Here is a 54,951-nt window from a genome sequence, read left to right on the forward strand (position 1 = left end):
ATGGAGGATATGAGTGAACAGTATGAGCAAAGAAATGTCGTACTCGAGAGGCACTGAATGTCTGAGTGAACACTTTTGATGTTGAGATGTCGTTCTCGAGAGGCACTGAGTATCTGAGTGAACATTTTTGAGGGTGAGATGTCGTGCTCGGGAGTCTGCGAATGTTCGAGGGAACATTTTTACATCAAGTATGCTTTTGGACCGACATGAAACCCTGCACTTTTGAAAATAATCAAGGAAATCATAGAAGCATATGACTCAATCAAGCGGTGCATAATCTCTGACAAGATGTATGGAAAGAAGGCGTCAGTTTCTGTTATAATAAAACAATGTATGAACACCTGAAAGGATGAAAAAAGTGGTACTGCGAGAAGATATTTTACAGGGGATGAACCCCAGGCAGAGAGAGGCTGTTGCTCACACCGAAGGGCCGTTACTGATCATGGCCGGAGCCGGCTCAGGCAAAACGCGTGTGCTGACACACAGGATCTCTTATCTGATACAAGAAAAAGGCGTGAATCCATGGAACATATTGGCGATCACCTTTACCAACAAAGCCGCTTCAGAAATGAAAAGTCGAGTGGCTTCACTTGTGACAGATGGCGGACTGGATGTTTGGGTCTCGACCTTTCACTCCATGTGCGTGCGGATTTTAAGAAGAGAGATCGACCACATCGGATACAGTTCGAGTTTTACGATCGCTGATCCCGGTGAACAGCTGACCTTGATCAAAAAAATACTTAAACGACTGAATATCGATCCGAAAAAATACAACCCGAGAGCGATCCTTTCGGAAATCAGTAATGCAAAAAACAACCTTCAAAATGAGAAAGAATATCGCGTGGAAGCGACGGATTACTTCGGTAAGATCGTAGCGGACTGCTATGATCACTACCAGCGTGAGCTGAGACAGGCGGAAACGCTGGACTTTGATGACCTGATCATGCTGACGGTTCGTCTGTTCGAAGAACACAAAGATGTCCTGCAGTACTATCAGACAAAATTCCAGTATATCCACGTGGATGAATATCAGGATACCAACCATGCCCAGTATAAACTTGTCAACCTTCTGGCTGAACGGTTTAGAAATATCTGTGTCGTGGGTGACGCTGACCAGAGTATCTACGGCTGGCGCGGGGCTGATATGGAAAACATCCTGAACTTTGAACGGGATTACAAGGATGCGAAAGTCGTTTTACTGGAGCAGAATTACCGTTCTACGAAAAATATCCTGAAAGCGGCCAATGATGTCATCTCGCATAACTCCAAACGAAAAGATAAAAGCCTATGGACGGATAAAGACGGTGGCGAATCCATCACCTACTATCGTGCAGGCAATGAACACGAAGAAGCGCGCTATGTCATTCAGCATATCCAGCAGGAACTGGAAAAAAATTCGAATCGGGAATACGGCGATTTCGCCGTATTATACCGGACCAATGCCCAGTCCCGTGTAATGGAAGAAACGCTGATCAAGACAAACATCCCTTACCGTATGGTCGGCGGACATAAGTTCTACGATCGTAAAGAGATCAAGGATGTCCTGGCGTATCTCACACTCATCGCCAATCCTAAAGACAATCTCAGTTTTGCGCGAGTTGTCAATGAGCCTAAACGCGGTATCGGAGCGAGCACAGTCGAAAAGCTGGCGCTGGCAGCAGAAGAAATGGGCTGGAGTTTGTATGAAGCGGCGCTGAATGCAAACAGCATCAACTTGTCAGCACGTGCTGCCAAGAAAGTTGAAGGCTTTGCTCTGATGATCCAGGATTTCCGAAAAATGGCAGAGTTTTTGAGCATCACAGAGCTGACCGAAGAAGTACTGAACAAGTCGGAATACCTGCCGACCCTAAAAAAAGAACGCACACTTGAGGCAGAAACGCGTGTCGAAAATATCGAGGAATTCCTCACAGTAACGAATCAGTTCGATAAAGAGGAACAGGAAGATGACAGTCTGATCGCTTTCCTGACTGACTTGTCACTCATTTCGGACATCGACAAGCTGGAAGAAGAACCGACGAGCGAGATCACACTGATGACTTTGCATGCCGCCAAAGGTCTGGAGTTCCCGATCGTTTTCCTTATCGGGATGGAAGAGGGACTTTTCCCGCTCTCCCGTGCTGAAATGGAAGAAGAAGAAATGGAAGAAGAAAGACGTCTGGCCTATGTTGGGATCACGCGGGCCGAAGAGAAACTGTACCTGACCAACGCCATGTCCCGTGCCCTGTATGGCCGTGTCCAGTCTAATCGTCCTTCCCGTTTCCTGGAAGAAATGGATGATGACGTTCTGGATGTCGAGGAATCGAATTCACTAAAACCCTTCTCAAGCGGGATGTATAAAGGCTTTGGGAGCAGTTCAAATGACCCATTTGATAAAAAGACGAAGAAAAGAAAAAATTATGTCTCGCATGCCACAGGAAACAGCGGTGCTGAAAAATTGGAGTGGCAAGTGGGAGAAAAAGTTAAGCATAAGGTTTGGGATGTCGGGACAGTCGTGAAAGTCAGTGGCGAAGGCGACGACCTGCAGCTGGATATCGCCTTCCCCGGCATAGGCATCAAACCCTTACTGGCAAGTTTTGCACCGATTGAAAAAATCTAAGTGTAGAAAGGATAATCCAATGGCTGAAGAAATAAGTTTTGATCAGGCGAGAGAACGGATAGATGAACTGAAAGTACTGCTGGATAAGTACAGTCATGAGTATTATGTGCTGGATCAGCCTACTATCCCGGATGAAGAATATGATCAATTGTATAGAGAATTAGTTGAATTGGAAGAAAAATATCCGACACTGGTTCAGAATGATTCACCGACGCAGCGTGTGGGTGGATCGTTACTGGAAGGTTTTGAAAAGGTCCAGCACGACATACCGATGCTGAGTCTGGACAATGCCTTCTCGAAAGAGGAACTGCAGGATTTCGACCGGAAAGTCTCTCAGATACTGGAAGACCAGCCGTATACCTACCACTGTGAACTGAAGATGGACGGGCTGGCTGTGTCTCTCAAATATGAGAACGGTAAATTCAAGCAGGCGGTCACCCGGGGGAATGGCTCTGAAGGCGAGAATGTAACGGCAAACGTGAAAACGATCCGTTCCATTCCATTATCGTTAAAAGAACCGCTCACCCTGGAGGCACGCGGTGAGATCTACATGCCTAAGTCATCCTTCATTGCACTGAATCAGCAGCGTGAAGAACAGGGAGAAGCCGTGTTTGCCAATCCGAGGAATGCTGCAGCCGGAACGATAAGAAATTTAGATCCTAAAGTCACAGCTTCGAGAAACCTCAGTGTTTTCTTATATTCACTCGCCCAGCTGGACGGGAAAGAAGTGCAGAGTCAGTCAGAAGCCTTGGCACTCCTTGATGATCTGGGGCTGAAAACCAATCCCGAACGGCGTGTCTTTGAATCGATCGACGAGGTTTGGGACTTTGTCGAAGAATATCAGGAGAAGAGAACAGAGCTGCCTTATGAAATCGACGGGATCGTTATTAAAGTGAATGAACTGGATAATCAGGAAAAAGCCGGATTCACAGTCAAGGCACCGAGATGGGCGATCGCTTATAAATTCCCGGCAGAAGAAGCAGAGACCCTGCTGAAAACGATCGAATGGTCAGTCGGGCGTACTGGGGTCGTTACCCCAACGGCTATCATGGATCCTGTTCAGCTTGCCGGTACGACGGTCCAGCGTGCGAGTCTGCACAATGTGGACCTCATGAAGGAAAAAGATATCCGGCTGGGGGACACCGTCGTCGTACGTAAAGCAGGGGACATCATTCCTGAAGTAGTCAAGGTCAATAAGGACAAGCGACCGGAAGACAGTGAGCCTTATGACTATCCGACCCACTGCCCGGCATGTGACAGCGAACTGATGCATCTGGAAGACGAAGTCGCTTTGAGATGTATGAACCCCAGCTGTTCCGCTCAGGCCAAAGAGAAGCTGACTCATTTTGTTTCCCGAAATGCCATGAATATCGAAGGGCTAGGCGAGCGCATCGTGGAACAGATGTACGATGAATCGCTTGTCAAAGATCCGGCAGATCTTTATTACCTGGAAAAAGGCAAGTTACTGACATTGGACAAAATCGCCGATAAGTCAGCAGACAATTTACTTAAAGCAATCGAAGACTCAAAAGAAAATTCACTGGAACGGTTGATCTTCGGTTTAGGCATTCGCCACGTTGGTGCGAAAGCGGCGCGTCTTCTAGCTGAAGAGTTCATTACGATGGCCCAGTTGAGGCAGGCCTCTAAAGAAGCGATCGAGGCCATCGAAGGACTGGGTGAAACGATCGCGGAAAGTATCCATGCCTTTTTCGAACTGGAAGAAGTGGATAAGCTGCTTCAGAAACTGAAAAAAGCCGATGTGAACATGGAATATAAAGGCAAACGTAAAGAAGAAATCGAACGATTGTCTACCTTCTTTACCGATAAGACACTAGTTATTACAGGGAAACTTGAACAGTTTACGCGTAATGAACTGAAAGAAAAATTGACCGATCTTGGTGCCAAGGTCACAGGAAGCGTGTCAAAGAATACGGACTTCCTGATTGCGGGTGAAGAAGCCGGCAGCAAATTGACCAAAGCCCAGGAACTGAATGTGCCTGTATTAACCGAACAGCAAGTCCTTAAGGAGATTGATGAATGATTAGAATAGAGAGTGAGAACGCGTGAAAAAGAAAACAGTTCTCAGTTTAGTAATTGCCCAAGCTTTGTTTTTTGCGGCCTGCAGTGCTTCACCGGACAGTACTGATACCAATGAATCAGGTCAGGAAGAGGATCAGACGCAGGAAACGGTAAATCAGCTGGACGAAGATGAAGTCACAACCATAGAAGAACAGGTAGATGCGGACTATTACAGACCCGTTATTACAGAGGATGGGACGTATGCGCCGAGTCAGAACAGAGGGATCACGCGCAGTCTGAATTCCAGTGTGAATATGCGCATGTTCGAGATCGATCTGATGCGTCACTCACAGACCTACTTCCCGACGGATGACCATTTCTTCCAGGAAGGTCAATACCTTTCTTCCGACCTGGTCAGTAACTGGTTAAGAAGAGAACAGCTTCCTCAAGAAAATGAAAATGCAAAGGAAGGGGAAGAGGCTGAAACAGAAGAGGTAGAAGAAATCGATGAACAGATGCAGGGACTCAATCCACCGGAAAATAACAGTGAGAATTCTGAGGACCGTGTACCGAACGTCTTGAATTCGATACTGGAGCAGAATTTTTATGTTCAGACAGAGAATGGTCTGGAACTGGCCGGAGTGAGTATCGGTCTCGCACTGAACTCGGTCGATTATTATCAGCTCGAACAATTTGGTGCAACGTATGAGCAGGAGATCCCCCGTGAAAAGGTCCTTGAAGAAGGACAACGAATGGGAGAAGAAGTTGCCTCCCGCATAAGAAATATCGAAGGGCTGGAAAATGTCCCGGTCATGATCGGCTTGTATGAACAATCGACACAGGATGATCTGGCTCCCGGTACGTTTATCGCTGAAGGGTTAGTCGAAGAGGGCGAATCCACAGTGTCGGACTGGACCATGATCAATGAAGACCGCATCGTGTTCCCGCTGGAAGGAATGCAGAGTGCGGAAGGCAATAACTTTGCCAACTTCAGATCAGAAGTTGAAGGGTTCTTCCCGAATGTAAGCGGCGTGACCGGTTTGGGGCATTATATCGAAGACCAGCTTATGAATCTGGAAATAACCATCACGACTCAGTTCTACGGCAAAGGGGAGATCATTGCTTTCACACAATTCTTGAATGAAGCAGGGAAAACCTACTTACCGGGTAATGTATCCACTCAAATCAATGTGGAGTCATTGAACGGCATGGAATCTTATCTGAACAGAGAAGCTGATCAGGAAGATTATGAGGTGTATATTTTCAATTAACAACAAGGATCAATTAAACAGACGAGAGGAATGATCACATGGCTATAAACGAAGAAACAGTCAAGCAGGTCGCCAAGCTGGCTAAACTTGAAATAGAAGAAGAATCTATCCATGCTTTCACAAAAGAGATCGATCAAATCGTAGATATGGTTGAACAGCTGGAAGAATTGGACACAGAAGGTGTAGAAGGCACCTATCACGGACTGCCGCAAAAGAACGTCTGGAGAGAAGACAAGGTTCAAAAAGGAACGGACAGAGAAGAACTGTTCAAAAATGTCAAAACAAGAAAAGATGGCTATATCGAAGTTCCTGCCATGTTTGATAATGGGGGGAGTGAAGCGTAATGAACTTTTTGGATTATACTTTAGAAGATTTACACGAAAAATTGGTGAACAAGGAGTTCACAGCCGTCGAATTGATGGAATCTGTCTATGAGAACATTGAAGAGACGGATGAGAAGGTCGGAGCGTTTCTGACGTTGAACAAAGAAGACGCACTGGCAGCCGCACGAGAAGCGGATGAGAAAGGCATCGACCCTGACAATGTCCTGAGCGGATTACCTGTGGGGATCAAGGATAACATTTCTACGAAGGGTGTCAGAACAACGGCAGCTTCTAAAATGCTGGAAGATTTCGTTCCGGTATATGATGCTACAGTCGTGGAAAAACTGAAGCAGGCAGGGATGATTTCTGTCGGCAAACTGAACATGGATGAATTTGCCATGGGCGGATCGACAGAAAATTCTGCCTTAAAAATCACACGAAACCCTTGGGACCTGTCAAAAGTTCCCGGAGGCTCGTCAGGTGGCTCGGCAGCAGCCGTTGCAGCCGGTCAGGTTCCGGTCTCACTTGGTTCAGATACAGGCGGATCGATCAGACAACCCGCATCCTTCACCGGTCTTGTAGGCATGAAACCCACTTACGGCCGTGTTTCCCGTTTTGGTCTGATCGCCTTTGGCTCAAGCTTGGACCAGATCGGACCGTTCACGCGTACAGTTAAAGACAATGCACTGGTACTTAACGCGATCAGCGGTACGGACGATAGAGACGGTACCTCTTACCGCGGGGAAACGCCTGACTTTACTGAAGGAATCGATAAAGGGGTCAAAGGCCTGCGTATCGGTGTGCCGAAAGAATACTTCCATGAAGATGCAAAAGAAACAGAAATCGTGGAATCCGTACGTAAAGCCCTTGACATGTATAAAAAGATGGGTGCTGAGATCGTAGAAGTCAGCCTGCCGCATTCCAAATACGGTATTCCGGCTTACTACATCATCGCCTCTTCAGAAGCATCCAGTAACTTGCAGCGTTTTGACGGCATCCGTTATGGCTACCGTTCAGAAAACATTGGTTCTCTAGAAGATATTTATGTCAAATCCCGTTCAGAAGGCTTTGGCTTGGAAGTGAAACGCCGTATCATGCTTGGAACGTTCTCATTAAGTTCCGGTTTCTATGATGCCCACTTCAAAAAAGCGGCTCAGGCTCGAACGCTGATCAGACAGGACTTTGAAAAAGCCTTTGAAGATGTGGATGTATTAGTTGCACCGACAACGACATCGACAGCGTTTGAGATCGGTGGAAAAATCGATGATCCCCTGGCTATGTATATGGCAGACGTATTAACTGTTCCAGTCAATCTGGCAGGCGTCCCGTCACTGTCCATTCCATGTGGTTTCTCTGAAGACTTGCCGGTCGGCATGCAGATCATCGGTAAGCATTTCGATGAACAGACGATCTACAGAGCCGCTTATGCTTATGAACAAGCGACAGATCACCTTGAGAAAAAACCATCATTCAAAGGAGGAGAATAAGCGATGAATTTAGAACCAGTTATTGGGTTAGAAGTGCATGTGGAATTAAAAACCGATTCTAAAATGTTCTCCCCATCTCCCGCACATTTTGGTGCCGAACCGAACACGAATACGAATGTGATCGACTGGGGCCATCCAGGCGTTCTGCCGGTCGTGAACAAGCGTGCAATCGAATTCGGCATGAAAGCGGCTTTGACTTTGAACTGCAGCATCGCCAACGACACGAAATTCGACCGTAAAAACTACTTTTATCCGGACAATCCAAAAGCTTATCAGATCTCACAGTTCGACAAGCCAATCGGTTATGACGGCTGGATCGAAATCGACGTCAAAGGCGAAAAGAAAAGAATCCGTATCGAACGTGTTCACTTGGAGGAGGATGCCGGAAAGAACACGCACGGTGATAACGGGTCTTCATACGTTGACTTGAACCGTCAGGGCACCCCGCTGATCGAGATCGTATCTGAAGCGGACATGCGCTCGCCTGAAGAAGCGCAGGCTTATCTGGATACAGTGAAACAGCTGATTCAGTTCACCGGTGTTTCCGATGTTAAGATGCAGGAAGGCTCTATGCGCTGTGACGCCAACATTTCACTGCGCCCAGTCGGTCAGGAAGAGTTTGGAACAAAAACAGAACTTAAGAACCTGAACTCCTTCAATAACGTCAGAAAAGGGCTGGAACACGAAATCAAGCGTCAGGAAAAACTCCTGAATGCCGGCGGAGAGATCCAGCAGGAAACAAGACGATTCGATGAAACAACAGGCGAGACCATTCTTATGCGTGTCAAGGAAGGTTCAAGTGACTACCGTTACTTCCCGGAACCAGACATTCCAAACCTTGAGATCAGTAGCGACTGGATCGAAGACGTGAGAGCTTCGCTTCCTGAAATGCCGAAAGAACGCATGGAAAGATACGTGAAAGACTATAACCTGCCAGAATATGATGCCGGCGTATTGACTGCGACAGTCGAAATGTCCGACTTCTTCCAGGAAACGGTCGACCACGGTGCGGATCCTAAACAGGCTTCAAACTGGCTGATGGGTGAAGTATCAGCTTACTTGAACAGTGAGCATCTGGAACTGCATGAAACAAAACTGACCCCTAAAGCACTGGCTGAAATGATCAACCTGATCGCTGACGGGACGATTTCTTCCAAGATCGCCAAGAAAGTCTTCAAAGAACTCATCACTAAAGGCAGCGATGATGTGAAGGCTTTAGTCGAAGACAAAGGCTGGGTCCAGTTGAGTGATCCTGCTAAACTTCTGCCGATCATATCTGATATCCTTGATCAGAACGAACAGTCTATAGAAGACTATAAAAACGGTAAAGACCGTGCCTTAGGCTTCCTAGTTGGTAACGTGATGAAACAGACAAGAGGAAAAGCGAATCCTGGCGTCGTCAACAAGCTTCTGAAAGAAGAGATGGACAAGCGCTAGGAGAGATTTGAAAAAGGGGGGTGGATGGACGGTGAGAAAACGTGCGCGTTTGATTTACAATCCGACATCCGGTCGTGAAACATTAAAAAGGCAACTGCCTGATATTTTAAATGAATATGAAAAGGCCGGTTATGATACCAGTGCCTTCTGTACCACGCCTGAACCGCTCAGTGCTCAAAAGGAAGCAGACCGCTGTACAAGAGACGGCTTTGACCTTATCGTTGCAGCGGGCGGGGACGGAACGATCAATGAGGTCGTCAACGGCATGTCTCCGCATATTGATCGTCCCAAGCTGGCCATCATACCATCAGGAACGACGAATGACTACGCCAGGGCACTCAAGATCCCGCGCTATGATTTTGTCAAAGCAGCGCAGCTCATCCATAAGAATCAGACTGTACACATGGATATCGGGCGAGTCAAGACGAAGACAGAAGACATGTTCTTTATGAATATCGGAGCAGCCGGCTTCTTGACAGAAGTCACTTATGATGTGCCGCCAAACATGAAATCACTGTTCGGCTCACTTGCTTATTTCGTTAAAGGAGCCGAACTGCTTCCACGTGTCGGTAAAGTCCCAGTCAAAATAACCTATGATGACGGTGTCTATGAGGGCGTCGCCTCACTGATTTTCGTTGCCTTGACGAATTCCGTCGGTGGATTTGAAAAAATCGCTCCGGATAAGATGCTGGGTGACGGAAAATTCACCCTGATCATCGTTAAGACGACAAACTTTGCCGAGATCCTGCGTCTGATAACAATGCTGATGAACGACGGCAGACATACGCAGCATCCCAAAGTACTGTACAAAAAAACGAGTTATGTTAAAGCTGAAACTCAGAACAATCAACAGCTGATGATCAATATCGACGGAGAATACGGCGGCGATGCTCCCGCTGAATTCACCATGTATAAACAGCACCTGGAAATCGTGACAGATCTGGACCGCATGCAGCTGTCTATCAATACACGTGACTTGATGACAGAAGAAAAAGAAGAAGAGTTCAAAAAACGCGTAATGGAGCTGCAAGATAAAGAAGAAGAATAATTAAAGCGCACAGCCTGAAAACTGTGCGCTTTCGTCTTTTACAGGAAACCTGTATACTTTAATTGAGACGTCATCGCAAACAAGCGAAAAAAGGAGAATACCATGAGTAACAGCACAAAGAAATTCAAAGCACCAGTAGATAAAAACGAGACCTATCAGGGAGAGATCGTCGATCTGACACATGAGGGACTAGGCGTCGCCAAAACCGACCACTACCCGCTGTTCATCGAAGGAGCTCTCATTGGAGAAACCATCGAATTCAAAGTCATCAAAGTCGGCAAGTCTTTTGGTGTGGGTAAACTGACAAAAATCATCGACCAGAGTCCAGACCGTGTGGAAGTCAAAGATAAGGCGTATGCACAAACGGGCACGATGCCTTTGCAGCACCTGAACTATAAAGGCCAGCTGGCATTTAAAAAAAGCCAAGTGGAAAACGTCATGCATAAGATCGCTAAATTGCCGGATGTCCCGGTCTTCGATGTCATCGGCATGGAAAATCCTTTCGGCTACCGCAACAAAGCTCAGATCCCTGTAAGAAAAGTCAAAGGCAAGCTGGAGACAGGAGTCTACAGAAAGAACAGCCATGACCTGATCCCGATGGAAGACTTCAAGATCCAGGATCCTGAGATTGACAAGGCGATCGTGACGGTCCGCGACATCATGCGTACCTATAACGTGAAGCCGTACAATGAAAAAGACAACACTGGGAATCTCCGTCATATCCTTGTCCGCCGCGGCTATCATACAGGCGAGATGATGATCGTTCTGGTGACGCGTACACCGAAGCTGTTCCCTGTGAGCAAAATCGTTCCGGATATCCTGGAAGAGCTGCCTAATGTAGTCAGTATCGTTCAGAACGTGAACCCGAAGAAAACGAACGTCATCCTGGGGCAGGAAGTTATCGTCTTGCACGGCGAAGATAAGTATCACGACAAACTGCTGGATCACACCTTTGAGATCTCTCACCGTTCATTCTTTCAGGTCAATACGGCCCAGGCAGAAGTGCTTTACAGCAAAGTCATCGAGTTTGCTGAACTGACGGGAGAAGAAACCGTCATCGATGCCTACAGCGGTATCGGCACGATCACCCTGGCCCTCGCTGAAAATGCCAAGGAAGTCTATGGCATCGAAGTGATCGAACCGGCTGTCGAAGACGCCAAGCGCAATGCGAAGCTCAACGGTGTCGAGAACGTCACCTATCAAGTCGGCGCAGCCGAAGACGTGATGCTGGAATGGAGCAAGGAAGGCCGTTCTGCCGACTTACTAGTCGTCGATCCGCCAAGAAAAGGACTCGATGAACAGTTTATCGACTCCGTCTTAGAAATGAAGCCTAAGAAAATGATTTACGTCAGCTGCAACCCGGCCACACTGGCCCGTGACCTGGCCCTGCTCGTTGAAGGTGGCTATACCGCTCAGAAAGTACAGCCTGTGGATATGTTCCCGCAGACGAGTCATATTGAAAGTGTCACCCTTTTAACGAGATAATCAATATTAAGTATAAAATGACTGATCAAACCAGAGTAGTTTATTCTATTCTGGTTTTTTTGTGCACCATTAAGTTCATTGTTTACATTTCTTATTTTTGTTGCTCAGACTATGAAATGAAGTAATGAAAACTTAAAGATGGTCTTTGAATAGAGTCCGTCCTACGTTTAAAGATTGTTAAGTATGAAATATTCATATACTATATTGTCTTTAATTGATATTAGTCTATAGTGGAATATTCGGCTTCGCTAAAAAAATGGGTAGTGTGTGCCCATATTAAATTTTAGTGCAAAATTAAGGTATTTCGAATTCATTTCCAGAGCTGTATTTTAGTAGAGTATTATATAGGTATTTGTGATAAACTTAACAGTAAGTAGAGACAAATCTGATTTACAGATGTTTATGGCAAAATAAAAATACAACTGCTGTAAACCGATCATACAGGTACAATATTCAAAGACTTTCTTATCCTTGAATTATTACTTTGATATCACTCTTGAAGTGGCAGGAGAAGACGAAGGCCAGAGCGGGTGGAGCATATAAAAGGATTGCACAATACTAAAATGGAAAAGAGGAATTAATATGGAAAATCAAGAGATAGAAAAAAACATTGAAGAATTAAAAAAAGGTGAAAAAGTAAAAGAATTCTTATATAGAAATAAGGCAAAAGCCAAAAATCTGTTAGAAGATAAAGAAAAATTGGAACACACTCTAGAAAGTTTAGAGAAAAAGCTCTCAAAAGTCCCTGTTGCAGGTAAGTACTTACAAGATGTCCCTGTCTTTATATCTTTAGTCAGAGCTTATGTCAATAAAGAGTATACGGAAATTCCATTAGGATCTATCATCGCTATCATTAGTGCTCTAATTTATGTATTTAATGGATTTGATTTTATACCTGATCTTGTCCCGGGGGTGGGATTTGTGGATGATGCTGCGGTGATTGCATTCGCTTACAGTATGGTTCACGATGACGTAGAAGAATATAAAGTATGGAGAGAAGCGAATAAGAAGTAAAACACTGTATTAATGATACTTTTCTAAATCTCGTCGAAAAAAAGGAGGATGTTTTATATGAAAAAGACGGTGAAAATAATTAGTCTGGTTGTTCTTGCTCTTATTATATTTGTAGGAGGCTATTTTTCCGGTAGTGTGAATAGTAATGAAGTTTCAAGAGAAATATTAATTGGATATAATGACAATGAAAATCCAAGTCGAGTAAATTTCCCGGTTACTTTTAATGACAGGGAGAATCAGTCTATCATAGATAATATGCTAATGATTTATTTACATAAGGAGAAAACAGAGAACGGCAATATTGAAGCGGAGAACCCAGATATTTATATCAAAGTAAGCAGTCCGAAACAGTCTGTCGGGTTAATCGATTCAAAAGTTTGGTTTTTGAAAAATGGAGCAGTTATTGGTCTGCGAACCGGGGACAGCTGGGACAATGTAGAATATTATGAGATTGATGAAAGTGAAACGGACTATATTAAGGGAATCATAGATTATCAATAAGAATAAACAGGGTCTTATTGATCCATATGAATATGAATACACCACGCGAAATCAGCTCAGAGAAAAATACCGACCGGAGAACAAAGTAAATTTGTATGAGAGGATTTCAAACAGCGACTAAGATATAAGTACAGAAAATGATTATTACACCCGAGGTTCAATCCTCTTGTTTTCACATCTTTGCTAAAGATCCAGCCGTCGATCAAGTTAGAAAATGGCTACCTGGTCCCCGGGGCGAAATACCGTGGATCCTTTGATAACTGCTTAAAAAAGATGGTCACTAATTTTTTCAAAAACTATAACATTGACCCGGATACCGTGCTGATCGTAGGTGCACCCGGTGTAGAAGACAGTCAGAAAGAGATGGTTTTCGTTCTGCTGAGAGAGAACGGCATTCAACATGCTAGATGGGTGGAGGCTGGTGCTGTGATTTCCAGTCACGGGGGACCCGGAGCTATAGGGATCACAGGGATTGAAAAAACACCAGATTAAAATCAAGAATAAGCAAGATGATCTAAAAAGCGTTAGATTCGCCAATCCAATTTTGCTAGGCAGATTACCTTTGTTAAGTAAGCATCAGTTTATACAGGCAGACTATAGGATAGATACTTTTTTACTGAGAATCAAAAAACTAAAGGAGCCTTGAAGATGTTAAGAAAGAAGGAGTTTTAAAATTTGAAAATAAGTAAAAAAAGTATATTTCTCATACTTTCTATAACCCTTTCAGCGATAGGCATGAGTGTGATAGACGGATTTATTCAGCTGCCATATCTGTACAAATCGATCCTGAAAGTTATCCTGTTCCTAGTCGTTCCAATGGGATACTTTCTTCGATATAATGAAGAATATACTCATTTGAAAAAGCTGTTTATTCCTAGAAAGTCAGATATTAAACTTGCAATTATACTGGGGGCTAGTGTATATGCTGTTATCTTGCTTGCCTATATCGTTTTAAGAAATTTTATCGATTTATCATCCATTCGCGAGTCGTTAACTTCAAGTATCGGTGTCAATGTAGATAATTTTTTATATGTTGCCATTTATATCGCTCTGATCAATTCTCTGCTGGAGGAATTTTTCTTTCGAGGTTTCGCCTTTCTGATTTTGAAGGAAAATGCTGGACGACTTTTTGCATATGTTTTCAGCGCTTTACTGTTTGCTTTATACCATGTGGGTATGACAAGTGGATGGTTCTCTTGGAGTATTTATTTAGTGGCGATGTCTGGGCTGTTTGCAGGTGGCTGTATCTTTAATTATTTAAACGAAAAGTCTGAGAATATATATCCATCGTGGCTAGTACATATGTTTGCCAACTTTGCAATCAACACTGTTGGCTTTATCTTATTTGGCTTAATTTGATTCGTGGATTCTACTTGCTCCATATCAAGTCAGAAAGATGAATGAAAATTTATTAGTTTTAAATCAACTGAAGACTGGTTTATTTGTTAGGCTTTTTAATGAGATCGATAGACGTTTAACGATTGTTCGTCATTAAATGGCAAATACTTCTTCTGTCTTTGATTTTGTATTTATTATCATCTCAACACATATTGAGAGTGTCACACTGTTAACGAGGTAGTCACCATCATATTTATCTAAGATACTTTTAAAGCCAGAATAGTTCATTCTATTCTGGTTTTTTATATACTCTGTCAATAATAAAACGTATACATTTCCAAGGGACTAATGTATGATAAGCACGCCAAGATTGGTATAATTGATTCAAGTGTTAATTATAGCTATCTATTACACCTTTTCTTTTAATTAGATAAGGGTGAAATGAAGTGGATCATTAGTAAGAATAACAGAATTTCCAAGTTTGAAAAATGCAAAGACTGATTTTATTAGAAGTATAAGAAACTATCAAATCAACGGAGGGGAAACAATGAATAAGTATATCATCACAACGGAAAGTGGTTCAGATCTGTCTAAAGAAATGATCGAGCGCTATAATGTTAAAGTCATTCCGATGCATGTCACAATGGGGGATGAGACGCATCCTGATGGCAGCTTTGATGTTCAGGATGCTTTTGACTATTATGAAAAGACAGGCACTCTTCCTAAAACTTCGGGGACGTCACCACAGGATAATGCGAAGGTTTTCAGACAGGTATTTGAAGAACACCCAGATGCCCATATCATCCACATCGGCTATTCGGCAGTGACCACGGTGTCTTTCAATGCCGCAAAAATCGCAGCTCAAGATTTTGACAATGTCTACCTTGTCGACTCCAAGCATGTATCTATCGGAGCAGCTGCTGTTGTTAAAGCAACGGCTCAGTTCATAGAAACTCATCCTGATACTGGACCTGAGGCAATCATATCTTTTGTCGAAGGCATCAGAGAACGCACCCAGATGGTATTCATGCCTAAGACACTTCAGTATCTAAAAGCTGGTGGCCGTGTCTCAAGTCTGGCTTTCTACAGTGCAAACTTGCTGAAGATCCAGCCGTCGATCAAGCTGGAAAATGGCTACCTAGTCCCTGGAGATAAATACCGCGGTTCTTTTGACAGCTGCTTGAAAAAAATGATCACTAATTTTTTCAAAAAATATGACATTGATCCAGACACCGTCCTAATGGTCGGTGCGCCGGGTGTCTTAGACAGTCAGAAAGAGATGGTTTTCGATCTACTTAAAGAGAAGGGAATAAATAATGCGAAATGGTTAAAGGCGGGCGCAGTGATTTCCAGCCACGGCGGTCCCGGAGCCATTGGTATTACGGGTATTGAAAAAACACCTGAGTAAAGTGGTTGAGATACAAAAAATAAGACATACTTTTTTACTGAAAATGAAAAGTTTAAGGAGTCTAACATATGCTAAGACAAGTAAAAGTAGAAAACGGGGTTGTTCAAGGCTTGCCTGCGGCAGATCCAAGGGTCACATCCTTTAAAGGCATCCCCTTTGCAGCCCCGCCGGTGGGACAGAACCGCTGGCGCGCACCGCAGCCGGCTATTGACTGGGAAGGGACTTTAAAGGCGTTTGAGTTTGCCCCTATATCCATGCAGGCCACGCCGGGATTGAATAAAGAAGATTTTTATGCCAGAGAATGGCATGTGGATCCGGATATTCCTATGAGCGAAGATAATCTCTACCTTAATGTCTGGACACCGGCGAGCAGCACGGATGAAAAGCTTCCAGTTTATGTGTGGTTTTTTGGTGGCGCTTTTCAAGTCGGTTACACTTCTGAGATGGAGTTTGACGGAGAACGTTTAGCGCGCAGAGGTGCCGTGATCGTTACGGTGAATTACCGGCTGAATTCTTTCGGATTTTTAGCCCATCCTGAGATTACAGCAGAAGCACCAGATGCACCGACCAACTTCGGTTTACTCGACCAGCAGGCGGGTATCCAGTGGGTCAAACGTAACATCGAAGCATTTGGCGGTGATCCTAACAATATAACGATCGGCGGACAGTCGGCAGGTGGAGCCAGCGTCATGCACCAGCTGACCGCACCACAAAATGAAGGGCTATTTAACAAGGCTGTGGTTCACAGTGGAATCTTTGCGCGTGTCTACAGGAGCCAGGGGATACCGGGAAGTGGAAAGACTTTAAATCAAGTGGAAAAGGAAGGGGTCAATTTTTTTGACTTTTTAGGGGTATCTTCTCTTGAAGAAGCACGCAAGTTCGATGGTGAAGTGCTCCGCATAAAAGCTCTGGAGTATGAAGTGTTTTGGGGACCCGTTATAGATAAACAGTTTGTGATGGGGGATGCGTTCAAGCTTTTTCTAGAAAACAAACGCCTGATGGTACCGATGATGCTCGGTCATACATCCTCTGAGTTCTTTAGTAAACCGAATGTATCCAGTCTGGATGAATTTAAAAAAATGGCAGTTAATAAATTCGGTTCGGATGCGGACGAGTTCTTAAAGTTATGCCACTTCGAATCAAATGATTTGGATGAGATCAAAAAGAACGCTTCTGTCAGCACGATCGAATATGCGGTACGTGTCGCCGGAAAGGCCAATTCCGACAAGGAAGCCAACACACCTCTTTACTATTATAATTTTGATCCGGAAATACCGGGTTCGGATAAGCCGGGACCCTTCCACTCTGCTGACTTGTGGTTCTTCTTTGAAACCCTTGCTAAAGGATGGCGGCCCTTTGTAGGCAAGCACTATGATCTGGCGCGTTTGATGAGTAATTATCTGGTCAACTTCATATCCTCCGGCGAGCCGAATGGAAAAGATTCGACCGGGGAAGACATGCCGAAGTGGGAACCCTACACGTATGAGGAACCGTACGGCATGGTCTTTGGTGATGAAGCTGATTTCGCGAGGGAACAGCCTGATGATTTGATGACCTTTCTGGTCGAGCAGTATTTTAAAAATGAACAGGAAAACAGCTAGGTCATACGGTGTCAATCAGCAATACAAGAACACGAGCAGCTTTACTAGATAATATTCCATATTAACTGCACATTTTTTCTAACATAACTGACTTGTTTGAGTACCGGGTAAAACGAAAAGAGAGAGGCGGCTAAGAATGAAGAAGTTCATGATAGTGTGTCTGCTTTCAGTAGCTTTAGTCTCTGGGTGTTCAGATACAGAAGAGCGACCATCCACACCTGATCCGGATATGTCTTCCGATGAACAGGAAAACGGTGGACAGAATGATGAGCAGGACGATCAGGAAAATATTGACGAGGCAGAGCAAGAAGAGCAAGAAATAATCGACGAACCAGAGAGCGTTGCAGAAAATCTCGAGATACCCTGGACGATCGAAAAAGAGGGAGAAACTTTTTTCCTGACAGAGAGGACTGGCTCGATCACACGAGTTGAAGATGGAGAAGCTGAAAGACAAAAAGTGGAGCTGGAACGGGAACTGTCTCTGGTTCCTGAAGCAAGACTTTTAGGATTCGTACTGGATCCAGAGTTCTTGGAAAACGATACAGCATATGCCTATTACACCTACGAAGGCAGCAATGGACCGATGAACCGAATCGTTACTTTACAGTTAGGTGACGGTGTCTGGCAGGAAGAGAATGTCCTATTGGATGAGATCCCAAGTGGAAGAGTGCACCATGGTGGCCGGATGAAGATCGGTCCTGATGATAAGCTCTACGCAACGACCGGTGACGCTTCTGTACCAGAACTGGCACAGGATCTGGATTCGCTGGCAGGTAAAATTTTGCGGATGGAACGTGATGGATCGGTCCCGGCTGACAATCCTTATTCGGACTCCTATGTTTACAGTTATGGTCACCGAAATCCTCAAGGGCTTACGTGGTCATCTGACGGGACACTATATGCAAGTGAGCACGGCAATGATGCAAATGATGAAATCAACCGGATAGAAGCGGGGGAAAATTACGGCTGGCCGATCATTGAAGGCAATGAGGAAGAGGAGGGAATGATCACACCGATTTTCACTTCTGGAGAGGATGAGACCTGGGCCCCTTCTGGAATGGCTTACTATGAAGGAAAACTATATGTTGCAGGATTGAGAGGATCCGCAGTGTATGTCTTTGATATTGAGGCAGAAGAACAGCGAGAAGTGATCTCTGGTTTTGGCCGCATTCGTGATGTAGTTATAGAAGATGAACTGCTTTATTTCATCAGCAACAACACAGATGGTCGCGGAGATCCGGAAGAAAATGACGATCAGCTTTATCGGCGCTCTGTGCCAGAATAAGGTAATAGAAGACCCCGGATAAAGCATAGTCGCTTTTTCCGGGGTCTCCTAAAGTCGTTTACATTAAAATAATAAGTTACTGCAGAAACTAAATTTCAAAGGTTGTGGGACCCTCTAGTGTTAATTCAAACGGTCCGGGTGTAACTGAAGCGTTTGTTCTTTTTGAGCCGTAAAAATCGGTATCCAAGCAATAAGGTGACCTGTCGGGCTGTTCATACTTCATCTCAGCATGATATGTTTCACCGAGTAAATCAGTATCGACGACCAAATCAGTGGTTTCCCGCACCAGCTCAGGCTCCGTATATAGAACGGTTACTTTACCTTCAGCGGTATCTGTTTCTACTGTGACACCTTTCTGTTCGTAAACTTCAGCTTTGGGTTCATGGCTGCTTGGTACTGCATGGTTCAAGTACAGATTCCCATCCATAGCGACAGGTAAGACCGCATTACCTTTAAGAATAGCATCTGCCGCATCTCCAAGCTCTTTAAGCTCTTCTTTGGTGTATTCCCACCATTTCTTGTCTTTTGCGTTAGGGTGCTTATTATAGCCGCCTAGACCGACCGGATGCAGATAACAGATGGCATCGTCCGGAACGCCATCCATCACAGCCTTTTCACCTTCAGCTGTCTCGTCTCTTGGTTTTAGAGGAAGATGCTCAAAAAAAGTGATCGGGACAGGTTCTTGATTGGTATCTTTATCACCAAGGAAGATATTGTTGTAGTATCTGTCATCGCCTCCTGTGATATTCGAGTACCCAGCCATCGCTGTTTCATGAGGGAAGTGGTAAGGCGTCGTACGGCTGATCTCAGATTGAACGACAAACTGACCAGCGAATAAATTATGGACAAAGGCCCCACCTTGAGCCATATCCCTGAAATTCATCGGGGAGAGGAACAGGTTGTGATCGACCAGATACGGACCATGGCACACTTCAACAAATAAGTCCTCGGACAGATTATCAAAGAAGACATTGCGGCTGATGCGTGTGCCCTGTGCCTGCCAGTCGAGCCAGAGACCGCGGTAAGAGGTATAAATCTTGTTGCCGGTAATTTGAGTATCCAGAGCTGCGTGAAGCTTGATTCCGCCGACTTCAGCACCATGTCTCAAGCGCTTGTGATGGATGTTATAGATTGTGTTGTCAGAAATCTGACTGAACGCTGCGCCCATATGTCCCACGATACCCGCCTGCTCGCAATCATGGATGATATTGTTTCGAACGATATGACTGCCGACTGTCTCTTTGTCCCATCCGGAGCGCAGTGCTCTTAAGATGACTTCCTGTTCACGCTGCGTGCCGCCTTTGCTTTGCTTGTCTGCGTGACCTGTATCAATTTCAGTGCCCAAGCTGATCCCGACGTTTTTGGATTCGCTGATGATATTGTTTTCAATGATCCAGCCTTTGCTCCAGTGAGGCCCGATCAATCCTTCCTGGAATTCAGTAGGGGCGGCCCACTGCGGGGAAGCTTGACGAAGCGTAAAGCCACTTACGGTTATATAATTAAGTCCAGGTTTTTCCGGCCAGAAACAATGAGGACGCACATTGATTTCGACATTTTCTTGACGCGGATCTTTTCCGCCGAAATTGGCCCATATTTTAGTTGTCTGAGGACCAACATCGGCATACCATTTAAGTAAAGAATCATCAGAATATTTCGCTTCAGACCATACTTCAGGTTTATGTACGTCATCAACACTGTTGCATTCATATAGAGATTTGCCGTCCAGATACACATCTCCGAGATGAGCATTTAAAGCCCCGTCAAACAGCCAGTCGCCGCTCAACTCGACTTCATAGGGATTGCGGACAGAGAAGAGACTGTTAGGGACTTCTGTGCTCCAGACATCGTCTCCTTCAGTTTGCCAGTCGGTAATGCGTTTAGCCCCTGTGATAATGACTTCTCCGTCACCGGCTGATTTATAGGTTATTCGATTTTCTTCTGTTCCGCCATTGGCCGGATCGACCCATTCCCGGTATTCACCGGCATGGACAGTGACCGTATCACCGGGCATAGCTATTGATGCAGCGCGAGAGAGGGTCTGAAAGGGGTGGTCAGCTGTCCCTTTAGATTGGTCATTCCCTTGTTTGGATACATGATAGTTCATAAAAACACTCCTTTTTCTTATTTAAATAAAAAGCGATAAAAAGGCTTACAAAACTGCCTTTAATTTTTAAGCTGTTTCAGTTTTTTTTTGCTATACGCCAATTACTATTATATAGACATTAGACAGATGATTGCAATTGAGTGAGGATAAGTACTGCATGCTTTCTGAACTGAAATTAAACTGATTTAAAGTTTCTTGTACATTCAATCTGAAGATTGGTATTCTATAAATAAACAAGAGCACATAAAAATGGAGAAAACGTTCGTAGCGAAGCCGTAATGGTACATTATAGGGTGAATCTGGCAGGGGTCGCTCAAATGTCTTACCTTTCGGTGCAAAAGGAGGTAGAACCTATGCAAATAACGAAGAAAAGCTTATTTTTGATCCTTTCTATAACACTTTCAGCACTAACCATGAGTGTGATCGATGGATTTGTACAACTGCCTTATCTGTCTAAATCTATTTTGAAAATAGTTTTGTTCTCAATTGTCCCAATGGCATATTTTTTTAGATATAAGGGGGAGTATCGTCGTTTAAAGAAACTCTTTATACCTAGAAAGTCGGATTTTAAATATGCTTTAATATTGGGTGCGGGCGTATACGCTGTTATCTTGCTTGCGTATATCATTTTAAATGATCATATTGACCTATCAGTGATTCGTGAGTCATTGACTGCTAATATTGGTGTTAACGAACATAATTTTCTCTATGTCGCCATTTATATTACTTTAATCAATTCTTTGCTGGAAGAATTTTTCTTTCGCGGCTTCTCATTTCTGATCTTGAAAGAAAATACTAATCGCCTTTTTGCTTATGTATTCAGTTCGTTATTATTCGCCTTGTACCATGTTGGGATGACAAGTGGATGGTTCCACTGGAGTATTTATTTGATAGCCATGACCGGCTTGTTTGTGGGAGGCTGTATCTTTAATTATTTAAATGAAAAGTCCGAGACTATCTATCCGTCGTGGATCGTACATATGTTTGCAAATCTTTCGATCAACACCATTGGCTTTATTTTATTTGGCCTGATATGACCAGCAAATACTTAAGGAGGAAAATAGGATGAAAACGGATGTGATGGTTCACTGCGGAAATTCACCAAAAATGGAGCGCGTGATCGACTTGACAGTTGCTCTGGCAGCGAAAGATGCAGATTCAGTGAAGTCTATTGTGCGTGAGGATTTTGTATGGAAGACAGTTGGCCAAGAAGCGCTCATTTCGTTTGAGGATCTGTCTCAAAAGTTAGCGAAGAGACCTGACGTAACCGAAATAAAAGTTGAAAATGCACTGAGCCATGGTAAGGGTGCAATGTGCGAAGGAACGCTTAACTTTGAGGATGGAGACGTTCTAAGTTTCTGTAATGTCATTACGTTTTCTAGTACGGCTAAAGATGCCTTGGTCAAAGAAGCGCACACCTATTTTATAAAATAAAAGTTACCTTAAGGGTCGATCTGAAAAATGCTGGACATGTATCAATTTGAAAATCAGTCGTCTGTTAGACGAAAGAACTAAGGAGAGCTGGAATTAATGAGTGGACATTTACTGTTTTGGATAGTCATCGTGATATGGCTTGTGATGGAAAGCTATGTGTTCTTCAGGTTGAATAGAGAAACGTACGATTCAAATAAAGAGAAGAAAAGCAAGCTGATCATCTTGGGGACCATACTTTTTGGTCTGTTCGGCTCTTTGCTAGTCGATCGGTCAGTCCTGGATGTGTTCAATCAGCCGTTTCGAGATATTAGATATTTTGGGATCGTATTGATCCTACTGGGAGTGACTGTGAGATTCACTGCGATCAGACAGTTGGGTGCGTCATTTTCCGTCAATGTAGGGGTGCCTGAAGGAACGAAATTAAAACAGGATGGTCTTTACGGCCTTGTAAGGCATCCTTCCTATCTAGGAGAAATCATTATTTTCATGGGATTGGCCCTTGTCATCCTTCATCCGGTCGGTTCATTTTTCGTTTTTGTTTTTCCGACGGCTGCCTTTTTATATCGGATACATATGGAAGAAAAGGTCTTAACGGCTGCTTTCGGTGAAGAGTACAAGCAGTATCAGCAGCAGACAAAAAAAGTGATCCCTTTTATATATTAAGAATGCAATCAATGCGTTAGCGGGGCTGACGATTATGCGGTCAAAATAATCGTTCTAGCTCGTTTAACGTGTTATGATAGAAAGAGCGGTTTAAGAAAAAGTTATAAAGGAGCAAATATAGTGAGACTGATTTCATGGAATATCGATTCATTAAATGCAACATTAACGAGTGATTCTAATCGAGCGGTCATGTCCAGAGAGGTGATGAATACGATCATCGAGCAGGATCCAGATGTCATCGCGATTCAGGAAACGAAACTGCCTCGAACGGGTCCGACAAAAAAACATGACAAGATCCTTGCCACGCTGTTTCCTGAGTATGAGTATGTCTGGCGTGTATCTGAAGAACCTGCGAGAAAGAGTTATGCAGGGACGATGTTTTTATATAAAAAGAGTTTTAATCCGATCGTGACTTATCCTAAAATCGACGCTCCGGACACAATGGATGTCGAAGGACGTATGATCACACTTGAATTTGACGATTATTTCATCACGCAAGTCTATACACCTAATGCCGGTTCAGGCTTAGTCCGTCTTGAAGAACGTCAGCAGTGGGATGAGAAGTATGCTGAATACTTAGCCAGTCTGGATGCGAAAAAGCCCGTTCTTGCTACAGGAGACTTCAATGTCGCCCATAAAGAAATCGACATTGCTCATCCGGATAGAAATCGTCGTTCAGCTGGATTTACTGATGAAGAGCGTGCAGGATTTACGAAGTTATTAAGCAAAGGCTTCACGGATACTTTCCGACATGTCCACGGTGATGTTACTGGGCAGTATTCATGGTGGAATCAGCGTGCCAAAACCAGCAAAGTCAATAACTCCGGCTGGCGGATCGACTACTGGCTGGTGAGTGACAGACTGGCTGATAAGGTGAAGAATTCAGAGATGCTGGATTCAGGTGAACGACAAGACCACACACCTTTGATGCTGGATATAGATTTAGATTAGAGTCATCAATTTATCAGTAAGCTCCACTCTTATAAGCAGAAGCTTTGGGGTGGAGCTGTTTTGTTTAAAAGACTGGACTCTTAGGACGCATCCATCCGACGAATTAGTGAATGCCATATACTAATATTGAATCCATTATTTGGAACGTATAATTTCTATTGGTAGTTGATCTATTACTGCTTGTGAGAGATACTATGTAGCGTATCACTTTTTAAATGTAAAACTCTTTTGACATATCAACCTGTAGTTGGTATTGTTTATATGTAAAAAGTATTTGACAAAAAGGAGTATACACTATGCGGAAAAAAGACGAAATGGAACAAAAGGTAGCAAACAAAGCGATCAAAATAACGTGGTCTGTCACTGTGTTAGCTATGTTCATAATAGGTGGTTTTCAAAGAATTCTGAACAATGGAGATGGCAGTATCTTAATGTCAGTTGCTACTCTTTCAACGACGCTTCTGATCTTACTTGAACAATATTACTTATCAAAACTGAATGAAGATAAAAAATTCAAAAAAATGATGTATACTGCTTTAATAGTTTCAGTGATTTTAATTATATTACTAGGGTTTTTAAGTCAATGAAAAATCAAATAAAGGAACGTCGTAAAGCCAAAGGTATTTCTCAACAAGAATTGGCTAATTATTGTAAAGTTACAAGACAAACCATTAATGCAATTGAAAATGAAAAATACGATCCCTCCTTGCAACTTGCTTTTGACCTAGCGAGAAACTTGAATACAACAGTTGATACGCTATTTATGCCAGAACAATAAAAAGCACAACTTTCAGATTCTTATATAGGAAATGCTGAATTTATATCTACAGTGAAGTGAGTATAGTATTAAAAGTAATAGGTCTCTTATACAAGGAGTTTCATAATATGAAATTAAACAGAAAAAGCATTTTCCTGATTCTTTCTATCACTCTATCTGCTTTAGGTATGAGTCTCATAGACGGCTTTATTCAACTGCCGTATCTGTACAAATCCATTTTAAAAATTACGCTGTTCTCAGTTGTTCCAATGGGCTACTTCGTCAGGTACAAAGATGAATATAGTCATTTAAAAAAACTGTTCATTCCTAAAAAATCAGACTTAAAAATTGCCTTATTACTCGGGGTCGGCGTTTACGCTGTGATCTTTCTTGCCTATGTCCTTTTAAAAGACCATATAGATTTAGCATCGATTCGTGACGCATTAACTGGGGATGTTGGTGTGACTGCCCATAACTTTATATATGTCGCCATTTATATCTCTCTGATCAACTCTTTGCTGGAGGAGTTTTTCTTTCGGGGGTTCGCTTTTCTAATTCTGAAGGAAAATACCGGGCGACTCTTCGCCTATGTATTCAGTGCTTTACTGTTTGCCTTGTATCATGTAGGGATGACAAGTGGATGGTTTCACTGGAGTATTTATTTGTTAGCCATGACAGGCTTGTTTGCCGGGGGCTGTATCTTTAATTATTTGAATGAGAAGACTGGAACGATTTATCCGTCGTGGCTTGTACATATGTTTGCCAATTTTGCCATAAACACAGTAGGATTTATCTTGTTTGGTTTTATTTGATTCAGAAAATTTAAATGCTCCATATGCGTATCACGCACAGAGCTATCCGCATTTTTAGAGATTGTAATTAAGTGACTGCAGGAATATAATAGATTTAAAATATATACGAGTATAACTTTTTGTTATCCTCTATAAAATGAAATCAGAATACGGCAATAAACTATCCCAATTCAAAGGAGATCAGAAAAATGAAGTTTGAAATACAGGGAGAATATCCGGTCCTTCGATGTATGATGGATCGGGGCGAAACAATCATCACCAGTTCGGGGAATATGTCCTGGATGACAGAAGGGTTTGAGCTTGAAACATCCAGCCGAGGGGGACTGCTTAAAGGTTTCTCAAGAGCTTTTTCTGGAGAAAGTATGTTTCAGAACAGGTATAATGCCACAAAAGACAACCAGGAAATCGCATTTGCCTCTTCATTGCCGGGGAAAATCGTCCATATTGATATGAACGGACGTGAGATCATGACTCAACGAAGTGCTTATTTGGCTTCCACAGAAGGCGTAGATTTTGAAGTTGCTTTGACTAAGAAGTTTTCAACTGGACTTCTAGGTGGAGAAGGCTTTGTGTTGCAGAGATTTTCCGGTAGAGGCGATTTATTTTTAGAAGCTGATGGCTCTCTGGTAGAGTACGAATTAGGTCCCGGTGAAGCTCTTATGGTTGACCAGGGCCATGTATTCATGTTTGATGAAAGTATCACGTATTCCATTGAAACAGTTAAAGGCTTGAAAAATATGATGTTCGGTGGGGAAGGAGCCTTCTTAGTTAAACTGCTTGGACCTGGAAAAGTCACCCTGCAGACGATGCCGATCAGCAACCTTGCAGCGAAAATCGTTCCTTATGTTCCCACAAAGGGCTAGGTTTCGAACAAGCTAAGATCATGTAAATATCTAAGGTAGATAAGAAAGAGTGAAATGACAAAAGCGAAGATCCAGGTCAACTTATGACCAGAGGACCTTCGCTTTTTTGTTGAGAGGCGTAACACCTTCTAAATTCTTAAAGATAAAACCCTACTATCCCGGAAATGATCCCGATAATCGCTCCGGCGATAACATCACGCGGGTAATGAACGCCTCCGATCACACGTAAGACAGCTAAGATACTGCCTGCCAACAATAGAAAAATGCCCAGAGGTTTTGAAATGAAATAAAGTGTCGTGGCAATGACAAAAATAGAAAAGACATGTCGGCTGGGAAAAGACTTTCCTTTAGTGTCTTTTTTGATAATAGGCTTATTACCGGACACTTCATAAGGACGAGGTGCATCGATATAATACCGGAAAATACTGACTAATACATAAGAAATGGCAGGAGTCAGCGTAACCCTCCAGAACCTTGGATCTCGATTATAAACCAATAGTAAAAGAACAACAGGATAGATGGCATAAACAAGATAGGTGATAAAATTATTTAAGCGATTGATTACTTTTGCATTCATGTAAGTTAACGTCCTTGCATTTTGATTTACCCTTATATTACCATATTGACTGCATTATTTTCTTTTTAATTTATGATCCATACATTCATTTCAATTAGGATTTAATGCGCTATGTGATACACTTAGTTACAAGAGAAGTGATAGACTGAATATGAAGAAAGATGCACATGTATTAAAAATTAACTTCATTAGAAAAGAGGATATAGTATGAAGAATGACGATCCAAAAGAAAAAATCGGAGAATTAAAAAAGGAAGGTAAAGTAAAAGGTCTTTTAAGCAGGAATAAGGAGAAAGCTAAAAAACTTTTAAAGGATAAAGAAAAGACAGAAGAGATGCTGGATGAACTTGAAAAGAAATTGTCCAAAATACCCAGAGTCGGTAAGTATTTAAAAGATATCCCAGTGTTCATTTCTCTAGTCAGAGCCTATATCAGTAAAGAATATACAAAGATTCCTTTAAGGTCAGTCATTGCCATAGTCAGTGCTTTGATCTATGTCCTTAACGGCTTTGATTTTATCCCTGATTTCATCCCCGGTGTAGGCTTGATAGATGATGCGGCCGTAACTGCTTTTGCCTATCAGATGGTCCATAAAGATGTCGAAAAGTATAGAAAGTGGAAATCAGGTAAAAAAATATAAATAAACGAGAAAACATCCTTGAAGACAGTGCGTTTTCTTCAAGGATGTCTTTATATCTAGTCAAATATGAAACTACTGATTACAATGCCGATCAACACAAACTTAAGCGCTTAACAAAAAACGGTTACATCCATTGCTTTAAGGGCATAAGCACTATATAATCAGAGTAAGCAAGGTAAATAAGTGAAAGAAAGGAATATTTGATGAAGCATACAAGTAATATGTTTTATGGCCAAGCGGCTTTAGACATTAAAGAAAAAGACGTGTCACTTGAAACGGTGACTCTGGATAATGAAACCTATTTTAAAATGAGTAATTATGATGAAATGACACCGTTTTTTATGACGGTTGTCAGTGATTCGGACCACTGGATGTTTGTCTCCAGTACGGGTGGCCTGACCTGCGGCAGAAAGAATGCAGAATCGGCGCTATTTCCATATGAGACAGATGACAAAATCCACGACAGTATCGAAACGGCCGGACCGAACACCCAACTGATCCTAAAAAAAGACGGGAAGAAATTTTTATGGAAGCCTTTTACCCGTCATATGAGCAGCGTTTATGCGATAACACGCAACCTTTATAAAAACACGACCGGAAATAAAATACGATTCGAGGAAATAAACCACGATCTGAATGTGAGTTATGCCTATACATTGAAAAACAGTGAACGCTTTGGCTTCGTCAAAGAATCTGTTTTAGAGAATCTTTCTGATGAATCAGTGGAAGTGAAACTTTTAGACGGCATACGGAATATCCTGCCATATGGTGTCAATACACTTCTGCAGACCACGAAAAGCACCCTTGTGGATGGCTATAAGCGCAGTGAATTGATCGAGAAGACGGGCTTGGGCATATACACGCTCAGTTCTATCTTAACGGATAAAGCTGAACCAAGTGAATCACTGAAGGCGACAACTGTATGGTCCAGCGGTCTAGAAGCCCCTCAATACCTCTTGTCAGAACAGCAGCTCGATGCTTTTGCTATGGACGCTGACCTTCAGACTGAAGCAGATGTCAAAGGCAGAAGAGGTTCCTATTATGTCGTGGATGCCCTGACTCTAAAAGAGACAGATGCCAAGCGGTGGATGATCGTTTCGGAACTGAATCAGAATGCGGCCGATGTAGAGAAACTGAATGTTTTACTCGAAAAAAGTGAAGCGCTTAACACGGAAGTTGAAAAAGATGTCGCTCAAGGGGACGTTAACCTTGAAAAGCTTGTATTTGAAGCCGATGGGTTTCAGAAAACATCTAATGAGAAAGCGAGCTATCGCCATTTTTCAAATACTTTATATAACATCATGCGTGGTGGGATATACGCAGACGGCTACACTGTAGATAGAGAAGATTTCAAAGAGTTCATAGAAACGTGGAATACCAAAGTTTTTGATCAGCGTTCGGACTTTCTGGAGGGTCTACCGGAAACGATACATTACAATGAACTGTTAAACCGAGTATCCAATAGTGATGATAAAGATCTTGAACGTCTGATGATGGAGTACCTGCCGCTGACATTCAGCCGTAGACATGGAGATCCAAGTCGGCCGTGGAACCAGTTCAATATCGAAGTGACAAAAGAAGACGGGAGTAAAGCGCTTAAGTTTGAAGGAAACTGGCGGGATATTTTCCAGAACTGGGAAGCTCTGAGTATGTCTTTTCCAGTCTACACAGAGAGCATTATAGCTAAATTTGTCAATGCTTCAACACCAGATGGGTATAACCCGTATCGTATCACTAAAGAAGGCATCGACTGGGAAACACTCGATCCGGATGATCCCTGGTCAAACATCGGTTACTGGGGCGATCACCAGATCATTTATCTGTTGAAACTGCTGGAAATGTCTAAAGACTATCACCCCGAGAAATTACTGGATCTTCTGCATAAAGATATCTTTGTGTACGCGAATGTCCCCTATCGTATCAAAGGATTTGACGCACTCGTTTCGGATCCAAGAAACAGCATCGACTACGATGATGACAGCGAGAAAATGATGACAGAAAGAGTGGAACATCTTGGTTCCGATGGTAAGTTTGTCTTTAAAGGAGATGCCTTGTATAAAGTCAACCTTCTGGAGAAACTGCTTGTTTCCCTGCTTTCTAAATTTTCTAACTACGTGCCTGAGGGCGGTATCTGGATGAATACCCAGCGTCCTGAATGGAATGATGCCAACAATGCTCTAGTGGGTAACGGTCTATCAATGGTGACCTTGTATTATATGCATCGTTTCCAGAAATACATGAGCCAGCTTGTTGAGGACATGGAAAGCGACACAGTAAGCATTTCAGTTGAAGTGCTGCAGATGTTCGAAGACACACTTGCTGTACTGAAGGATAAACGGTCTCTCCTGGGCGAAGACATCAGTGATACGGAGCGTTATGAAATCGTAGAGGCACTGGGCAGAATAGGTGAAGCCTATAGACAGTCTGTTTACACAGATGGCTTCAGCGGAGAGAAAAAAGACCTTTCAATAAGTATGCTTAAAAAGTTTACAGAGGTCTCTCTGGATCATTTAAATGATTCCATCAAGAAGAACAAACGCACGGACGGTCTCTATCATTCTTATAATCTTATACGATTTGAAGAAAACAGCTGCAGTGTATCCTACCTCTATGAGATGCTGGAGGGGCAAGTGTCTGTGTTGAGCTCAAAAGCACTGGATGGGGAAGAAGCCTTGTCTGTTCTTGAAGCATTGAAAAAGAGTGCGATTTACCGTGAGGACCAGAACAGTTATATGCTCTATCCAAACCGCGAACTGCCAAGATTCCTTGAAAAAAATGTGATCCCAGAAGAAAAAGTCATGTCTTCCGCTATATTGAAAGCTGAGCTGGAGAATGACCGGTCACGCTTTATTGAAAAAGATGTCAAAGGTAACTATCACTTCAACGGCAGGTTCAGGAATGGGGAAGAGATCGAAGAAGCCTTAAAAGCTACAGGAGAATACCCGGATGAAGAAATCAGACGAGTGAAAGAGATTTTCTCCGATCTGTTCAACCATCATGCATTCACCGGACGATCAGGAACCTTTTATAAGTACGAAGGTCTTGGATCTATTTACTGGCATATGGTCTCAAAATTAGCGTTAGCGGTTCAGGAAAACTTTTTTGATACCTACAGTCGTCACGGAATGAATAAAACTGCTGAGGGCCTTATAAGCTCTTATGAGGATATCAAAGCAGGGGTAGGTGTGGACAAATCACCGGAACAGTATGGGGCGTTTCCGACAGAAGCCTACTCGCATACACCAAGCTTTGCGGGTGTGCAGCAGCCTGGAATGACAGGGCAGGTCAAGGAAGATATCATCTCGAGGTTCGGTGAATTAGGCGTGACGGTGGAGGAAGGCCTGATCAAGTTCAGCCCAGTGCTGCTTCAGAAATCCGAATTTCTGAATGAAAAGATCAGCTGGAACCTGCCGCAGAACAATGCATCTGAGAAAGAAAGCATCCAGTTGGACGAGCAATCGCTGGGATTCACGATGTGTGCCGTTCCGGTCACGTATGAACTGAAAGGCAAGAAAGAGATCCTCGTTTCTTATAGAGATGGAACAGAAGAAGTGTATGATGACACCGATGTATTGAGTGAAGAAACAAGTCAAAGCTTGTTCAATCGCGAGGGTAGAATCGCTAGGATTCGTGTGTCACTTGACGGCAGTACATTGCAGTAAATAGGAACATTCATTTATACCGTTGTAAAACTATTTCTCTAATGATTGAAAAAGTTAAACGTCCAGAGATGGAAGAAGCAGTGAAAGGATATTTAAATCCCCCAAACAGAGACAAAATCGGTTGTCTCCATTTGGGGGATTTATAATATCATAATAAGAGTTTTTATTCATATTGTATTAATAAAAAAAAGTTTATACAATTTTTGCAGATAAATATTGATATATATTTATCTGTGATATATAATTGTGAAAATAAGAGCATTGATGGAACAAGCTATTATTTTATTGTTTTTTTATTTTTTAATGTTTTCTCAAGGTGGAACAACATTTTATAAAATAAAGTGGTATGATTATACACAGTAGTATGACTACATAGACTTATAGAAAATCAGTGATTTTCTCAAATTCATCTATCGGGTCGTGACAGTCAAAGTATATTTTTAAAAAGTCAGGCCTTGCAGCTTCAATGGCTTTTGCCAGGTTGGGATCAAATTGGGTTCCTACCCCTTGGTCCAGTCGCCTGAATGCTTCTTCCAGAGGCAGTTCCTTGCGGTAAGCTCTTGTGGACGTCATGGCATCAAAAGCATCTGCCACAGCCAGTATGCGTGCCTCTAAAGGAATGGAATGGCCTTTTGAACCAGTTGGATAGCCTTTACCGTCCCATCTCTCATGGTGATAGAGGACACCGTTTTTCAAGCCATTCAGGCCTTCGACTTTTTCGACCATTTGAGCTCCAAGAGATGTATGAGTTTTAATGATTTCATATTCTTTATCAGTCAGTGATGTCGGCTTGGTCAAAATATGTTCGGGCATATTGATTTTTCCGATATCATGTAGTAGACCGCTCAGTCTTAAAAGTTTGAGCTTTTGTTCATGCTGATATTCGGGCAGCTGTTTGGCTAAGGCGACAGCATATTGGCTTACTCGTTCGCTGTGACCAAATGTGTAAAGGTCCTTCGCTTCCATCGCAACAATGAAACTCTGAACGACTTGCTCAAGTGTCATTTCCATCGATTGGATGACTGTATTGACTTGCTTATTGTAGAGCATGTTCAGCTTGGACAGGAGCAGGTAACTGAATGTCGCAACGATGATATAAAGAAGAATACGGTTTGAAATGTCTATCGTATCCGCTATATAAGATGCATTGCCCGGAAAGCCTATTCGTACAAAAACCATACTGATCAGACCCATTGCTGAGTAGAAAATGGATAAGGACCGCTTGCCGTAAAGACTGGTAATAATAGGTATCAGCAGGAAGTAGCTCCATGCTTCAGAATAACCTGAACCAAAATATAAGCTTATGATCACGAAGACAACAGACAATAAAACGATATGTGTATTCAGTTTGGTCGAGGCTCGGGTGAAGCGGAAGATTAGGAAAATGGTTGATAAAACAGCGAAAATCATCATCAGTATGCTAAGGTCAGCCCGTGAAAATGGGAGATTGAACCACCTGAATATCAAATTCCAGCTGATACTCAGTATGATGTAGATCGAAGTTATTTTAATTATCTGATTATTCAGATTTTTATCATAATCCTCAATTAATTCATGCATCAATTGTTCCTTTTCGTTTAAGGGTTTATTCATTTTGGTCGATCATCCTAATGTCATGTATTTTAAAAAAGTGACTATCCTATAAGATTTTATCACTTTTTTGTATAAATAACCATGAAACTATGTATTTATATTTGGTAACGCTTTAAAATGTGGCAGTTTTTTTACTAAAAATTATGTTTAAGGAGCGTGTTATAATGGAAAGTGAAAAAGAATATCATTTTGGAAGAGTTGAGGGAATAAAAAGTGTTGAGGCAGTGGCACTTCACCATCAGCGCTATCAGGAAGTCGGTTTTTTAAAAAAAGATGATGAGGACCCCTACATAGATTATTCGACATATTTTGTCGTGGAAACGGCTAAGTCAAAAGAAGTCGTTGGGGTGACACGACTTATTTTCATGTCACTGGATGACCTGCCAACAATGAAACATTTCAATATTTTTGAAATCGAAAAGCTGAAACTGGCAGGGCTTGAAGAAAATAAATATGCTGAAATCAGTGCATTCACCAAAATGCCCAAACACGATGTCGGTTTAGGCCTGATCCGCACTGTATTAAATTATTCCTTGAGTAATGGATTGACTCATTGGGTCTGCTGCATTGATGAAAGAGTGTATCGCTACATGCATCGGATTTTTAAATTTCCTTTTGAAGTCATCGGTGAACCGAACGTTTACCTTGGGTCAAAAACGATCCCTTGTGTACTGAATCTTTCAGAATGCCTCACGACTTTGAAGGATAAACGCCGGACATTATATGACTATCTCGTGGAAAGTGAAGAAAAAGTAATGGAGGGGATCAAGTAATGGTCAAAGAACAATTTATACGTAATTTAGGTATCATGTCAGAAGAAGAAGTGCAGAGACTGCATGGTACAACGATCGCCATTGCAGGCTGTGGCTGTATTGGAGGTTTTTCAGCAGAACTGCTCGCACGAATGGGCATAGGGAAACTGATTCTGGCTGATCCTGATACCTTTGATGTCTCAAACATTAACCGCCAGTGTGCTGCGACTCATTTAACTGTCGGGCAGAAGAAAGCGGAAGCCTTAAAGAATCACTTACTGACGATCAATCCTGAGATGGAGATTGTGTGTTATAACGATGGAGTCACTGAGAAAAACGTGGCCCCATTTTTAGAAGGCGCTGATTACGTCATTGATGCCATCGATTATTTTGCTTTTCCTGAATCTGTTGCCCTCCATCGTGCCGCCAGACAGAGAGACTTATTCATCACCACGGCGGTTGCTTTAGGTTTCGGGACATCAGTTCTGACTTTTGATCCTAAGGGTCTGACGCTGGAAGAGTATACACAGATACCCGAAGACATTACGATCGATGAACTGCAGGGCAAGACATTCCCGCCATCAGCATATAGCCAAAAACTTCCTGATTATGCGACAGAAGAGAATATTTCCGGCTGGATCGAAAACCGTTCGATCCCTACGATCAGTGTCGGTCAGGCGCTCGGACCGGGTGTCCTTGTGTCCAAGCTGGTTCTGCATCTCTTAAACAGACAAACGCCGAAGATCGTACCAGATTATTTCCAGCTCCAGTTTGAGTGATCAAACCTGATCAATCATTAAGTAATATTTTTGACTGAAAAGCAGCTGTCTTTTTTCCACAAAAGACAGCTGCTTTTTTTTGTAAATATGGATAGGAGGAGCCAGTATTCGATTGTTGTAGAAATTTACAGTCATCTGTTTCAAGTACTTTAGCCGAGTAATAAAACGTGTTATCAACAATAAGTGAAAAAGTATCGATATCATCCGAGACACATGTGGATATATGATCGACTAATGGCTCTTGGCACGATAGTCCGTTTGAAATATGAGGTAAATGGCAGAAGAATAGAAATATGGGAAGGGAGTACTTCTCTTGTCCTAAGATCTCTGGTGTTACTGCTGTCATCCTGGCTGGTAATGTCCAGAAAAAAATCGTATCAGTGACTGCTTTTAAAGTCACTGATACGATAAAGGAAACACTTTACTTATAGTCCGCCTGGATACTACTCAACTGTTTTCGGTCATTTTCAGTAATATAAGAGTCGTCAGAGAGGGAGCACCTATATATATGCTCCAAACGCCCAGCCCCAGACCTGTCCAGCCACCTATCATATAGCTGACAGCCAGGGTGATGAGTGTGATGACAAATAAGCTTCCAAACAAAATGTACAAAGCTTTTCTTGAGACACCTGTTTTCTCCACGATAAAGTAAGCAATAAATGCTACAACAAGAGATATGCCTATGACTACAGCAATAAACCTTAAATCCATAATTAATATCACTCCTTAAAGATTGATGTTTTTGTAAACGCTTTGAGTATACTGATTTCAGAATAGCATAAGTATTTTATGAAATGAAAGCATAAGGGGGGAATGCTTATCCGTTCTTGATATCTTTTTTTTAGATTCCTGTTTATAATAGGAGTAGACATGTTTATTCATATAAAAAATTAACGGAGGTATAACGTATGAAGAAATTTGGATGGGCTTACATTGGGTGCGGCGGGATCGCCCGTACGACAGCAGAAGAATTAGTGCAGACTGAGGATAACGAGATCGTTGCTGTCTGGAATCGGACGCAGTCAAAGGCGGAAGCTTTTGCGGAAGAATTTGGTGGAACCGTTTATGATACACCCGAAGAGGCGATCAATGCTCCAGATGTAGAAGGTGTGTATGTCAATGTGAATGGCGATTTGCACGCAAAATATACCCGACTTTCCATTGCAAACGGTAAGCCGGTACTCTGTGAAAAACCATTTGCGGTAAATGAAGAAGTGACGAAAGAAGTCTTTGATTACGCTGCAGAAAAAGATGTCTTTGTGTCTGAAGCGATGTGGACCTGGCATAATGAGACGGCTTTAAAAGTTAAGGAATGGGTCAAGTCGGGTGTTCTTGGTGATATACAAGCTGTCAGCAGTGCGTTTGAAGTGCCACTAGTAAGTAACTCAACGAATCCAAGACTTACGACACCCTCAATGTTAGGCGGCGCCTTGATGGATCTCGGTGTTTATAACGTGAGATACTGTTATGAACTTTTTGGACTCCCAGAACATATTAACTGTGAGGCAAGAATGGAAGAGGTCGATTACAGCGAAACGATCACCTTTGATTATCCCGGCTTCAAAGCCATCAACTTTGTCTCCATGGAAAAAGAGGGCGGGCATTATTTTGAGATAAAAGGAACAAAGGGTTCGATCTATGTCCCTCAATTTCATATGGCAAAAACAGCCACGCTAAATACTGAAGATAAGGAAGAAACGTTTGAAGTGGAAGATCTTTTATATGGCAAACAGTTCTCCAATGTTGCGGCGGAGATCAGAGCGGGCAAAAAAGAAAGTGAAAAAATTTCTGCTAAAGGTACCATCGAAGTGATGTCGCTGCTTGATGAATGCCGTAGACAAATGGGACTTGTTTACCCACAGGAAAAACAGAATGAAGAGGCATAATTCATTTATGCGGAAAAAAGGGTGAGACGATGTCAAAAAGAATTTACTTAACTGGATTAGCACTGTTTTCAGCCTCCATGCTGGCTTTATCAGGCTGTGAACAGGACAGTGCAACACAAGAACTGACCAATGATACCGAGGAGGTTCAGGAAGAGGAAGCAGAGGAGACAGAGGAGACAGCGGAACAGAAGGATCCGGGTGCAAATGAGGATCAGGCTGAAACTGGGTCAGATGAAACGAACCCAGAAGATGAAGAAGAGCAGGCAGAAGTGGAACCTGAAGAAGAGGAAGAAACAGTCTCGATCTTTGGGAACCAGAAAAACAATGTGTATATCAGCGAAAACGGAGTGAACGTTAGAGCAGACAGCAGCGAAGAGAGCGCATCGCTTGGACGGCTGATCAAAGGAAATGAAGTCACCGTCATCGATGAAGTGGCAGAAGATGAAACGACCTGGTATCAGATCAGTCATCATAACACGAATATGAATGAGGGATGGGTCTCGTCAGACTACACTGCCAATGATATGAACGAACTTCATTCATCCACTACATTCGATGATGAAGAGTTGAATGAGTTTTTCACTTCCCCGACACTTTTTGAGGAAAACCGCGTCGTTGCGTATTATGGTCACCCTAATTCTGAGGTCATGGGAATCGTCGGTCGTCATCCGGTAGGAGAGCTGATCGATCTTCTGGATGAAACGACGGAGACCTATGATGAAGCAGATGAGGACATGGGGGCCGTGCCGGCTATTTACCTTGTTTATGGGACCGTTCAGCCTGGTGGAGAAATTGCCAGAATGAATCACGACTTGGTCATGTCCTACATCGAAGCAGCTTATGAAAGAGGCGTTCTGGTGTATATCGATCATCAGATGGGTCGATATCATCCGACTTATGCCATTCAAGAAATCCAGTCGTTTCTGAGATATCCGAACGTGCATCTGGCTCTGGATCCGGAATGGCGGACGGAGCGGCCTATGCAGGAAGTCGGACACATCACAGGACAGGAAATAAACGATGTACAGGGAATCATGCAGGACTATCTAGACTCCAATGACATACCGGGTAAAAGACAGTTCGTCTTCCACCAGTTTGTCGAAAAGATGATCCATGATGTCGAAGCCGTATCCACAGATTATGAGTCTGTTATTGTTGTACACAACACGTCAGGCTGGGGATCGCCCGATGGCAAGCGAGCCACTCATGAGAGAGTAACCGAAGACTCGCCGATTCCGTACAAAGGGTTCAAACTGTGGTATCATTATTCAGATGATCCAGGTGTGCACTACGATAACCCGCTTATGACGCCTGAAGAAGTGTTGAATCTGGATCCCGAACCGAATCTTGTCATTTATCAGTAATCAGAATGAAGCCACTGTAAAAGTTACAGGAAGGGGAAAGCCGTATGGCCTCTCTTAATGAAAGTATGATCGCGTATGGAGAACTGATAAAAGAAACAGATCTACAGCAAGCCTATAAGGGGTTAATGCAGTTCATGAAAGATCTGCGCACACACCTCAAAGAAAAACACTTAGAATATGACGTATCGGCAAATCTTTATCCCGGATATCTGGATCTGACGTTTTTCTCATTTACTACTGAACTTTCAAAGAAAAAAGACCTGAAGTACATGGTGGTCTTCATCCACGAGAAGACAGAGTTTCAGATATGGCTTTCCGGAAGAAACAGAAAAGTCATGTCTGCTTATCACGAGAAATTCAAATCATATAAAATGGGAGATTACACATTGACCAGTGATGAAACTGGGATGTCGGCAATCATAGAGTCATCTCTAGTTGAAGATCCTGATTTTGATCAGCTGACAGAACTGACCCGTCAAATAGATACAGGTATCGATATCTTTATAAAGGATATTGAGAAAAAGTATGTGAGTAGTAGTCAATACTGAATGAAAAACGTGTATGGAACTTTGGACCATATACGTTTTTTATTTTAATAAAGTGGGACACCCAAAAAAACGGAGGTATTTAATTATGGAGAAATTCGGATGGGCGTATATTGGATGCGGAAGCATTGCACACCGCACAGCAACAGAGCTGGTACAGACAGATGATAATAAGATCGCGGCTGTTTGGAACAGGACGAAGTCAAAGGCGGAAGATTTTGCAAAGGAATATGGCGGAACTGTTTACGATACTGCAGAAGAGGCGATCAATGCTCCAGGCGTCGAAGGTGTATACGTAGCTGTTAATGGAGACAAGCACGCAGAATATACGGAACTTGCTATTAAAAATAAGAAACCGGTCCTTTGCGAAAAGCCGTTTACTTTTAATAAAGAGAAAACTGAAGAGCTCTTTGACTATGCTAAGGAAAATAATGTCTATATTTCAGAAGCCATGAAGACATGGCATAATGAAACAGCTTTGAAAGTAAAAGAATGGGTGGATGCGAATCGAGTGGGAGAGATCAAGTCTGTGGAATTTGCTTATGCTGTCCCGATGCTTCAGCATTCTACCAACCCACGATTGACTACACCGTCCATGTTGGGGGGAGCTCTACTGGATATCGGCGTCTATGCAGTAAGGTATTGCTATGAACTGTTTGGTCTCCCAGAAGAAATCGAATGTGAAGGAGACATGCATGAGGTGGATCATGCTGAAAAAATCAGATTTTATTACCCTGGATTTGTTGCAAACATGCATGTATCAATGGTGGAAGACGGCGGCCATTTTCTTGAAGTAGAAGGAACAGAAGGCTCGATTTCCGTACCCGAATTCCATGTAGCTAAAAGGGCTACGCTAAAAAGTGCGGATAAAGTGGAAACATTCGAGACTGATGATCTGATATTCGGCAGACAGTTTTCCAATGTAGCCGCAGAGATTCGTGCGGGTAAAAAAGAAAGTGACTATATTCCAGCTGAAAGCACGATCGACGTCATGGGGCTCCTGGATGAGTGCCGCAGACAGATGGGACTCGTTTATCCTCAAGAAGCAGCTACAGAATAGGCAGTATGTTATTTAGGAAAAAGGTAGTTAGAGAGAATAAATTTGGCTAGAGGAGCCCGAATTGTTATTACACGTCAAACAAAGAATATTATGATTAACAGCTGTATTGAGAGCGGTTAGTTATCCGGTTTGTTATAATGAAAGTGACAATATAACTGAAGCGATAGACTATATTTACTCGCTAGGGACATAAGATGCCGTCTATAATTCTTGCCAAAAATCCAGAAGTGGTTCAAACCGTTCATTGGAAAAGAAAAGGAGGAGAAAAAATGAAAACAAAGACTAAAGCATGGATAAGTGCCGGCTTGCTCGTTCTTACGTTGATCGTCAATGCCATGGGAGCTTTCGGCTGGATCAACGATATGTCACAGCAGGAAGTATCAGATATGTATCCGACACTGATCACGCCGGCACCGTCGACGTTCAGTATATGGAGTGTTATCTATACATTGCTGATCATTTCCATCATTGTCATGCTGATCAGATATAATGATTCTTACTATGAAGAGGCGATCGAGGAAATCAGCTATCTTTTCTGGCTGTCGTGCTTTTTAAATATTATCTGGATCATAACTTTTTCTTACATCCTGATCGGCTTATCGACCTTGTTTATTTTTGCCTTTTTGATCGTCATGGTCCTGATCGTAAAAAGAGTGGGTAAAATACAGAAGAAAAGACGCTGGCTGCTACCCATTACGTTCGGTTTGTACTCAGGCTGGCTTTTTATTGCGACTGTTGTGAATATATCGGCCTGGCTCGTTAAGATTGAATGGAATGGCTTTGGAATAGCTGAAGAGGTTTGGGCTGTGATCATTCTTCTGATTGCAGTGGGGCTGACAGCCTTCGTGTTATTCAGTACGGAAAACGCCATATTCCCCATCCCGATCGCCTGGGCTTATTTTGGCATCTACAACAAGCTGATTTCCCCAGAAGGCTATCAGGGCGACTATACTGCACTCCAATACACAGCTTTGATCGGGATCGTTCTGCTGATCGGTTTGGCAGCGATCCAATTTTATAAAAATCACTATAAAATCATGCCCCATCATCTTGAAAATGATGACGTATAACTAAACTGAGGAGCGGGGAAAGATGATTGAAAGATATATTTATGCAGTGACGCGAGAACTCCCGGAAAAATCCCGGAAAGATACGGCTGAAGAATTAAGAGTCCTGATCAACTATCGTCTCGAAAAAGTAGATAAGGCGTTACCAGAAGAGGAAAGAATCAAAAAAGTATTGAGGGATCTGGGAGATCCGAGAAGAATGGCCGATCGTTTTAGGGGAAAAGAAAAGTACCTGATTGGACCTCAATACTACTACAAGTATCTATTCGTTCTTAAAGTCGTTGTTTTATCTATTATTATTGGTATTTCGGTCGTTTCTGGACTGGCTGTCCTGTTTTCCACTGAAAGCTTCACAGAAGTGATCAGCGGCTATCTTGTTACCCTGTTTTCTGCAGTGCTGCAAGGGGTCGTTTGGGTGACTGGGATTTTTGTACTATTGGAATACAATGACGTATCCGTCGAACCGGGCAAAGAGCAGGAAGAGTGGGATCCCTCTAAGTTACCTTCTTTACCCAAGGGAAAGGCCCGGATATCTAGAGTAGAATCAGTCTTTTCCATCGTGTTTACCACCCTGTTCCTCTTGTTGTTTTTCTTCTTAAGAGATAGGATCGGGATATACTATAGGTCAGGTGGAGATTATAGTTTCATCCCCCTTCTTGATGTAGAGGAAGTCAGCTTATTTGAATTCCTTATTTTCTTTATTTTCATCCTTAATATAACAGTCGAACTGATCAAGCTGATCAAAGGCAGATGGACGATAACCGTAGCTGGCCTCACTTCTATATTGAATATCATCTCAGCCACCGTTTCCATTTACATCATCTATTATATGGAGATCTGGGACAGCCAGTTCATTGAGAGATTCGAAGATTTCATGCCGCTCTCCTTTGAAAGGACGCTGATTTTCACCGTTGTGATCATAATCATCGTTACCTTAATTGAAGCTTTAGCTTCTCTCTATAAAGGAATAAGGTACAGCAGGTAGCTGCAGTATCCAACAAAGAATATTCAACTGTGCAAAGCTTTTCCAGTGTTAATCGAGCAGACGGATATGGACTGATGAGAGCTAAGACTTTGAAATTAAAAAAGTTATCGATACACTAAAGACAACAATTAAATCATAAGGAGGATTTTTATGTCTTTAAAAGCAGTCGTTTTGAATTGCAGTTTAAAGGGAAATGGGGAAACATCCAACACGCGTGCCCTGATAGATGAAGTGGTCAAGGTTTTTGACAAGAAAAAAGTGGAAACAAAAATATTCAGATTAGCAGACCACAATATACCTGCCGCTATTTCAACTGACGTTGGTGAAGGCGATGAGTGGCCAGAAATTTTTGAGGCTATTAAAGCAGCGGACATCCTGATCATCGGCACACCAATCTGGCTAGGTGAAAAAAGTAGTATAGCGACAAAAGCTATTGAAAGACTCTACGGGGGAAGCAGCCTGACGAACGATAAAGGACAGGCGATTTATTATAATAAGGTCGGCGGTGCTGTTGTGACCGGAAATGAAGATGGAGGAAAAAATGCCTCCCGTTCCATTATTTACAGCCTTTCGCACATTGGCTTTACTATACCGCCTAATGTCGATGCGTACTGGGTCGGTGAAGCAGGTCCCGGACCTTCCTTTATTGAAGCAGAAGGATATAAAAACGATTTTACAATAAACAGTGCCAAAACGTTAGGGTATAACCTGGTACATTTCGCAGAAATGCTCAAAGCACACCCTATCCCAGTTGAAGGCAATACCCTCAGCAGTTAAAAAGCAAATATAGAACTTCATATAAAAAAACAGGCCTGGAAAAGGCCTGTTTTTTTAAGAAGATTTAATAGAAGGATCGACTTATCTTCTTAATTTTAAGATTATTTTAGTGTAGGCACGATTCTGAACGAGACACAATGTAATAGCTTCAATTCTCACGATTAACGGGATGGAAGAGGAAACTGCAATAAAAAAACAACTGCATTTTGAACATTGATTTGATATGATATAAAAATGAATAATAAAACTTTTATAACATTTCAGGATTTTTTTTAGGCCATTTTGTACGAAAAGGAGTTTGGATGATGAATCAAGAAGAAGTTTTGGAGTCACTGTTTAAAAACAGGACCGGTATTCTGGCGACGATGCACAAAAAAGAAGAAGTTATTTCACCTATATTAGAAAAAGAACTGGGAATCAAGACCGTTGTTCCTAAAGGGTTTGATTCGGATATGTATGGGACGTTCACAGGAGACGTCGAGCGTATCGGCGGACAGTTTGAAGCAGCACGTCGTAAAGCTGAAGGGGCTATGGCATTGTCTAACGCAACCCTGGCTATTGCGAGTGAAGGGACGTTTGGTCCTCATCCTTATGTACCATTTATTCCTTTTAATCGCGAAGTCGTCCTTTTGATTGATAAAAAGAATGATATCGAAATCAGCGGTATTGCAGCAACGACCGAAACGGACTTCAAGCATAAGCGAGTGAAAAACTTTACAGAAGCCTACGATTTTGCTCTATCTGCCGGTTTTCCCGAAACGGGTATAGTAGTAAAGGTAAGTGAACATTCAAAGGATCCAAATGATATGATCAAGGGGATCACAACTAAGGAAAACCTGGAAAAGGCAGTTTTAAATACTTTAGAGAAATCAGCTGATAATGAAATTTTCCTGGAGACAGATATGAGAGCATTGTACAACACAAAGCGCATGAAAAATATCGAGGCCGCTACCAGGGATCTTGTAAAAAACATAACTAGTCTCTGCCCAAGCTGTCAGTGGCCCGGATATAAAATAACGGATAGAACGAAAGGGCTGCCGTGTCAATGGTGTAAACAACCTACTCAATTGACCTTGTCCTATCATTATAACTGCAGTAAGTGTGGATATAGTGAAGAAGAAAAATATCCTGAGGGAATAAAGGAAGCAGACCCGGGCAACTGCCAGTATTGCAATCCTTAAATCCTTAAGTGATCTTTTCTAATAGTGTTGAATCAGGGATCAACGACCTTTTACTGATTATTTTTTTAAGGAAACCAGCCTGATTTCATCAGGAGCAGGCCTAATTAAAGTTAGTAGTGACCACTGATCTTTTGTAGCTTGATGAGAGGCATGTATAATCAAAACTTTCTGTCAAGTCGATCGTTTGATTTTGGTGGGTGCGCACTATATGGGCAGTGTAGTGACTACTCAGACGCTTGATTATTTTGGGTAGTAATGTGAAAGAGGTTCTATTGACTGCTCAAATTAAATAGTCCTCGGACAGGTCGCTATCAGCCTATTTTACGGTCTTCTCAATCGACAACTGAGCATGAGCAGTCCGAACATCCACCTTTTAGTGACGACTCAGCTTAGTCTTTCCTTCAATGGACACTATCAAAAAGCTTTGTAACAAGCGGGGCTCTATTATTACTGAGTGGTCACTACAGAAACTGCCACAACAGAGAATTGCACTAGAAAATCAAAGAAGGGTCCTACTCGCAGGATGCGAGTAGGGTCAGATCATAATTTGAAACAGGTGAGAGTGAAAGTCTTTTTCTGAAGTAACTGGATACTGTAGAAATAGACATACCGTCCAATCAAGGAAATATATTTCCTTGATTGGACGGTATTTTTCTTCCTCACAGTTTTCCAGGATCTTTTACGTGTATGCTGAAATATAACTGCTTTATAAAAGAATGTAAGTTAAAGAGCCCGAGCAGTTCTATGTTTAATGGTCAGCCCTTTAGGTTACAGATAATGGCTTATAAAAGACGGAAGTCAATGATATGACTTTCACAAATCAACGAGAAAATAAGGTTTTTTCTATATAACTGCTTTAAAAACAAGCGGATGTTGACACTTTGATATAATACTCTGTATAATTAGTCGAGTGAATAATATCACGAGTGTTATATTGCCAGTTTTGTGATGTTTTTGTTTAAATCGATATAAATGACCTTTTAAGTGATGCTAGGCTTAAACTAGATAGATTTCTTTTGTTGTAATAGAGGATCCTCATATTCTATTGATTATCATATACATATCACCGTTCGAGAATTTTGTGTTTTGGAAAGGAAACAGAATGCTATCAAATAAAAAAATCAATGTAACAGCAAGCCTCTTTATTGTTCTACCTCTGATCGTTTATTATTATTTAGTCAATAATGTATCAGAGATGAGTATGAATATAGACTTGCATTTTTATTATGTGATGTTTAGCTCCGCAATCGCGTTTCTAGTCGGCTTCGGTGCCTATAAGGAATATAAAAAGAATAGAGTTACTAAAATATATTATATCGCTATAGCCTTTCTTGGCGTAGGCGTATTTTACACCTTTCATGCGTTGACTACCCCAGATACGGCCATAGCACAAATTTTTAATTTCCCGGATAGGGTAGATAATATAAGTGTCTTTGTTTTATTCGGTGATTTAAGTCGTTTCTGGTTAGCATTGATGCTGTTTGTTCCAGATACTTTGCTGGAACATAATGATCGAATTAAAAAGCACTTTAATGGCTATGTGCTTCTGTTCTTATTGATCGTACTGTCCGGGATTTCCTATTTTGCGGTATTCAATCCAGAGATGCTTCCTGCTTTTAAACATGCCGATTTGAGAGATACATATTTTGCTATACTGACTAAAGTCATCACTTTGATTTTCATAGGAATCAATGCGCTGAAATATTATTATTCTTATAAAGTAAAATCGAATATTACGATTCTTTCTTTCCTTATCGGACTATGTCTGATCATGGAATCAACAATTATGTTTATGATCTCGACCCCTTGGAGTTCAGTCTGGTGGCTTGCGCATAATCTCTTCCTGTTAAGTTACATCGTTATGGGTTTCGGTCTGCTGTACAGTTATACCGGCAAAGAGAAGTATGAATATTTCGACATTCTGGGACAAATAAAAAAATATGCGAAGCTATTGGAAGAAAAAAACAGCCAGTTAAATACTCTCGTGAATTATGATGCGCTTACAGGTCTGTCAAACAGAAGACATTTTATGGCTGCCACAGAAAAATATATCGAGAGAGCAGAGAAAAATCATGGCTCATTTGCCCTCATGTTCATTGATCTGGATCATTTCAAAACAGTTAATGATCAGCATGGACATCAAATTGGGGATGAATTATTAAAAAATGTATCAGAAAAAATAAGAAATTCAATTCACTCGAAGGATATGGCATCGAGGATCGGGGGAGATGAATTTGTTGTGTTGTTGAATGAAGCTCAAAAAGAGCACATAAAGCATATCTCAGAACGAATTTTAGACAAACTGACTAAACCGATCGTAATAAATGGGAACGAATGCAATATAGGCGCAAGTATTGGGATAAGTGTCTATCCTGCGCATGGGGACACAGTAGATGAACTGATTTCCAAAAGTGATGAAGCGATGTATTGTATAAAAAAAGATGGAAGAAACAACTACAAAATTGCTGAAAATGAAAAACTTTCAACATCTTCTGGTGGGCAATGATTTTCTGATGATAAAGTTGTAATTGCGGCTATGAGCATTTTTCATATATATTTATAATGAGGTTTAAAGCTGTCCCTAACGAGACGGCTTTTTTTTATAGAGTGAAGGATTTTACTGAATTTAAGGAAAAGCAAATAAAAGTGTAACCTTTTCCAAGTAGAAACGTATATAGAGTGAAAGGAGGTTTCCGATGAAGTCAGATGCCATGGACCGGGCGTACAAAAAATATCATAAAGAGCTGTATCTCTATGCTTTGAGTCTCTCACGAGATGAAGAACTGGCAAAAGATCTCGTCAGTGAAACCTTCTACAAGGCTTTTATCGCGTCAAATGTACCGAGGGGGTCATTTAAGTACTGGCTTTTCAGGGTGTTAAAGAATCACTTCATTGACCTGAAACGAACGAAGCAATCATCTGTATCGATGGGAAGTTATGAAAAGGTCTTATCTGACAAATCTGAGAGAGGACCCGCAAAAAGTTACATACATAAGGAACGGGACCAGCGATTATATGAGCACTTGATGAAACTGGAGCCGGATAGTTACCGGGAGGTCATCCATCTTTATTACTACGGTGAGATGAGCATCAAGGATATCGCAAAAACGGTCGGCTGGTCAGAAAGCAACACAAAAACGACACTTTATCGGGCACGCAAGAAGCTGGGAAAAGCACTAAAGGAGGATCATTATGAATTTTAAAGAATTACTGGAGCGCTACAAAGACGGCACGGCAACAGACGAGGAAAAAGCGACAGTCGAGAAAGAACTGGAAAAGTATGCGTCCATTGAAGACTATTACACGGAACAGCTGCCGGATGAGTTTATGGATAGTGGCAATATAAAGGAAGACGTTAACAATGATACACTAGAAACTGAAAATATAAACAAGATGGTCAACCGCCGATTGAGAAAAGTCGTTCTGGTCTCTGTTTTGATTGTCATCCTAATATACCTAGGTATATTCTATGGCTTATCCAATGTCGTTGATCAATTCTACTATGATCCGACAGAAGTGACACAGTCAGAAGAGGAAGGATTTTCTGCAACTGATTTCAGCTTCGACCTGGATGCGTATGTCAGTTTGAATATGCCGGGATACGTTAATAGTTCATTTACCTTCCAGGAATCCAAAGGTTTTGGAACGTATGAAACAGGCTATTTTCTTAAAAATTTGTTTACTCAGAATGACACCCTGCATTTTGTGGATTTGAAAAGAGGCAGGCCTGAAAATTTCTATGAAGGAATTTTTGACAGGCTACCACGCTTTAGTATTCGAGAGGCTTTCGATGACGTGTACAGTCCATACCCTGAAGACGCAAGTGAACAGGCTAATGAAATGAAGGAAGAATTTAAACAGCGATTTAACGACGAGACAGTAGATTATATAGAAAAGCTGGCTGATTTATCTTATGTTTCTATGACGGTAGCGTTTGATGAAGATTTAACGATGAGTGAATTCTATCGATTAACGGAAGAGCATCCAGATCTGGACTTTAAATGGGCCGGTGTCCGGACGACAGAACCAGGGAAACGCTGGCGAGACAATCAGCCCATGCATTTGATTGGGTTCGTTCCTGACATCAATGCGGAACCCAGTTCGAATATGACGCCGGATCCTGAAGAGTATCCCTTATTTGATTTGAATCATGTGTGGTTGGATGCGACCGGGGCTCCGGAAGAGTTCTTCCCGGAAGCTTACGAAACACACTTCACTTCACGCCTAAGCTGGTTGAAAGACCGTGAAGGGTTTGTTGAAACGTTTGATTATTATCCAGAAAAAACTGAATTTTATGCTGATTCTTTAGATTACATTGAGGAAAATGGGGTCGAAACGTATGGCGTGCTCGTATACGGAACCGCTGAAGCATTTTCTGAAAGTTTCGAAGATCTCCCCTACGATAGACTAGTGATCGATGAGGTGGATTCATCCAAGCCGAGTATTAATATTTATTTCGATTGAAAAAACTAAAAAACTCTCACTGTTTTTCAACGATAAATGAATTTCCCTCTGTAAAGCCAAATATCTATTATGATAAATTGATTTTATTAAAAACCTCATGAAACAGTTTATTTGCTACTGTTCTCATGAGGTTTTTTTGAAAGAAATGAGATTTAGTTGATATCCTTCAAATCATAAACCATAAAGAGAATCAATACTGATGTTATGCTTTTCACAAGGCATATGGTAATGTTAGATTAAATAGATGGTCGATGGTTAGTAAATGATTAAGGTTGGCTGCCTCAGAATCTATCAGTCAATAATGCGGCTATGAAAGGACTAGACCCCGTGTATAGAGATAAAGTGCAAAGATTTTATCGCTCAAAAATAGTTAAAAACCTCGTAATTATTCTGATTATCTGCGTTATGACGTGGCTATTCCTATCGATTATAGGGAATTTTGTAAATCTGCATCCTAATGCCTACCGGGATCTTCTGAGAAGTATTCTTGTACCCTATGGAATTGGCGTGCTGCTCTATAACATTTATACTGTGGGCTTTAAGAAAAAATCACTAAAAGGGAGCGCTAAGAAGATTTCGCTATGGTGGGGAAATATCACAGCACTAGAATCGATCTGTCTAATTTTTACTCTAATTACATTGGTCAATAGTATCATGATGCTTTCAGGAATCGATACACCCAAACAAGGCGTCTTTGCATACGTGCATATGATGACGAGACTTGGCATCGTTACTTTTATTGTTATGCTTTTAATGTGGCAGGATGTCGTTAAGCGTACAAGGCGATCCTCGTTTGATTTCAGTATCAGTAAAGTTCTTCAAGTGGCACCTAAAAAAATAGTGACATCTGTATCGATCGTATTTACAGTGCTGACAACGGTATACTGTTTAGTGATGATTGCCTTTCAGGAAGTATTAAATCCTGTTGGCGGGGCCTTTTTCTACCAGTTATTACTGGCAATGCTACTCATTACATCGCTGATTTTTTTACTGTTTCGCTTAATGAAACGATGATTGGAGCGTGTCATAGACCTTGAACTGACCGGTTTGCTGAAAGTCACAGATTAATTTCCATCTTATTTTTAGTATAAAAAGGATGATGAAAATGGAGACTCATGAACACGTGATAAAAACCATCGCAGATGATCAGAAAGAAATGCGCTCCGCCTTCTTAGGCGGTTTTGCTGGTCAGCTTGTTTCTGGAGTGATTTGGCTGGCTGCAGCTGGTATCAGTGTAGTAAATAAACCTGTTTCGGGTATGCTGATTTTGTTCTTTGGCTGCATGCTGATTTTCCCGCTTACTCAGTTGACTTTAAGAGCTATGGGCAGGAATGCAAAGGTGAGTAAAGATAACAGATTATGGTCACTTGGATCCCAGATCGCTTTTACCGTACCGATCAACTTTTTATTGGTGGGTGCGATCATTATTTTCAGACCGATATGGTTTTTCCCGGCCGCTATGATCATAGTGGGCTCACATTACTTACCGTTCATGACTCTCTATGGCATGAAACTATTCGGTATTCTGGCAGCGCTGCTGATACTAAGCGGAGCCGGTCTGCTTCTATATGGTCCGCCAGTTTTCAGTCTGGGTGGATGGCTGACGGGAATACTGCTGATTGTTTTTGCTTTTTTAGGCAAGGCAGCTGTCAAGAAAGAAGAGACATCCGCCGATATAAAGGTTCATGGAGTATGAGATAAGATTCAGAACTGCAATATATACTAGAGGATTATTACGGATTTCAAAGAAGTATCGAAGACTTGGAGGTATTAGAAATTATGACTGACAAAAAGAAGCAAGACAAAAATCATTATTTAGGTCTAGGCGTTGGCTTTGGTTTGATAGCCGGCAGCGCCATAGGGATCTTAGTCACGAGTCTGATCGGTGGTATAGGATCAGGGATGCTCTTTGCTGTCCCGATCGGGTCAAGCATCGGTATGCTGATCGGGATCGTTGTGGGAACACTCTTAGACTCGAAAAATCAGAATAACTAGGTGTTAGTAAAAAAATGGTCACAAATACCGGCATCAATCGGTTAAGGTACACCTAAACATTTGACAAAATCGCTGTAAAAGTTAAAATAGATAAGGTTAGATATGTATTACTTTTTCATGAAAACATATCTTGATAATGATAGTAGATGTTTTAGAAAACTACAGATACCTTTAAATAAGACTTGAATAGCGAAAGGATTATATATTATGAAAGAAAATTTTTGGAAAGACTTGCCGAAACCGTTCTTTATCCTGGCACCGATGGAAGATGTGACGAACGTTGTGTTCCGTCATGTCATCGCTGAAGCCGGCCGTCCGGATGTCTTCTTTACTGAATTCACCAATACAGTCAGCTACTGCCATCCTGAAGGACGCAACAGTGTCCGTGGACGATTGACCTTTACAGAAGACGAACAGCCTTTGGTCGCTCACATCTGGGGCGACCAGCCGGAATACTTCCGTGAGATGAGTATCGGTATGGCCGAGGCTGGATTTGCCGGTATCGATATCAACATGGGCTGCCCGGTTCCGAATGTGGCTGGAAAAGGTAAAGGGTCCGGGCTGATCCGCCGTCCGGAAGTCGCAGCCGAGCTTATCGAAGCGGCTAAAGCTGGAGGCTTACCGGTCAGTGTGAAAACGAGACTAGGCTATACAAAACTGGATGAATGGCGGGACTGGATCACTCATTTGCTGAAGCAGGATATCGTGAACCTGTCGATCCATCTGCGTACCAGAAAAGAGATGAGCAAGTATGATGCGCACTGGGAAATGATCCCAGATATCGTTAAAGTAAGAGATGAAGTGGCGCCGGATACACTGATCACCATCAATGGCGATATTCCTGACCGCCAAACGGGACTGGAACTCGTTGAAAAATACGGTGTGGATGGTGTCATGATCGGTCGCGGTGTTTTCACGAATCCCTTTGCTTTTGAAACAGAAGCAAGAGAACACAGTGCCGACGAAATGCTGGGACTCCTAAGGCTGCATCTTGATCTCTTTGATGAATATGAATTCTCATCAGAAATGCAGCAGTCATTCAAACCGCTGCGTCGCTTCTTTAAAATCTATGTCCGTGGAATCCGCGGAGCAAGCGGCTTGAGAAGTGCGTTGATGGAAACCAAAACGACAGATCAGGTACGTGCGCTGCTGGATGATTTTGAGAAAAATCTGGAAGCAGAGACAGAAGAGATCGTCAGTGTTCCTGCAGAGAATTAATCGAATCGTTCCAAAAGGTGTCGCTCGCATATGAGCGGCGCCTATTTTTATAAGTTTTTATTAAATGTATTGATACTCATTATTTATTTATTGTTTGTCAATAAATAACCTGCTACTATTAGGGTATCAAAATGTTCCGTGAATGGTACATAAATTTATCAGAACAGATAATAACATGAGGAGGTTCAATTATGGCTAATAGGAATCAGGTCATTTCCAACATCAATGACCCGCATGAACTTGAGAAGCTTTTTCGGGAAGATCCGGATGCGTTTAAACGATCATTCGAGGAAGCCTTGGAAAGGAATGCGCAATCTCAGGTCCTTGCCGTCTGGCACGAACGGTTGAATTATCAGGAAGAAACTGAATCAGAAAAGGCCGGATTCATGAACAAGGATTTTCTTTTTATGGGATTGATGGCATTACTTGCCGGGCTGACTTCACGCGGGTTGTTTCACCTTGCGCTGGAAGAAGTGATTACACCGATCAACTTGATCTTTGGTGTCGTGCCTTTTATAGCCGGATACTTTATGTACAGGAATCCTCCGAAGAAACCTATTCTTTATACGGTCATCGGCGCTTTTTTTGTATCGATTATATATCTTAATCTATTGCCGATGGAGGAAACAGACAGCATCATCCTAGCGTATCTGCATCTGCCTATATTCTTGTGGGTCGTTACGGGACTGGCATTTACAGGGAACGCTTATAATAAAGGGCGGGAACGGCTGACTTACCTTAAGTTTAACGGAGAATTTGCTGTCATCTATGCGAGCATGGCGATCAGCGGCATGATACTCACCGGATTGACGATGCAGCTGTTCTACTTTGCGGGGCTGGATATCGCGGACTTTTACTTCAGGAATGTCGTCTTGTTTGGTGCAACGGGGCTCACGGTCGTGGCCGCGTACCTTGTGATACGAAATTTAGAATATGGCAGACATATTGCATCTTATCTAGCTAAGATCTTCAGTCCGCTTGTTCTTCTGACATTGCTCGCCTATTTGATAATGATTGTGTCGATTGGAGAAAACCCATTTATGGACCGCGACTTTCTATTATCTTTTAACGGCGTACTATTGCTTGTCCTGGCTCTCACTATTTTTACCATCACGGGAAGTACTTCAGATGAAAAAAGAACCGTTTCGGATGTTGTGAACAGCGCTCTGATTTTTCTTGCACTGATCATCGACACAGTGGCGTTATCCGCGATAGTGTTCAGACTGACATCTTATGGTATCACGCCAAACAGACTAGCTGTTTTGGGTGTGAACGTTCTGATCTGGGCCAATCTCATCTGGATAGGGCTAGCATATAGCCGGTTCCTGACCAATAAAACTGGTTTGACGCCTGTTCAGAATGCTGTGACAAAGTACTTACCGGTTTACGGCTTATGGGCAGCCATTGTGACCTTTACGTTTCCTTGGATTTTTTAAAAGGTTTTTATTAAGCAAGCGCGGATGAATGATGTACATGCTCATTCATCAGTGCTTTTTCTATTAATGAGAAGCTCCAGATTGACATTCAAGGAGCTGAGATTTAAAATTTAGTTAGCCAGACTAACTAAAACACGAAGGAGTATACTATGAGTGAGGATTTACTTTACAGTGCCGACATCATCGGGATGTTTTGCCGATTGAAAATGAATGCAAAATCAGATAGTTCTATAAGATCAAGTGAAATGGCCGTGTTGATCTTCATCCAAAAACAGAATGCCTCTGTAACACCCTCTATGGTCAGCGATTTTTTTAAGATCGCCAAGCCTTCTGTCACATCGATGGTCAATGCTTTAGTCGACAAAGAATATCTTAAGAAAAGAAAGTCCGAAACAGACAAGCGCAGTTACACGCTCGAAGTAACTGAAGCTGGTCAAAAACTTCTGGACACAACCTTCGATGATTACATAAAAACAGTAGAAACACTTAAAAATGAAATGGGCGTGGATGATTTCTGTACATTTATTGGTTTGATGGAAAAAGCAAACACGATATTAGAAAAGGCGGATTAATATGAAAATACTTGTTACAGGAGCATCCGGAACCGTAGGGAAATACGCTGCAAGTGAATTACTGAAAATGAACGAGCCTATTGTGGTTGCAGGCACTGATACACAGAAGCTCCTTAAGATATATGGAAAAGATGTTGAGCGAGTCAAACTGGATTTCACGAAAGAAGAAACCTTTGATGCTGCACTTCAGGATGTAGATAGAGTATTTCTAATGAGACCGCCTCATTTGGGGAAAGCAGAAGATCTCTTTCCGTTTATACAAAGGATGAAGGACCACGGCATAAAACTCGTCTCTTTTTTGTCGTTAATGGGCGTTGAAAAGAATCCTTTTCCTCCGCATCATAAAATCGAAAAACATATCTCTGAACTGGGTCTGCCCTTTGCCTATATCCGACACGGCTTTTTCATGCAGAATTTATCAGGGATACATGCTGAAGAGATAAAAAATAACAACGAGATCCTTGTGCCGGCCGGTAAAAGTAAAACCAGCTTTATCGATGCCGCAGACATTGGACTGGCTGTAGCAACAGTACTTAAAGATCCGGAAAAATTTAAAAATACGGCGCATACATTAACGGGTCCCGAGTCATTGGACTACTTTGAAGTGGCAGAGATATTGAGTCAGGTGACAAAGAAGAACATATCCTATGCAGACCCGGGATTCCTGGCATACCGCAGACACTATGTAAATAACCGAGGCTTTGACAAGAAATATGTCAACGTGACCATGGCACTCTATTTAATGACCCGATTAGGGACAGCAGAAAAAGTGACAGATGAATTTGAAAAAATGACTGGTAAAAAGCCAAACAATTTCCGGGATTTTGTTGAAAGGAACATAGACTGTTTTATGTAGAGTTTTGGGTAACAGGAAGAAGCGGTGTTTATATTTAGAGTCGTGTCTTATATAATGAATGAGAAGCAGCTTGAACCACCTATTTTATATAGGTGGATAAGCATGTATAAAGCAACTGGAGGGGTTATAATGAGTGACCTGATAATCAAAGAGGTTGATCTGGATTATATAGACAAAATCAAAGCCATCAGTGAAAAAACATTTGTTGAAACATTCGGCTCTGATAACACAGCAGAAGATATTGAAAATTACCTTACGGAACATATCAATACGCAACAAGTTAGGCAGGAGCTTTCCAACCCTGCTTCGCTCTTTTATGCTGTTGAAGTGGATGGAAATCTTGTAGCTTATATGAAACTGAATCTTGATGATGCTCAGACAGAACAAGGGTACAGCAATTCTCTGGAGATTCAGCGTCTCTACGTATTGAAAGAGTATAAAAAGCAGGGCATCGGCCGCAAGCTGATGGATAAGGCTATCGAAGAGGCGGAAAGCAGGCAGATGGACTTTGTCTGGCTGGGAGTCTGGGAAAAGAATACGAAAGCTATAAAATTTTACGAAAAAAGCGGATTTGTCATGTTTGATAAACATGTCTTTAAACTAGGCGATGATGAACAAACTGATTATTTGATGAAATATGAGTTAGTTTGATCTATGGATTGATTATAAGGAAGAAGTCGGAAACAGGTTCAAAGAGGAGGAATGCAATTGGGTATTTTTATAGGTCTCGTTTTTATTTTAGTTGTGATGGTCACCGCCTATGAGCGTATGACCGCAGGCAAAGATGTCAGTAAACATGAAAGAAAAGTAAACTGGACAGTATGGATCGTGATCGGCGCAATAGTCATTGGGTTGATTGGCTGGTATTTATTGGGCTGGCGATTTTGATCAGGAATCAAAATAATATGTTTATCTGTGGTCAGTATTATAATGACCTGAAAAGCATTTTCAAAGTATTCACCTTAATAGTCGGCTTTTAAAATGTGGAAGTGACAAGTTATACTGAGATCTATGAAAAACCTGTTCCAAAACAGATACTGGAACAAGTTTCTGAGGTAAGTAGATGAAAAACCTGTCCTAAAACGGATATTGGAACAAGTTTTTGAGGTAAGTAGATGAAAAACCTGTTCCAAAACAGATAATGGA

51 protein-coding genes are annotated in these 54,951 nt (G+C 42.1%); 47 read left to right on the forward strand and 4 right to left on the reverse strand.

From position 1 onward, the window contains the following. Positions 1–358 precede the first annotated feature (358 nt). The 15 genes from pcrA to BMX84_RS07105 all read left to right on the forward strand — a co-directional run bounded on the left by pcrA (position 359) and on the right by BMX84_RS07105 (position 18,813). Entirely contained in the window at positions 359–2,596 is a 2,238-nt protein-coding gene (pcrA, locus tag BMX84_RS07035; protein WP_091488415.1) for a DNA helicase PcrA, read from the forward strand. A gap of 19 nt (positions 2,597–2,615) precedes the next feature. Then, positions 2,616–4,637, forward strand: a complete 2,022-nt coding sequence (gene ligA / locus BMX84_RS07040; RefSeq protein WP_091488416.1) for an NAD-dependent DNA ligase LigA — start codon at positions 2,616–2,618, stop codon at positions 4,635–4,637. Positions 4,638–4,659: 22 nt separating this feature from the next. Continuing rightward, positions 4,660–5,886 (forward strand): CamS family sex pheromone protein, encoded by a 1,227-nt coding sequence (locus BMX84_RS07045; protein ID WP_091488418.1) that lies wholly within the window; start codon positions 4,660–4,662, stop codon positions 5,884–5,886. A gap of 38 nt (positions 5,887–5,924) precedes the next feature. Further along, positions 5,925–6,230 carry an Asp-tRNA(Asn)/Glu-tRNA(Gln) amidotransferase subunit GatC gene (gene gatC, locus BMX84_RS07050; protein ID WP_091488419.1) on the forward strand — a complete coding sequence of 102 codons (306 nt, stop codon included), beginning with the start codon at positions 5,925–5,927 and terminating at the stop codon, positions 6,228–6,230. After that, the gene (gatA, locus tag BMX84_RS07055) at positions 6,230–7,696 is read left to right on the forward strand and encodes an Asp-tRNA(Asn)/Glu-tRNA(Gln) amidotransferase subunit GatA (RefSeq protein WP_091488421.1); all 1,467 of its coding nucleotides are present in this window, start codon (positions 6,230–6,232) and stop codon (positions 7,694–7,696) included. The genes gatC and gatA overlap by 1 nt, the downstream gene beginning before the upstream one ends. A gap of 3 nt (positions 7,697–7,699) precedes the next feature. Next, a complete protein-coding gene (gene gatB / locus BMX84_RS07060; protein WP_091488423.1) occupies positions 7,700–9,133 on the forward strand; it encodes an Asp-tRNA(Asn)/Glu-tRNA(Gln) amidotransferase subunit GatB in 1,434 nt (477 codons plus the stop codon). Between the two features lie 31 nt (positions 9,134–9,164). Further along, positions 9,165–10,181 (forward strand): diacylglycerol kinase family lipid kinase, encoded by a 1,017-nt coding sequence (locus BMX84_RS07065; RefSeq protein ID WP_091488424.1) that lies wholly within the window; start codon positions 9,165–9,167, stop codon positions 10,179–10,181. A 102-nt stretch (positions 10,182–10,283) separates the two neighbouring features. After that, entirely contained in the window at positions 10,284–11,666 is a 1,383-nt protein-coding gene (gene rlmD / locus BMX84_RS07070) for a 23S rRNA (uracil(1939)-C(5))-methyltransferase RlmD (protein ID WP_091488426.1), read from the forward strand. A gap of 582 nt (positions 11,667–12,248) precedes the next feature. After that, positions 12,249–12,680 carry a YkvA family protein gene (locus BMX84_RS07075; protein ID WP_091488428.1) on the forward strand — a complete coding sequence of 144 codons (432 nt, stop codon included), beginning with the start codon at positions 12,249–12,251 and terminating at the stop codon, positions 12,678–12,680. A gap of 57 nt (positions 12,681–12,737) precedes the next feature. Continuing rightward, the gene (locus tag BMX84_RS07080; protein WP_091488429.1) at positions 12,738–13,181 is read left to right on the forward strand and encodes a hypothetical protein; all 444 of its coding nucleotides are present in this window, start codon (positions 12,738–12,740) and stop codon (positions 13,179–13,181) included. Between the two features lie 180 nt (positions 13,182–13,361). Next, the gene (locus BMX84_RS07085) at positions 13,362–13,673 is read left to right on the forward strand and encodes a DegV family protein (protein WP_091488431.1); all 312 of its coding nucleotides are present in this window, start codon (positions 13,362–13,364) and stop codon (positions 13,671–13,673) included. A gap of 183 nt (positions 13,674–13,856) precedes the next feature. Next, the gene (locus BMX84_RS07090) at positions 13,857–14,540 is read left to right on the forward strand and encodes a CPBP family intramembrane glutamic endopeptidase (protein WP_218142349.1); all 684 of its coding nucleotides are present in this window, start codon (positions 13,857–13,859) and stop codon (positions 14,538–14,540) included. A 526-nt stretch (positions 14,541–15,066) separates the two neighbouring features. After that, on the forward strand, positions 15,067–15,927 hold the full coding sequence (locus BMX84_RS07095; protein WP_091488433.1) for a DegV family protein: 861 nt from the start codon (positions 15,067–15,069) through the stop codon (positions 15,925–15,927). 68 nt (positions 15,928–15,995) lie between these two features. Beyond that, on the forward strand, positions 15,996–17,528 hold the full coding sequence (locus BMX84_RS07100; RefSeq protein WP_091488435.1) for a carboxylesterase/lipase family protein: 1,533 nt from the start codon (positions 15,996–15,998) through the stop codon (positions 17,526–17,528). 136 nt (positions 17,529–17,664) lie between these two features. After that, the gene (locus BMX84_RS07105) at positions 17,665–18,813 is read left to right on the forward strand and encodes a PQQ-dependent sugar dehydrogenase (RefSeq protein WP_091488437.1); all 1,149 of its coding nucleotides are present in this window, start codon (positions 17,665–17,667) and stop codon (positions 18,811–18,813) included. A gap of 88 nt (positions 18,814–18,901) precedes the next feature. On the opposite strand, the gene BMX84_RS07110 is transcribed toward BMX84_RS07105, so the two are convergent. Continuing rightward, positions 18,902–20,917: a right-handed parallel beta-helix repeat-containing protein gene (locus BMX84_RS07110; protein WP_091488438.1), complete on the reverse strand. Its 2,016-nt coding sequence runs from the start codon at positions 20,915–20,917 to the stop codon at positions 18,902–18,904. Positions 20,918–21,270: 353 nt separating this feature from the next. Here BMX84_RS07110 and BMX84_RS07115 point away from each other — a divergent pair, with 353 nt between their 5' ends. The 8 genes from BMX84_RS07115 (at position 21,271) to BMX84_RS07150 (ending at position 26,397) form a co-directional block, all read left to right on the forward strand. Next, the gene (locus BMX84_RS07115; protein WP_091488440.1) at positions 21,271–21,954 is read left to right on the forward strand and encodes a CPBP family intramembrane glutamic endopeptidase; all 684 of its coding nucleotides are present in this window, start codon (positions 21,271–21,273) and stop codon (positions 21,952–21,954) included. A gap of 28 nt (positions 21,955–21,982) precedes the next feature. Further along, positions 21,983–22,351, forward strand: coding sequence for a hypothetical protein (locus tag BMX84_RS07120; RefSeq protein ID WP_091488441.1), 369 nt, complete (start codon positions 21,983–21,985; stop codon positions 22,349–22,351). Between the two features lie 96 nt (positions 22,352–22,447). After that, a complete protein-coding gene (locus BMX84_RS07125; protein ID WP_091488443.1) occupies positions 22,448–23,014 on the forward strand; it encodes a methyltransferase family protein in 567 nt (188 codons plus the stop codon). A 120-nt stretch (positions 23,015–23,134) separates the two neighbouring features. Continuing rightward, positions 23,135–23,965 (forward strand): exodeoxyribonuclease III, encoded by an 831-nt coding sequence (locus BMX84_RS07130; protein WP_091488444.1) that lies wholly within the window; start codon positions 23,135–23,137, stop codon positions 23,963–23,965. A 296-nt stretch (positions 23,966–24,261) separates the two neighbouring features. Continuing rightward, positions 24,262–24,552: a hypothetical protein gene (locus tag BMX84_RS07135; protein ID WP_091488446.1), complete on the forward strand. Its 291-nt coding sequence runs from the start codon at positions 24,262–24,264 to the stop codon at positions 24,550–24,552. After that, positions 24,549–24,743, forward strand: a complete 195-nt coding sequence (locus BMX84_RS07140; protein WP_091488447.1) for a helix-turn-helix transcriptional regulator — start codon at positions 24,549–24,551, stop codon at positions 24,741–24,743. The genes BMX84_RS07135 and BMX84_RS07140 overlap by 4 nt, the downstream gene beginning before the upstream one ends. Before the next feature lie 107 nt (positions 24,744–24,850). Next, positions 24,851–25,534, forward strand: a complete 684-nt coding sequence (locus tag BMX84_RS07145) for a CPBP family intramembrane glutamic endopeptidase (RefSeq protein WP_091488449.1) — start codon at positions 24,851–24,853, stop codon at positions 25,532–25,534. 188 nt (positions 25,535–25,722) lie between these two features. Next, positions 25,723–26,397 (forward strand): TIGR00266 family protein, encoded by a 675-nt coding sequence (locus BMX84_RS07150; RefSeq protein WP_091488451.1) that lies wholly within the window; start codon positions 25,723–25,725, stop codon positions 26,395–26,397. 136 nt (positions 26,398–26,533) lie between these two features. Here BMX84_RS07150 and BMX84_RS07155 read toward each other — a convergent pair whose 3' ends face one another. After that, a complete protein-coding gene (locus tag BMX84_RS07155) occupies positions 26,534–26,974 on the reverse strand; it encodes a phosphatase PAP2 family protein (protein ID WP_091488453.1) in 441 nt (146 codons plus the stop codon). A 207-nt stretch (positions 26,975–27,181) separates the two neighbouring features. Here BMX84_RS07155 and BMX84_RS07160 point away from each other — a divergent pair, with 207 nt between their 5' ends. Next, positions 27,182–27,613, forward strand: a complete 432-nt coding sequence (locus BMX84_RS07160) for a YkvA family protein (RefSeq protein WP_091488454.1) — start codon at positions 27,182–27,184, stop codon at positions 27,611–27,613. 203 nt (positions 27,614–27,816) lie between these two features. Beyond that, a complete protein-coding gene (locus BMX84_RS07165) occupies positions 27,817–31,275 on the forward strand; it encodes a hypothetical protein (protein ID WP_091488456.1) in 3,459 nt (1,152 codons plus the stop codon). Positions 31,276–31,653: 378 nt separating this feature from the next. Here BMX84_RS07165 and BMX84_RS07170 read toward each other — a convergent pair whose 3' ends face one another. Further along, positions 31,654–32,868 carry an HD-GYP domain-containing protein gene (locus BMX84_RS07170; protein ID WP_091488457.1) on the reverse strand — a complete coding sequence of 405 codons (1,215 nt, stop codon included), beginning with the start codon at positions 32,866–32,868 and terminating at the stop codon, positions 31,654–31,656. A gap of 164 nt (positions 32,869–33,032) precedes the next feature. Here BMX84_RS07170 and BMX84_RS07175 point away from each other — a divergent pair, with 164 nt between their 5' ends. After that, positions 33,033–33,641 carry an N-acyl amino acid synthase FeeM domain-containing protein gene (locus tag BMX84_RS07175; protein ID WP_091488459.1) on the forward strand — a complete coding sequence of 203 codons (609 nt, stop codon included), beginning with the start codon at positions 33,033–33,035 and terminating at the stop codon, positions 33,639–33,641. Continuing rightward, complete coding sequence (locus BMX84_RS07180; protein ID WP_091488461.1) at positions 33,641–34,399, forward strand: ThiF family adenylyltransferase; 759 nt, start codon at positions 33,641–33,643, stop codon at positions 34,397–34,399. The genes BMX84_RS07175 and BMX84_RS07180 overlap by 1 nt, the downstream gene beginning before the upstream one ends. 447 nt (positions 34,400–34,846) lie before the next feature. Here the strand turns inward: BMX84_RS07180 and BMX84_RS07185 are convergent, their stop codons facing one another. After that, entirely contained in the window at positions 34,847–35,110 is a 264-nt protein-coding gene (locus tag BMX84_RS07185; RefSeq protein WP_091488462.1) for a YesK family protein, read from the reverse strand. A 197-nt stretch (positions 35,111–35,307) separates the two neighbouring features. Between BMX84_RS07185 and BMX84_RS07190 the strand changes: the two genes are divergently transcribed. From BMX84_RS07190 to BMX84_RS07285, 20 genes are all read left to right on the forward strand, one after another. Beyond that, positions 35,308–36,285 carry a Gfo/Idh/MocA family protein gene (locus BMX84_RS07190; RefSeq protein WP_091488464.1) on the forward strand — a complete coding sequence of 326 codons (978 nt, stop codon included), beginning with the start codon at positions 35,308–35,310 and terminating at the stop codon, positions 36,283–36,285. A 29-nt stretch (positions 36,286–36,314) separates the two neighbouring features. Next, the gene (locus BMX84_RS07195; RefSeq protein ID WP_091488466.1) at positions 36,315–37,649 is read left to right on the forward strand and encodes an SH3 domain-containing protein; all 1,335 of its coding nucleotides are present in this window, start codon (positions 36,315–36,317) and stop codon (positions 37,647–37,649) included. A gap of 44 nt (positions 37,650–37,693) precedes the next feature. Then, a complete protein-coding gene (locus BMX84_RS07200; RefSeq protein WP_091488468.1) occupies positions 37,694–38,197 on the forward strand; it encodes a DUF7000 family protein in 504 nt (167 codons plus the stop codon). Between the two features lie 85 nt (positions 38,198–38,282). Then, positions 38,283–39,254 (forward strand): Gfo/Idh/MocA family protein, encoded by a 972-nt coding sequence (locus BMX84_RS07205; RefSeq protein WP_177165502.1) that lies wholly within the window; start codon positions 38,283–38,285, stop codon positions 39,252–39,254. 269 nt (positions 39,255–39,523) lie between these two features. Next, complete coding sequence (locus tag BMX84_RS07210; RefSeq protein WP_091488471.1) at positions 39,524–40,324, forward strand: TspO/MBR family protein; 801 nt, start codon at positions 39,524–39,526, stop codon at positions 40,322–40,324. Between the two features lie 22 nt (positions 40,325–40,346). Beyond that, positions 40,347–41,306: a hypothetical protein gene (locus tag BMX84_RS07215; protein ID WP_091488472.1), complete on the forward strand. Its 960-nt coding sequence runs from the start codon at positions 40,347–40,349 to the stop codon at positions 41,304–41,306. A gap of 150 nt (positions 41,307–41,456) precedes the next feature. After that, a complete protein-coding gene (locus BMX84_RS07220; RefSeq protein ID WP_091488474.1) occupies positions 41,457–42,083 on the forward strand; it encodes a flavodoxin family protein in 627 nt (208 codons plus the stop codon). 305 nt (positions 42,084–42,388) lie between these two features. After that, positions 42,389–43,264 carry a DUF6671 family protein gene (locus BMX84_RS07225; protein ID WP_091488476.1) on the forward strand — a complete coding sequence of 292 codons (876 nt, stop codon included), beginning with the start codon at positions 42,389–42,391 and terminating at the stop codon, positions 43,262–43,264. 1,102 nt (positions 43,265–44,366) lie between these two features. After that, positions 44,367–45,770, forward strand: coding sequence for a sensor domain-containing diguanylate cyclase (locus BMX84_RS07230; protein WP_091488477.1), 1,404 nt, complete (start codon positions 44,367–44,369; stop codon positions 45,768–45,770). 190 nt (positions 45,771–45,960) lie between these two features. Continuing rightward, on the forward strand, positions 45,961–46,467 hold the full coding sequence (locus tag BMX84_RS07235; RefSeq protein WP_091488479.1) for an RNA polymerase sigma factor: 507 nt from the start codon (positions 45,961–45,963) through the stop codon (positions 46,465–46,467). Next, entirely contained in the window at positions 46,457–47,728 is a 1,272-nt protein-coding gene (locus BMX84_RS07240) for an anti sigma factor C-terminal domain-containing protein (RefSeq protein ID WP_091488480.1), read from the forward strand. Before BMX84_RS07235 ends, BMX84_RS07240 begins: the two co-directional genes overlap by 11 nt. A gap of 654 nt (positions 47,729–48,382) precedes the next feature. Then, positions 48,383–48,742, forward strand: coding sequence for a hypothetical protein (locus BMX84_RS12420; RefSeq protein ID WP_143058694.1), 360 nt, complete (start codon positions 48,383–48,385; stop codon positions 48,740–48,742). A gap of 91 nt (positions 48,743–48,833) precedes the next feature. Continuing rightward, positions 48,834–49,424, forward strand: coding sequence for a DUF7010 family protein (locus BMX84_RS07250; RefSeq protein ID WP_091488483.1), 591 nt, complete (start codon positions 48,834–48,836; stop codon positions 49,422–49,424). 83 nt (positions 49,425–49,507) lie between these two features. Next, positions 49,508–49,723, forward strand: a complete 216-nt coding sequence (locus tag BMX84_RS07255; RefSeq protein WP_091488485.1) for a hypothetical protein — start codon at positions 49,508–49,510, stop codon at positions 49,721–49,723. 207 nt (positions 49,724–49,930) lie between these two features. Continuing rightward, positions 49,931–50,941, forward strand: coding sequence for a tRNA dihydrouridine synthase (locus BMX84_RS07260; RefSeq protein ID WP_091488487.1), 1,011 nt, complete (start codon positions 49,931–49,933; stop codon positions 50,939–50,941). A gap of 191 nt (positions 50,942–51,132) precedes the next feature. Beyond that, a complete protein-coding gene (locus tag BMX84_RS07265) occupies positions 51,133–52,377 on the forward strand; it encodes a DUF4153 domain-containing protein (RefSeq protein WP_091488488.1) in 1,245 nt (414 codons plus the stop codon). 149 nt (positions 52,378–52,526) lie between these two features. Then, a complete protein-coding gene (locus tag BMX84_RS07270; RefSeq protein WP_091488490.1) occupies positions 52,527–52,949 on the forward strand; it encodes a MarR family winged helix-turn-helix transcriptional regulator in 423 nt (140 codons plus the stop codon). 1 nt (position 52,950) lies between these two features. Further along, on the forward strand, positions 52,951–53,805 hold the full coding sequence (locus tag BMX84_RS07275) for an SDR family oxidoreductase (protein WP_091488491.1): 855 nt from the start codon (positions 52,951–52,953) through the stop codon (positions 53,803–53,805). A gap of 129 nt (positions 53,806–53,934) precedes the next feature. Continuing rightward, positions 53,935–54,456 (forward strand): GNAT family N-acetyltransferase, encoded by a 522-nt coding sequence (locus tag BMX84_RS07280; protein ID WP_091488493.1) that lies wholly within the window; start codon positions 53,935–53,937, stop codon positions 54,454–54,456. Positions 54,457–54,513: 57 nt separating this feature from the next. Further along, entirely contained in the window at positions 54,514–54,693 is a 180-nt protein-coding gene (locus tag BMX84_RS07285; RefSeq protein WP_091488494.1) for a hypothetical protein, read from the forward strand. Positions 54,694–54,951 lie beyond the last annotated feature (258 nt).

Origin of the sequence: Alkalibacterium putridalgicola, from assembly GCF_900109825.1 — a bacterium.
Lineage (GTDB): Bacteria > Bacillota > Bacilli > Lactobacillales > Carnobacteriaceae_A > Alkalibacterium > Alkalibacterium putridalgicola.

Bases quoted from the DNA above. Each gene is read 5' to 3' on its own strand.
- BMX84_RS07215 (WP_091488472.1), top strand. From the start codon at position 40,347: ATGATTGAAAGATATATTTATGCAGTGACGCGAGAACTCCCGGAAAAA.
- BMX84_RS07270 (WP_091488490.1), top strand. From the start codon at position 52,527: ATGAGTGAGGATTTACTTTACAGTGCCGACATCATCGGGATGTTTTGC.
- BMX84_RS07170 (WP_091488457.1), bottom strand. From the start codon at position 32,868: ATGAATAAACCCTTAAACGAAAAGGAACAATTGATGCATGAATTAATT.
- BMX84_RS07230 (WP_091488477.1), top strand. From the start codon at position 44,367: ATGCTATCAAATAAAAAAATCAATGTAACAGCAAGCCTCTTTATTGTT.
- BMX84_RS07280 (WP_091488493.1), top strand. From the start codon at position 53,935: ATGAGTGACCTGATAATCAAAGAGGTTGATCTGGATTATATAGACAAA.
- BMX84_RS07160 (WP_091488454.1), top strand. From the start codon at position 27,182: ATGAAGAATGACGATCCAAAAGAAAAAATCGGAGAATTAAAAAAGGAA.
- BMX84_RS07135 (WP_091488446.1), top strand. From the start codon at position 24,262: ATGCGGAAAAAAGACGAAATGGAACAAAAGGTAGCAAACAAAGCGATC.
- BMX84_RS07110 (WP_091488438.1), bottom strand. From the start codon at position 20,917: ATGAACTATCATGTATCCAAACAAGGGAATGACCAATCTAAAGGGACA.
- rlmD (WP_091488426.1), top strand. From the start codon at position 10,284: ATGAGTAACAGCACAAAGAAATTCAAAGCACCAGTAGATAAAAACGAG.
- BMX84_RS07120 (WP_091488441.1), top strand. From the start codon at position 21,983: ATGAAAACGGATGTGATGGTTCACTGCGGAAATTCACCAAAAATGGAG.
- BMX84_RS07210 (WP_091488471.1), top strand. From the start codon at position 39,524: ATGAAAACAAAGACTAAAGCATGGATAAGTGCCGGCTTGCTCGTTCTT.
- BMX84_RS07125 (WP_091488443.1), top strand. From the start codon at position 22,448: ATGAGTGGACATTTACTGTTTTGGATAGTCATCGTGATATGGCTTGTG.
- BMX84_RS07220 (WP_091488474.1), top strand. From the start codon at position 41,457: ATGTCTTTAAAAGCAGTCGTTTTGAATTGCAGTTTAAAGGGAAATGGG.
- BMX84_RS07145 (WP_091488449.1), top strand. From the start codon at position 24,851: ATGAAATTAAACAGAAAAAGCATTTTCCTGATTCTTTCTATCACTCTA.
- BMX84_RS07075 (WP_091488428.1), top strand. From the start codon at position 12,249: ATGGAAAATCAAGAGATAGAAAAAAACATTGAAGAATTAAAAAAAGGT.
- BMX84_RS07150 (WP_091488451.1), top strand. From the start codon at position 25,723: ATGAAGTTTGAAATACAGGGAGAATATCCGGTCCTTCGATGTATGATG.
- BMX84_RS07205 (WP_177165502.1), top strand. From the start codon at position 38,283: ATGGAGAAATTCGGATGGGCGTATATTGGATGCGGAAGCATTGCACAC.
- gatC (WP_091488419.1), top strand. From the start codon at position 5,925: ATGGCTATAAACGAAGAAACAGTCAAGCAGGTCGCCAAGCTGGCTAAA.
- BMX84_RS07200 (WP_091488468.1), top strand. From the start codon at position 37,694: ATGGCCTCTCTTAATGAAAGTATGATCGCGTATGGAGAACTGATAAAA.
- BMX84_RS07115 (WP_091488440.1), top strand. From the start codon at position 21,271: ATGCAAATAACGAAGAAAAGCTTATTTTTGATCCTTTCTATAACACTT.
- BMX84_RS07250 (WP_091488483.1), top strand. From the start codon at position 48,834: ATGGAGACTCATGAACACGTGATAAAAACCATCGCAGATGATCAGAAA.
- BMX84_RS07105 (WP_091488437.1), top strand. From the start codon at position 17,665: ATGAAGAAGTTCATGATAGTGTGTCTGCTTTCAGTAGCTTTAGTCTCT.
- BMX84_RS07155 (WP_091488453.1), bottom strand. From the start codon at position 26,974: ATGAATGCAAAAGTAATCAATCGCTTAAATAATTTTATCACCTATCTT.
- BMX84_RS07255 (WP_091488485.1), top strand. From the start codon at position 49,508: ATGACTGACAAAAAGAAGCAAGACAAAAATCATTATTTAGGTCTAGGC.
- gatB (WP_091488423.1), top strand. From the start codon at position 7,700: ATGAATTTAGAACCAGTTATTGGGTTAGAAGTGCATGTGGAATTAAAA.
- BMX84_RS07225 (WP_091488476.1), top strand. From the start codon at position 42,389: ATGAATCAAGAAGAAGTTTTGGAGTCACTGTTTAAAAACAGGACCGGT.
- BMX84_RS07185 (WP_091488462.1), bottom strand. From the start codon at position 35,110: ATGGATTTAAGGTTTATTGCTGTAGTCATAGGCATATCTCTTGTTGTA.
- BMX84_RS07175 (WP_091488459.1), top strand. From the start codon at position 33,033: ATGGAAAGTGAAAAAGAATATCATTTTGGAAGAGTTGAGGGAATAAAA.
- BMX84_RS12420 (WP_143058694.1), top strand. From the start codon at position 48,383: ATGATGCTTTCAGGAATCGATACACCCAAACAAGGCGTCTTTGCATAC.
- BMX84_RS07080 (WP_091488429.1), top strand. From the start codon at position 12,738: ATGAAAAAGACGGTGAAAATAATTAGTCTGGTTGTTCTTGCTCTTATT.
- BMX84_RS07095 (WP_091488433.1), top strand. From the start codon at position 15,067: ATGAATAAGTATATCATCACAACGGAAAGTGGTTCAGATCTGTCTAAA.
- BMX84_RS07180 (WP_091488461.1), top strand. From the start codon at position 33,641: ATGGTCAAAGAACAATTTATACGTAATTTAGGTATCATGTCAGAAGAA.
- BMX84_RS07240 (WP_091488480.1), top strand. From the start codon at position 46,457: ATGAATTTTAAAGAATTACTGGAGCGCTACAAAGACGGCACGGCAACA.
- BMX84_RS07195 (WP_091488466.1), top strand. From the start codon at position 36,315: ATGTCAAAAAGAATTTACTTAACTGGATTAGCACTGTTTTCAGCCTCC.
- BMX84_RS07190 (WP_091488464.1), top strand. From the start codon at position 35,308: ATGAAGAAATTTGGATGGGCTTACATTGGGTGCGGCGGGATCGCCCGT.
- BMX84_RS07165 (WP_091488456.1), top strand. From the start codon at position 27,817: ATGAAGCATACAAGTAATATGTTTTATGGCCAAGCGGCTTTAGACATT.
- ligA (WP_091488416.1), top strand. From the start codon at position 2,616: ATGGCTGAAGAAATAAGTTTTGATCAGGCGAGAGAACGGATAGATGAA.
- BMX84_RS07140 (WP_091488447.1), top strand. From the start codon at position 24,549: ATGAAAAATCAAATAAAGGAACGTCGTAAAGCCAAAGGTATTTCTCAA.
- BMX84_RS07235 (WP_091488479.1), top strand. From the start codon at position 45,961: ATGAAGTCAGATGCCATGGACCGGGCGTACAAAAAATATCATAAAGAG.
- BMX84_RS07275 (WP_091488491.1), top strand. From the start codon at position 52,951: ATGAAAATACTTGTTACAGGAGCATCCGGAACCGTAGGGAAATACGCT.
- BMX84_RS07265 (WP_091488488.1), top strand. From the start codon at position 51,133: ATGGCTAATAGGAATCAGGTCATTTCCAACATCAATGACCCGCATGAA.
- BMX84_RS07100 (WP_091488435.1), top strand. From the start codon at position 15,996: ATGCTAAGACAAGTAAAAGTAGAAAACGGGGTTGTTCAAGGCTTGCCT.
- gatA (WP_091488421.1), top strand. From the start codon at position 6,230: ATGAACTTTTTGGATTATACTTTAGAAGATTTACACGAAAAATTGGTG.
- BMX84_RS07260 (WP_091488487.1), top strand. From the start codon at position 49,931: ATGAAAGAAAATTTTTGGAAAGACTTGCCGAAACCGTTCTTTATCCTG.